We start from the raw sequence: 56,902 nt of genomic DNA on the forward strand, positions 1-56,902 counted from the left end.
CTCCGGTCGGCGCGCACGTCCTGCACGGCACCGAACGCGTGCGACGCGCACGCCCACGCGAAGAACGCGAGCAGGCTCGCGACGACCGGCCACGACCACGTGCCGCCCGCGAGCGTCACGCCGAGCACCGCAGGGCTGACGAAGTGCGTGGCCGAGGTCACCGAGTCCACACCCGGGCGCTCCTTGAAGCGCAGGCGCGGCGCGGAGTAGGCGACGACCGCGAACACGCTCACGGCCAGCACCAGCAGGGACGCGGCACTGCCCGCCGCGATCGCGAACGCGGCCAGGGCGACGACGAACGGCGCGCTCGTGACCACGGCGGCGACCACGGTGGTCCGGTGCCAGCGCGTGTCGAGCACCACGCCCTCGACGCCGCCCTTGCGCGGGTTCGCCAGGTCGGACTCGTGGTCCCAGACGTCGTTGAGGCCGTACATCAGGAGGTTGTACGGGACGAGGAAGAACAGCGTCCCGACGACGAACGCCGCGTCGACGTGGCCGCCCGCGAGCAGGTATGCGGCCGCGAACGGGTAGGCGGTGTTGATCCAGCTCAACGGGCGCGACGAGCCGACGACCTGGCGCACGCCCGCGCGCCGGTCGGTGCCGTGCGCGAGCTGGGTCGCGGTCATCGGTGCACCTCCGGCAGGCGAGCGGCCCCTGCGGGCGCGGTGTCGACGAGCCGGGGCGTGCCCGGTGCGCCCGCCGCGTCGCGCACGCGAGCCCGGCCCTCCAGCAGGGCGGCGAGCGAGGGGAGCAGGAGCGCCGTGGCGACCGGCCACGCCAGGTCCTCGACCGGCGCCAACCCGATGCGAAGCCCGACCAGCGCGGACTCGTCGTACCGGAACAGGTCGGCGGCGACCATCGCGCTGTCGAACACCACCGTGAGCACGAGGAGCACGAGCGCGGTCAGCACGGTGACGGCCACGAGCCGCGACGGTGCGCGACCACGCCGACGCTCGGTCGCGACGGCCACCGCGGTGACGGCCGAGCACGCGAGCACGACGACCACCGCGAGCGAGGCGTACGTCATGACCCGGTCCCCGCGCGTGCGGTGCCGACGCGGCGTGCGAGCACGTGCCCGACGCCCCCGGCGACGACGAGCGTCACGTACGACAGGAACGCGACGAAGACGACCTCCTCGAGCGGCAGGTGCGGCGCGAGCCACACGCCGAGCAGCGCGTCGCTCGCCCCGCGCCCGTAGAAGCCGAGCGCGATCGCGGCCAGGTCCCAGGCCAGCAGCAGCGCCGACCCCACGCCCACGAGCACGAGCGTGCGACGGCCGGCGCCGGGCACGTCACGCCACGCCGCGAGCCGCCAGCGGCGGTCGAGCAGCGCGACGCCGACGGCCGACAGCGCGAGGCACGCGAGGTACATCCCGCTCATGCCCGCACCCCGGGTCGCTCGGCCGCGGGCTCCGGCAGCGGCGCGCCCGAGGTGTCGCCCCGCAGGCGCTTGACCACGAGCTCTGCGCTGATGAGGCACATGGGCAGCCCGATGCCGGGGAGCGTCGACCCACCCGCGTACAGCAGTCCCGCGACGCGCGACGACACGTTGCGACCGCGCAGGAACGCGCTCTGCCGCAGCGTGTGGGCGGGCCCGAGGGCACCGCCGCGCCACGAGGACAGGTCGCGCGCGAAGTCCGTCGGCCCCACCGTGCGCCGCACGACGACGCGCGACGCGAGGTCGGGGATCTGCGCCCAGGACGCGAGCATGTCGATCGCGGTGTCCGCGACGCGCTCCACGGCCGGGTCGCCGGCGCCGTCGAGCCCACCCCCGCCGAGCGTGGCGTCGGCCGGGACCGGCACCAGGACGAACAGGTTCTCGTGGTCGGCCGGCGCCACGCCCTCGTCGGTCCGCGACGGGGCGCACACGTAGAACGACGCAGGATCGGGGACGCGCCGACGCCGCCCGAGCACGGCGTCGAAGTTCGCGCGCCAGTCGCGCGTGAACAGCATCGTGTGGTGCGCGAGCTGCGGGACGCGCCCGCGCACCCCGAGGTGCACCAGGACCGCGCCCGGACCGGGGTCGCGCCGCCGCCACCAGCGCTCCGGGTACGTGGCCAGGCGCGGGGGGAGCAGCGCGGTCTCGAGGTGGTGCAGGTCGCCCGCCCCCACGACCAGGTCGGCGGGCAGCACCTCGCCGCCGGCGAGCTCGACGCCCGTGACCTCGTGCCGCGGCCCGCGGCCGCGTGCACCCGCGAGCGGGGCGGTGCGGACGGCCACCACGCGCGACGAGGTCCGCACGCGCACGCCGACGCGCGTCGCGCAGCGCAGCACCGCGTCGATCACCGCGCCGAACCCGCCGCGCGGGTAGAGCACGCCCTCGGTCAGGTCGGCGTGGCTCATGAGGTGGTACAGGCTCGGCGCGCGCTCGGGCGAGGTGCCGAGGAACACCGCGGGGTAGCCGAGCACCTGACGCGCACGCGGGTCGGCGAACCGGTCCGCGACGAACCGCTCGAGCGACGTGCCGAGCAGGCGCGCGAGCCGCGGCGCGCGACGCAGCAGGTCACGGCGCACCAGGCTCGTCGGGCGGGCGAACGTGGCGTACAGGAAGTGCTGCAGCGCGAGGTCGTACGCCTCACGCGACGAGTCGAGGTAGGACGCCAGCGCGGCGCTCGACCCGGGCTCGAGCGCCTCGAACGCCTCGTGCGCCGCACCCGTCCTGACGTCGACCGACGACGGACCACCGGCACCGTCGCCCTCGAAGAACACCCGGTAGGCGGGGTCGAGGCGCACGAGGTCGAGCTCGTCGGACGTGCTCGTGCCGCACAGCCGGAAGAAGTGGTCGAACACCTCGGGCATGAGGTACCACGACGGGCCCAGGTCGAACGAGAAGCCCTCGTGCCGCCAGGTCGCGGCGCGGCCGCCGACGTGCGGCTGCTGCTCGACGACCACGGTGTCGTACCCCTCGCGGGCCAGCAGCGCGGCCGTGGCCAGCCCCGCGATGCCGGCGCCGATCACGACGGCCCGCGGCCTCCCGGCGTGCGGCGTCACGAGCGCCATCCCGCGGGCAGGAGAGTGCGCGCGACGACGAGCGCCTTCGTCGGCGCGGGGACCCGCACGCGCTCGCGCGCGATCCGCTCGGCGGGTGTCGCGCGCAGCCGGGCCGAGAGCGCCGAGAACAGGTCGTGCGCGGCACGTACACCGCGTCGGCTCGAGCGGGGCAGCGCGGCGATCGCGGGCGCAGCGGCCGCCAGGTCGGCGTCGATGTCGTCGAGCGCCGCGTCGCGCTGCGCGTCGGTGAGCGTCCCGAACGCCGTCCCCGGCAGGTACTGGCGACCGAGCTGGTCCTGGTCGGCGGCGAGGTCACGCAGGAAGTTGACCTTCTGGAACGCGGCGCCGAGGCGACGGGCTCCGGGCGCCAGACGCTCGTAGCCGTGCGCCGCGAGCTCGGGACCGGCGTCCGGGGCACCCACGAAGACCCGCAGGCACATGAGTCCGACGACCTCTGCCGAGCCGTAGACGTAGGCGTCGAGGGACGCCTCGTCGTGCCGTGCTGCGTGCAGGTCGGTGCGCATCGAGGCGAAGAACGGGTGGACCAGGTCGGGTCCGATGTCGTGCTCGCGCGCGGTCGCGGCGAACGCGTGCACGACGAGGTTCGTCGAGAACCCGGTGTCGAGCGCCGCGATCGTGTCCGCCTCGAGCGCGTCGAGGTACGCGGCGCGCTGCTCGTCGGACAGGTCGAGGTCCGCGGCGTCGACGATCTCGTCGGCGATCCGGACCAGGCCGTAGACGGTGCGCACATGGCCCCGTACGGGCTCGCGCAGCAGGCGGCACGCGCGCGCGAACGACGTCGAGTACTCGCCGACGACCGTGGCCGCGGCGGTGGCGGCCGCGTGCCCGTAGCGCTGCGCGCCGCCCTCGGGGACGTGCGCCGCCGCGCTCATGCCGCCCGCCAGACGGTGTCGTCGACGAGCGCGTGCAGGCTGTGCAGCACCGCCTCGGGAAGGTGCGCGTCGCGCGCGAGCGCCTGGGCCGCCGCGAGGTGGTCGGCGACCAGCCCGGTGACGTACGCGCGGGAACCGTACCGCTCGAGCTGGTCGCGCACCTCGCGCGCCCGTCCCGGCGTGAGGGCTGGGTCGCCGAACGCGTCCTCGACGAGCGCCCAGGCCCGGGTCGTGCGGGCGTGCGCGACGATCGCGGTCATCTTGCCCTCGCGCAGGTCGCTCATCGTGCTCTTGCCGGTGGTCGCCTCGTCGCCGAAGACACCGAGCAGGTCGTCCTGCAGCTGGAACGCGGTGCCGACGAGGCGGCCGACGCGGTCGAGCGCGGTCACGGTGTCGTGGCCCGCGCCCGCCAGCAGCGCGCCCGCGCACAGCGGGAGCGAGAACGAGTACACCGCGGTCTTCAGCTCGGCGACGGCGAGCGCGTCGGCGACGGTCGGGTCGTCGACGCCCAGCGTGAGCCGGACGTCGTGCAGCTCGCCGGCGGCGGACAGCGCGACCGTGCGGTCGAGCAGCGCGAGCAGCGCGTCGACGACGTGCGCGGGGGCCGGCACGGTCGCGAACGCCCGCGTGGCGGCGACGAGCGCGAGGTCGCCCGCGAGGATCCCCGCGGCGCGTCCGTAGCCGCGCGCTGCCGAGCCGGACGCGCCGGCGTCGACCGCGCGTGCGGTGAACGTGCCCGAGACGTTGGGACGTCCGCGCCGCACGTCGTCGTGGTCGATCACGTCGTCGTGCACGACGAACGCGGCGTGCAGGAGCTCGACGGCGTCGGCGAGCTGTGCGCACGCGCGCTCGTCGGCGCCGCCCAGAGCGGCGCAGGCGACGCGCATCAGGTGAGGACGGACGCCACGACCTCCCCGGGTCGCGTCAGCCGCCGCGGTCCACAGGGCTTGTGCCTCGTCGTCGTGCGGGAGCAGGCCGGGTCCGCGGCGGAACGCCTCGAGGGGCGCCGGTGCGGTCGGGGCGTCGGCGGGGCTCATCAGCGTCGTCATGTCAGCTCGCCTGTCGGGCCGGGAGCGGGGTGATCAGGTCGGCGAGCTCGCTCACCTGGAGCACGCTCCACGGGCTGAACGCCCAGGGCGTCGAGGCGATCGCGCGACCGAGGTCGGTCACGTCGACCCACGCGTGGTCCATCACCTCGAGCGGTGACGGCGAGATCGGGGAGGCCGCCCGCGCGAACCAGACGGGGCAGACCTCGTTCTCGACGATGCCGGACGCGTCCTCGGCGCGGTACCGGAAGCGGGGGAGCAGCAGCGAGAGCTCGTCGAGCTCGAGCCCCAGCTCGTCGCGCGCGCGTCGGCGTACGGCGTCCTCGGGCGCCTCGCCCGGGCGCGGGTGGCCGCAGAACGAGTTGGTCCAGACGCCCGGCCAGGTGCGCTTGGACAGCGCGCGGCGTGTCATCAGCACGCGGTGCTCGTCGTCCAGCACGTAGCACGAGAACGCGAGGTGCAGCGGCGTGTGCGCGTCGTGCACCGTCTCGCGGGGCGCGTGCCCGGTGGGGCGTCCTGCGTCGTCGAGCAGCACGACGAGGTCCTGCGTCACGGTGACCTCCGCATCTCGACAGCGTCTCCGGACGGTCCTTCCGTCCCGATCGCTAGCCGCGCTAGTTACTTCGGTGACTAGTATGCGTGTCATGGCCGAACCCGCCAACCGGGCGCACTACTGGTACGCCGACGACCCCGACGTCGCCGAGGTCCTCGAGGCGGTGCGGACGTTCCGACGCTCGGACGCCGCGATGCGCCGGCGGACCGCGGCGCGCATGTCGATGAACGAGACTGACATGCGAGCGCTCCAGGCGCTCATCGGGCGGGACTCCGAGGGCCTGCGGACGAGCCCGCACCACCTCGCGCGCGAGCTCGGCATCTCCACGGCCTCCACGACGAAGCTGCTCGACCGGCTCGCCGAGTCGGGCCACCTGGTGCGCGAGCAGCACCCCACCGACCGGCGCGGCGTGGTGTTGCGGCCGACCCAGCACGCGCACGACGAGGTGCGCGAACGCCTCGCGCACATGCACCGCCGGATGGCAGAGGTGGCCCTGGCGGTCCCGGAGCGTTCACGGGCGGACGTCGCGGGCTTCCTGCGGGCCATGGCGGCGGTCCTCGACGACGAGCAGGGATCGGACCCGCTGCGGCCCGCGACGAGCTGAGCCGCACGCGCGCTCAGCGCGCGGGAGCCGGACCGGTGGACTCGCGCACGACGAGGCGGGTCGGGACGAGCACGTGGTCAGGCTCACCCGTGGGAGCGCCCGGGCGCTGCGCCGCGATCGCGCGCTCGATCGCGCGCGCGGTGGCCCGGCCCTTGGCGACCAGGTCCTGGCGGACCGTGGTGAGGGTGGGCGTGACGGTGCGACTCAGCGCGCTGTCGTCGTACCCGACCACGGAGACGTCACCCGGCACGCTCAGGCCGAGCTCGCGCGCGACGCGCACGACGGCCCACGCGACGAGGTCGGAGAAGCAGAGCACGGCCGTCGGTCGCTCGGGCAGGGTCAGGGCGACGCGCGCGGCCTCGAGCGCGTCCTCCTCGAGGTTGTCGGACATGTGCACCGCGACGACGTCGGCACCCGCGGGGCGCAGGACGCTCATCCAGCCCTCGACGCGCTCGCGTGACACGTGGCCGACGCCCGCCGTCGCGGGATCGGGCGCGACACCCGGGGGAAGGCCCCAGGCGGTCGTCAGCAGCGCGACTCTCCGGTGCCCGAGGTCGAGCACGTGCTGCGCCGCCGCGGCCGCGCCGGGGCGGTCGTCGAGGAGCACGGTCGCGGCACGGTCGGTGGTCGGGTCCTGGTCGACGAACACCAGCGGCAGGCCGCGGCGCTCGAGCCAGTGCATCGCGTGGGTGTCCGCGACGCACGCGTAGACGAGGGCGGCGTCCATCGGGACGTCGCGCGCCGCGAGCCGGTCGCCGTCGGCGGCGGCGGGCAGCAGCGACAGGGCCAGGCCGGTGGGCGCGAGCGACTCCGCGACGGAGGCGAAGAACTCGGCGGCGATCGGGTCCCGGAAGGCGGCTGCGGGGGACTGCGTGAACAGGACGCCCACGGTGCCGGACGAGCCGCGGGCGAGCTGCCGGGCGGCGGGGTCCGGGCCCACGTAGCCGAGCTCGGCGGCCGTGGCGAGGATGGTCTCGCGCAGCTCGGCGGACAGCTGGTCCGGCCGGGAGAACGCGTTCGAGACGGTCATCCGACTCACGCCGACCTTGTCGGCGATCGTCTGCAGCGTCACGCGCGCCACGGTCACCTCCTGTCGCCCGTCCGGTCCCCCCACGGGGCCGGACTCCTGCACGTCAGGGTAGGTGACTGCGGCACGGCGGACGGCCGCGCCGACGTCGATCGGACGGGTGGTCACCGCACGAGTGCCGGCCGGTCGGTGGGGGCGACCACGTCGGCGAACCGGTGCAGCGTGCGGGCGCTCGCACGGCGCGTCGCGACGACCGACCGGGACACCGCGGACGGGCGCTCGTGGCGCGAGCGGTGCGGACGGGCGGCGACGACCGGGGCGTCGGGGAGCGCGCTGCGGGCCTGCGTGAGCGCGGCCTGACGCGAGTGGAGAAGGCTGAGCGGCGGCGGGTTGAGGTACATGGTCATCTCCTATCTGTACCGGTCCAGATCCGTGGTTCCACCGTAGGGGCGGGAACTGTACCGGTCAAGAGGTATTCCGGATCTCGTGGTCGGTTCATGGAGATGACGGACGCATCCGTCGCGCTCGACATCGTCGGGCGAGTCGGGGCAGGAGCTCGGGGGACCTCGGCGCGTGGACGTGGCGGGGGTCACATCGGGTGGATCGACATGCGTAAACGTCATGGTCGCGCGTCCAGGCGGCGCTAGTGTGGCGGCAGCAGTGCCGGACCATGGGCAGTGCCGAGAGGGGGCCAGGTGGCGAGCGAGACGCCGGTCGCGCAGTCGACCCGTGAACCAGGACGGCGCACGCGCCGGGAGGTCATCCGCGAGGTCGTCCTCGTCGTCGGTCTCTACATGGCCTACTCCGCGACACGACTGGCCGCGAGCGGCTCCTGGGACGTGGCCAAGTCGCACGCGCGGGGGATCCTCGACGTCGAGCGCTGGCTGCACATCGACATCGAGCACGCCCTGAACACCTTCACGTCGCAGCACACGTGGTTCGAGGTGGCCACCTCGTACTGGTACCAGTCGATGCACTACCTGGTCACTCCGACGGTGCTCGTCGTGCTGTTCTTCCGGCGACCCCTGCTCTACCGGCCAGCACGCACGGCCCTTCTCGGGGCGACCTTCCTCGCGCTGTTCGGCTACTTCTTCTTCCCGACGGCACCGCCGCGCCTGCTCGGACAGTACGTGGACACCGTCTCCGAGAGCTCGGTGTACGGCTGGTGGCCCTCGGCCGCCGAGCAGGCCGCGAGCGGCGCGAACTCGGTGACGAACCAGGTCGCGGCCATGCCCTCGATGCACGTCGGCTGGGCGGTCTGGGTGAGCGTGGTGCTCGCGTTCCTCGTGCGCCGCACCTGGGCCAAGATCGCGGTGTGGGGCTACGCGGCCACCACCACGGTGGTCGTCGTCCTCACCGGCAACCACTGGGTCCTCGACGCGGTCGCCGGCGCCGCGCTCGTGCTCGGGTGCTGGTGGTTCGCCGGCCACCGCTACGGGCTGTGGGCGCCCCGGGCCCAGGTCCAGGCCGAGCTCGACGTGCTCGCCCGCGAGGTCCGTCCCGGCGTCGCCGCGAGCGGCCCCGCCGCCGCCGCCGACGAGCTCGCGCTCGCCTCGGCCGGCGAGGTCCCCCCGCCCGCCCCGCCGGGCGAACCCGACGGGGAGACGCCGCGCGCGTGACGTCGTCCGCACGGCGCACCACCGCACGGCGCACCACCACACGACGCACCACCGCACGACGCACCACCTGTGAGCCGGGCCACGTGCCGAGCGCCACCATGGCATAGCGTGCTGCCCGGACCCAACTGAACCCGGAGCTCGACGGCGACCCGACCGGGACGCCGCCGAGTCCTCGACGCGGAGGTACACGATGACGCAGTCCGCCGAGGGTGCCCCGGCGCCCCTGACGCCCCCGCTGGAGCTCGAGGCCCCCGCGCCTCTCGCTCCGGTCGCGCAGACCCAGGCCCCGGCCATGGCGCCGCGGGTCGACGAGGCCGCGCTGCCCGGGCTCGACGCGAAGGTCGACTCCTACCTCGCGGGCCTCGCGAGCGCGCAGGCGGGCTCGCCCGAGTTCGCCGCCAAGGCCGAGGACGTGCGCACCATGGGTGACGCGGACGTCCGCGCCGCAGCCGAGACGTCGAACCGGCTCCTGCAGATGCCCGTCAAGGAGCTGCGCGACGGCGGTGTCTCCGGGACGTCCCAGGTCAGCAGGTCGCTCCTGGACCTGCGCCGCACGGTCGAGGAGCTGGACCCGTCCGAGGCCAGCATCGGCAAGAAGATCCTCGGCTTCCTGCCGTTCGGCGACTCGATCACCGACTACTTCCGTCGCTACGAGAGCGCGCAGAAGCAGATCGACGCGATCGTGCAGGCGCTCTACAACGGCCAGGACGAGCTGCGCAAGGACAACGCGGCGCTCAACCTCGAGAAGCAGCACCTGTGGGCGACCATGGCGCGGCTCAACCAGTACGTCTACGTGGCCGAGCAGCTCGACACCAAGCTCACGACGCTGGTCGCCGAGGCCGAGCGGACCGACCCGCAGCGCGCCAAGTCGCTCCGCGAGGACGTGCTGTTCTACGTGCGCCAGAAGCACCAGGACCTGCTCACGCAGCTGGCGGTCTCGATCCAGGGCTACCTCGCGACCGACATCATCATCAAGAACAACGGCGAGCTCATCAAGGGCGTCGACCGCGCGACGACCACGACCGTCGCGGCGCTGCGTACGGCGGTGCTCGTGGCGCAGGCGCTCAACAACCAGAAGCTCGTGCTCGACCAGATCAGCGCCCTGAACTCGACGACGACGGGCATGATCGCCTCCACGTCCAAGCTCCTGCGCGAGCAGTCCGTGCAGATCCAGGAGCAGGCCGCGAGCTCGACGCTCGGCCTGCCGCAGCTGCAGCAGGCGTTCAGCGACATCTACGCGACGATGGACGCGATCGACGGTTTCAAGGTCAAGGCGCTCGACTCGATGGCCCAGACGATCGGTGTGCTCGAGACGGAGACGACCAAGGCCCGCGCCTACCTCGACCGCGTGCAGCAGTCGGACAAGACCGGGGCCGCGAGCGGCTCGCTCGACCTGGGCTGAGCGGGGCGTCGATGGGTTGGTGGAGCGACCTCGTGGGCCGCAGGCGCGGGCGGGAGCCCGACGACGGCCCCGGCTCCGTCGAGCCTGCGGTCCCCACCTCGACGCAGATCGTCGAGGCGGTGCGTGAGGTCCAGCGCGACGTCGAGGGCCGGGTGCCGGCGGCGGTGACCGCGCGCGTCAACCGGATCGCGCGGGTCGTCGAGGAGATGGCCCCGCGGCTCGACCGGCTCGGCATCGGCAGCCGTCAGGCCCACACCGTCGTCGCGACCGCGACGAGCTACCTGCCCGAGGCCGTGGGCTCGTACCTGCGTCTGCCGCGGGACTTCGCCGACCGGCGCGTGGTCGCGCAGGGCAAGACCTCGCTCATGCTCCTGTGCGACCAGCTCGACCTGCTCGGCAGCACGCTCGCGCAGATCTCGGACGCGGTCTCGCGGCAGGACGCGCACGCGCTCGTGGCGCACGGCCAGTTCCTCGCGGAGAAGTTCGGCGCCTCGACGCTCGAGCTGCCCGACGGTGGACCGGCGGTGGCGTCATGAGCGCCGCCGCGCTGCGCGATGCGGTCGACGCGCTCGTCGCGGCGGGTGCGCGAGCCGGGCTGACGCCCGCGGACGTGCGCGACGAGGGGGCGCGTCTCGCCGCGGCGGTCGCCGAGGCCATCCCCGGAGCGCCCGAGGCCTGGGGCGAGGCGCTCGGGTACGACGGGCTCGCCGCGTTCTTCACGGCGGCGTCGAGCGGCCGCCGCTGGCGCTCGGCCCCCACGGCGCTGCTCGACCGGCTCGTCGCCGAGGGCTCGCCCGCGGCCGCCGAGTACGCCCGTGCGCTCGCCCACGTGACGTCGGCTGCGTGCGACCTGGGCGACCCGGGGCTCGACGTGCTCGCGCGGGCGTCGACGACCGCGGCCGTGCACCTCGCCGCCGCGGGCGCCACCGGCACCCTGGGGACCGGCACCCTCGCGCCCGGCCCCCTCGCGACCGGAGCCGTCGCCCCGCAGGCTGCCGGCCACGGTGGTGTTCACGCCGGCCCGCACACCGAGCACCCGCGCATCCTGCTCGGGGAGCCCGTCACCGGGACGCCTACCGCGGGCGCCGCCGGCGCCGTCGCGGTCGCGACGCCGGGCGACGCGGCGGAGCCCGCCGCAGCCGAGACGCGCTCGCTCGAGGAGCTGCTCGCCGAGCTCGACGCGCTGATCGGCCTGCGACGCGTCAAGAGGGAGATCCGGGAGCAGGCGCAGCTGCTGCGCGTCGAGCGCCTGCGCACGGATGCGGGGCTGACGTCCCCGACCCTCACGCGCCACCTCGTCTTCCTGGGCAACCCCGGGACCGGCAAGACGACCGTCGCCCGGCTCGTCGCCGGGATCTACCAGGCGCTCGGGCTGCTCGCGAAGGGCCACCTCGTCGAGGTCGACCGGTCCGAGCTCGTCGCGGGCTACCTCGGCCAGACCGCCGTCAAGACGTCCGAGGTCGTCGCCACCGCGGTGGGCGGCGTGCTGTTCGTCGACGAGGCGTACGCGCTCGCCGAGGACCAGTACGGCGCCGAGGCGGTCAACACCCTCGTCAAGGACATGGAGGACCACCGCGACGACCTCGTCGTCATCGTCGCGGGCTACCCCCGGCCGATGGGGGAGTTCCTCGCGACGAATCCGGGGCTCGAGTCCCGGTTCTCGACCACGATCACGTTCGACGACTACAGCGACGACGAGCTGACCGCGATCTTCGAGCTCGCGGCGCGCAAGGCCGACTTCGAGCCGGCGCCGGAGACCGTCGAGCGGTTCCGCGAGATCGCCCGCAGCCAGCTGCGCACCGAGGGTTTCGGCAACGGGCGTTGGGCGCGCAACGCGCTCGACAAGGCGATCCTGCGGCACGCATGGCGCCTGCGCGACGTCGCCGAGCCGACGATCGACGAGCTGCGCACCCTGCTGCCCGAGGATCTGGTCGACGCACCGCAGGACGAGACCGACGCGCCCGACGGCGGGACCGACGACGACGGGGTGGACGGTCCGGACACCTCGAGCGGCGGCCCGGCGCAGGATGTCTCGTCGCCCTCGAGCCTCGACCTGCCGACGACCGACCCCACGGCCGGCGGCGACGCCTCACCCGACGACACCGCACCGGTCGGTGGTGCGTCCGACGACGGTGCACCCGACGACGTCCCCGCACGTGACGACGAACAGGAGTCCGCGTGACGCCGACCCCCGCCGCAGCGCCGCCGCCCGGCCGCCCTGCGCCCAGGGCCCGAGCCGCCGCCCCACGTCCCGCGGTCCCCGGCACCGGCGTGCCGGGCCACGGGCTGCCGGCGGTCACGACCGCGGGCGGCGTGCTCGTCGCGCCCGCCGCCGGCTCGTCGGTGCTCGCGCCGACCGGCACGGTCGGTGCCCCGGTGACGGTGGTGCGCGGGCGGTTCAGCCGCACTCCCGCGCGCATGCGGCTCGCGGCGACCGTCGGTGTCCTCGCGAGCCTGCTCGTCGCGCTCGTCGGCCTCGCCACGGGGCTCGCGCAGTCGCACGCGTTGTCGGCCGCGGCGGACGACACCGCGCAGCAGGTCCGCACGCTCGAGGTCCGCAACGACCTCGTGGCAGCCGACGCGACGGCCACCAATGCGTTCCTCGTCGGTGGCCGCGAGCCGGTCGAGCAGCGGGTCCGGTACGACACCTCGATCGCGGACGCGACGGCAGGTCTCGTCGCGGTGGCGGGTGCCAGTGCGAGCGACGCCGCCGGGCTCGGCCCGGTGAGCACGGGCGTCGCGACGTACAGCGGGCTCGTCGAGCAGGCGCGTGCGAACAACCGCCAGGGGTTCCCGGTCGGGGCCGCGTACCTCGAGACCGCCTCGCAGGAGCTGCGCACGTCCGCGCTGCCCGGCCTCGACGAGGTCGTGCGCATGAACGACGAGCGTGCCTCCGACGCGTTCGCCGTCGCGCAGCGCGCGATGTTCGTCGTCCTCGTCCTCGTCGTCGCGCTCGTGGCGCTCGTCGCGGTGCAGGTCTGGCTGGCGCGGCGTACGCACCGCCGGCTCAACGGCGGCCTCGTCCTGGCGACGGGCGTCCTGCTCGCGGGCGGTGTCCTGCTCGGCGGCAGCCTCAACAGCGGCGCCGCGACCGTGGACGACGTCCAGGCGGGCTCGTACACGCGCACCATGGCGGTCGCGCGGGCGTACTCGCTCGCCAACGACGCGAAGGCGATGGAGTCGTTCACGCTCATCAAGCGCGGCTCGGGTCAGGCGTACGAGGAGTCGTACGCCGCGGCCGTGGACGAGGCGCGCCGGCTCCTGGCCGACGGCGGGGTCGACGCGCAGGTCGTCGCGACGTTCGAGGACTGGGCGGCCACGCACACCGAGATCCGCACGCTCGACGACGGCGGCGACTGGGACGGCGCGGTCGCGCTCGCGACCTCGAACGAGCCCGGGTCGCCCAACGCGACGTTCGACGTGTTCAGCGACACGGCGCAGGCGGCCGTGGCGACCGACGGCCAGCAGGCCGACGACGCGCTGCACGACGCGGCCCGCGCCTCGTCGCGCGTCGCGTGGGTCGCGCTGGTCGCGGGGCTGGTCGCGGCGGTGTGCGTCGCGATGGGCTTCAGCGCTCGACTGAAGGAGTACCGCTGATGAGGACGCGCCAGGCAGTGGGGGAGCAGCGTCTCGCGAGGCGGACCGCCGCGGCGCGGTGCGCGGCGGCGGTCGCGGGGATCGTCCTCGTGCTGGCCGGGTGCACCCCGTCCGGCACGGTCACGCAGCCCCCGACGCAGCAGGCGTCGGCCGAGGCGGGCGTCCAGCCGGCGCCGGCGGCGGCGACCGAGACCTGCTCCGACCTGACGCAGTCGTACGCGCCCGGGAAGGACGGGGCGGACCCGGACGGCAACGCGGCGGTGCAGCGCATCCGTGCGCGCGGCGCGCTGGTCGTCGGCGTCTCGGCCGACACGCTCCTCATGGGTAGCCGCAACCCGATCACGGGCGAGATCGAGGGCTTCGACGTCGACATGCTCGCCGCGGTCTCGACCGCGATCTTCGGCGACGACGACCACCTGCAGTTCCGGGTCATCACGTCGGGCCAGCGGATCGAGGTGCTCGAGAACCACGAGGTGGACCTGGTCGCACGCGCGTTCTCCATCACGTGCGAGCGGTGGACCCAGATCGCGTTCTCGGCGGAGTACTTCCACGCGGGTCAGAAGGTGCTCGTGCCGCTGGACTCCGACGCCACGGGCATCGACGACCTCGACGGACGTCGCGTGTGCGCGCCGGAGGGGACGACGACGATCGAGCGGCTCGCGGACTACCCGGGCGTCGAGGCGGTCGGTGCGCAGACGCACACGCAGTGCCTCGTGCTGTTCCAGCAGGGCAAGGTCGACGCGATCACGGGTGACGACACGATCCTGGCGGGGTTCGCCGCGCAGGACCCGTACGCCAAGGTCGTGGGGTCGGCGATCAGCGACGAGCCGTACGGGATCGGCGCCGCGGCCGACGACGTCGAGCTCGTGCGCTTCGTCAACGCGGTGCTCGACGAGGTCAAGGCGGACGGTCGCTGGGCGGCGTCGTACGAGCGCTGGCTCGGCGCGCTGGGCGACGCGCCCGAGCCGCCCGAGTCGGTGTACGGACGCTCGGCGCGCGGAGGCTCGTCGTGACGCCTGCGGGACCCGTCGACCCGCCGCGCGCGCCCGGCCGCCTCGGCGAGGCGATCCCCGCCGCCGACCTGCTGACCTACCTGGCGGCGCTCGAGCGGTGGGCGGCCGACCGTCGCGCCGAGCTCGACCGGCTGGACACGGCGTCGCGGCAGACCGACAAGCCCGAGGCGTTCACGTCGGACGTCGTCCTGGCGATGACGATGTGGCAGGCGATCCGCGGGCGGCTCGACCGGCTCGTCGAGGTGTGGGACTCGGGCCGCGCGGACGCCGTCGCGCGCGAGCAGATGTCGCAGCTCATCTGGGGCAGGCTCGACGCCGGCCAGGGGTCCGCGCTGGTCTCGCTCGTGGAGGCCGTCACGCTGTGCGACGCGATGCTCGACCAGCTGCGCGACCGGCTCGCGTTCGACCCGGGTGCGGCCGACGAGGCGGCGCGGCTGCGCGCCGTGCGTGCCGCGATCGTGCGGTGCGAGGACCTCGCGGCCGACGACGAGGCGCGTGCGCGGGTCGGCGCACTGCGTGCGCGTGAGCAGGGGATCTCCACGCAGGCGGCGCGGGGTGCCGACGTCGGTGGCCCGCTGGGCGAGCTCGAGGTCGAGGTCGCGACGACCGAGCGGGACCTGATCGTCGACGTCTCGCAACGCCGCACGCTGGCGCGCCAGCGCTCGGACGCGGAGGCGCTGCGCGACGCCCTGGAGGACCGCGAGCCGACGCTGCACGCGCTGGCCGAGCGGTGCCGGCGCGAGGTCGTCGACCCGCCGAACCTCGCGGTGCCCGACGTCTCGCGCCTGGGCGACGTCCCTCCGACGCGGTCCGAGGTCGACGCGTTCGTCGAGCGGCTGCGCACGGTGCAGCGGGCGTTCGACGCGGTCGCCGACGCGTACGGTCGACCGCTGCGCGAGCGCGCCGAGCTGCGGTACCGGCTCGAGGGCCTGCGCGCCGCGGCCGACGCGAACGGGCGCAGCGCGTCACCGACCGTGCGGTCCGGCTACGACGAGGCACGCGAGGCGGTCGAGCGCACTCCCTGCGACGTCGTGCTCGCACGCTTCTACGTCGAGCAGTACGAGTTCCTCACCCGCGACGTGCCCGCGCACGGGCCGAAGGGAGCCACGCGATGACGGCGTGCACCGAACCGGGCTGCACCGGTACCTACGAGGACGGGTACTGCAACGTCTGCGGCTCGCCGCAGGCGCCCACGGCGCCCTCCGGCACGGGCGTGACCCGGCCCGCCTCCGCCACGTCGCTGCTCGGCACCGGGATCGCCGCAGGGACGCCGGTGACCGGTCCGGGCGGAGACGACGAGCGCTCGACCCGCACGGGCCGCACGAGCTCCAGCCGGCTGGCGACCGCGGCCCTCGGATCGGCCCGCACGGCCGCCAGCGGCTCACGTGCGACGCGCACGCTCGGGACGGGGTCGACCCGGCTGCGCGGTGCGCGGCTCGGCGCGGGCCTGACCACGGTCCCGTCGGTCCCGGTCCGGGACCCGCTGCAGGTGGTCATGGCGGACCCGCAGGTGCCGGAGCGCAAGCGGTTCTGCCCGTCGTGCGGTGAGCCCGTCGGGCGTGAGCGCGACGGCGTCCCGGGTCGCACCAAGGGCTTCTGCCCGCAGTGCGGCTCGGCCTTCGACTTCGACCCGCGCCTCGCGGCCGGTGACGTGGTCGGCGGCCAGTACGAGGTCGTGGGCTGCCTCGCGCACGGCGGGCTCGGCTGGATCTACCTGGCGCGCGACCAGAACGTCTCGGGACGCTGGGTGGTGCTCAAGGGCCTGCTCAACGCGGGCGACGCGGACGCGTACGCGGCGGCCATCGCCGAGCGTCAGTTCCTCGCCGAGGTCGAGCACCCGCTGATCGTCGAGATCTACAACTTCGTGATGCACGACGGCGCGGGCTACACCGTCATGGAGTACGTCGGCGGCCGTTCGCTCAAGGAGATGCTCACCGAGCGCCGCGAGGCCGCAGGAGGTACGAACGACCCGCTGCCGGTCGACCACGCGTGTGCGCTCGTGCTCGAGGTGCTGCCGGCGTTCGCCTACCTGCACGACGTCGGGCTGCTGTACTGCGACTTCAAGCCCGACAACGTGATCCAGCAGGGCGACGCGGTCAAGCTCATCGACCTCGGCGGTGTCCGGCGGGTCGACGACCTGCAGTCCGCGATCTTCGGGACGGTCGGCTACCAGGCGCCCGAGGTGCCCGAGGTCGGCACGTCGGTCGCGTCCGACGTGTACACGATCGGTCGCACGCTCGCGTCTCTCGTCCTGGACTTCCGCGGCAACACGACGACGTACGTCGCCTCGCTCCCGCCGGTCGCCGAGACGCCGGTCTTCCAGAAGTACGACTCGTTCTACCGGCTGCTGGCCAAGGCGTGCGCGCCCGACCCGTCGGACCGGTTCGCCACGGTCGACGAGCTGCGCACGCAGCTGCTGGGCGTCCTGCGCGAGGTCGTCGCGACCGACCGGGGACCGGGCCACCCCGCGCTGCACTCGGCCGCCTCGGTGCTGTTCGACGCGCCGACGACCGACGGCGCGCACGGCCCGCTGCGCTGGGACGAGCTGCCCGTGCTCAAGGTCGACGCGTCCGACCCGGCCGCGGGGTGGCTCGCGGGCGTGAGCGTGTCCGACCCCGGCCAGCGGCTCGCGGCCCTGGCGGACGCGCCCGACGAGACCGTCGAGGTGCGGCTCGCGCGAGCGCGCGCGGGGGTCGAGGCCGGACGCCCTGACGTGGTCCGGACGGCCCTGCAGCAGGTGCTCGACGCCGACCCGTGGGAGTGGCGCGCGGTCTGGCTCGACGGCCTCGCGCAGCTCGCCGCTGGTGACGCGGTCGCGGCACGCGCGTCGTTCAACGCGGTCTACGGGCAGGTGCCCGGCGAGCTCGCCCCCAAGCTCGCGCTGGCCGTGGCCTGCGAGCTGTCGGACGAGCACGACATCGCGGAGTCGCTCTACGTCGTGTGCGCGCGGTCCGACGCCAACTACACGGCAGCCGCGGCGTTCGGGCTGGCGCGGATCCGTCGTCGGGCGGGCGAGCTGGACGGTGCGCTGGCGGCGCTCGATCTCGTGACGCCCACGCGCAGCTCCTACCCCGCGGCACGCGTCCAGCGAGCGCGGCTCCTGACGTCCGCCGGGCGCGGCGTGCCGGCGCTCGCCGACGCGCTGGCGGGGCTCGAGCGGGTCGTGGTCGAGCCGCAGCAGCGGGTCGACCTGCGGATCGGCGTGTTCGAGGCGGCCCTGTCCGTGGTCCAGCGCAGTGGTCCGGCCGCGGGTCAGCGGATCGGCGACGTCCCGGTCGACGAGCCCGCGCTGCGGGACGCGCTCGAGGCGGCGTACCGCGAGTCGGCCTCGCTCGCCGCGACGCGCGACGAGCGCATCGACCTGGTCGATCGGGCGAACGCCGTGCGCCGCTGGACCGCGTGGTGACGGGCGCGACGACGCCCGTGGCGGTGTGTGCGCGGTGCGGGGGAGCGCTGCAGCCGGACGACCGGTTCTGCGAGGAGTGCGGCACGCGCGTCGTGGAGGCGCCGCAGCCCGGGACCCAGGCCGCGGTCGGCACACCGCCGGTCTCCGCCAAGGTCGCGGACCTCGACGACAACGAGCTCGGCGTCGACCCCGGCCCGGTCCCCGCCCCGCCGGCGCGGTGCCGGTCGTGCGGCGGGACGGTCGCGGCCGACGGGTACTGCGAGCAGTGCGGTGAGCCGGCAGCCTCGGCGCGCGACCACTGGTCGGAGAGCCCCGCGCCGTGGGTCGGCGGGGTGTGCGACCGCGGCGTGCGGCACGCCCGCAACGAGGACGCGATGGCGCTGGCCGCGTCGGGCGGCTTCGCCGCGCTCGTCGTGTGCGACGGCGTCTCGACCGCACCGGACTCCGACGTGGCGAGCCTCGCCGCGGTCGCGGCGGCGCGTGACGTGCTCCTGGCGGGCGGCCCCGACGGCGCCGAGAGGGCGACCGGCTCGCCGGCCGCCCGTACCGCCGTGTTCTCGGGGCTGCTCGCGCGTGCCGCGGTCGCGGGCGACGAGGCCGTCGCGGCGACGGTCCGCGAGGGCGTGGGACCCGAGCACGCGCCGTCGTGCACGTTCGTCGCCGCGGTCGTGGACGACGACCTGCTCGTCGCCGGGTGGCTCGGCGACTCGCGCGTGTACTGGCTGCCGGACGACGAGCCGGGCGAGCAGCTCACCGCGGACGACTCGTGGGCGGGTGAGCTGATCGCGCGCGGTGTGCCGCGCGAGGCCGCCGAGGCGTCCCCGCAGGCGCACGCGATCACGCGGTGGCTCGGACCCGACGCCGACGACGTGACGGCGCGGACCACCGCCACGGTGATCGACGGCCCGGGCTGGGTGCTCGTGTGCTCCGACGGACTGTGGAACTACTGCTCCGGTGCGCAGGACCTCGCCGCGCTCGTGCGCGGCTTCGCGCAGGCCCGCGACGGCGACCCGACGCGCGTCGCGGGCGACCTCGTGGCGTGGGCCAACGCGCAGGGCGGGCGGGACAACGTGACCGTCGCGCTCGCGCGGGCAGGTGCGGCACGCGGCCAGGCGGGCACCGCCCCGTCGGACGCCGAGGACCAGCGCCCTGACCAGCACGACGACCCTCACGACGACGAGGTGACGACCCCTGTGCGTCGAGTGTCCGAGCCCCCGGGTTCGGATAGCCTCGGCAGCACCCGACCGAAGGATTGAGCGTGGCCGTCTTCACTGCCGAGGTCTTCCAGAACGAGTTCCTGCCGCAGGGCGGGACCGACGTGCATGCGATCGTCACGTTGACCAGCTCGGGTGCGGGCGCGGCGGCGACGGCGTCGGGCGGGGTCGCCGAGATCATCATGGTCGACACGTCCGGCTCGATGAGCGGCCGCAACCTCGACGCCGCGAAGCACGCGGCCCAGGTGGCGGTCGACCAGATCGCCGACGGCACGTGGTTCGCGATCGTGGGCGGCAGCCACGTCGCGCAGCGGATCTTCCCGTACCCCAACGCGGTGCGGGACATGGTGCAGATGGAGCCGGGCGCGCGGTTCGAGGCCAAGCGCGCGATCAGCACGCTCATGCCCTCGGGCGGCACGGCGATGAGCACGTGGCTCGCGCTGACCGACCGGCTGTTCGCGACGGTTCCGCAGGCGCCGCAGCGGCACGCGATCCTGCTGACGGACGGAAAGAACGAGTCGGAGCCCCGCGCCGCGCTGTCGGCCGTGGTGCGCAAGGTGACGGGTCACTTCCAGTGCGACGCGCGCGGCGTCGGCGCGAACTGGCAGGTCGACGAGCTGCGCGAGATCTCCACGGCGCTGCTCGGGACGGTGGACCTGATCGCCCACCCCGACGACATCGCGGAGGACTTCCGCGACCTGGTGCAGCGCTCGATGTCGCGAGGGATCGCCGACGCCGAGCTGCGGGTCTGGGCGCCGCAGGGCGCGCAGGTGCTGTTCGTGCGGCAGGTCGCCCCGACGGTCGAGGACCTCACGTCGCGCCGTGTCGCGGTCAACGCGCTCACGAGCGGCTACCCGACGGGCTCGTGGGGCGACGAGTCGCGCGACTACCACGTGGCCGTGCGCGTGGGCTCCAAGCCCGTCGGCTCGGAGCAGCTCGCGGCGCGCGTCCAGATCGCCGTCGGCGGTGAGGTGCTCGCCTCCGGCCTGGTCAAGGCCCGCTGGTCCGACGACGACTCGCTCACCGCCCGGATCAGTCCGGAGGTCGCGCACTACACGGGCCAGGCCGAGCTCGCGAGCGTGATCCAGGAGGGCCTGGCGGCCAAGGCCGCGGGCGACGAGGCGACCGCGACCGTCAAGCTCGGCCGGGCGGTCCAGCTCGCGCAGGAGACCGGGAACGACGAGGCGACGAGCCGGCTCAAGCGCGTCGTCGAGATCGACGACCCGGAGCAGGGCACGGTCCGCCTCAAGCGGAACACCGACAAGCTCGACGAGATGGCGCTCGACACCGCCTCGACGAAGACGACCCGGGTGCGCAAGTGAGCACCGTCGTGTGCCCTGAGGGCCACGCCTCGGCGTCGACCGACTACTGCGACGTCTGCGGCGCGCCGATCACGTCCGCGGCGCCGGGTGCGGCACCCGCGACGTCCGCGCCCGCCGCGGCGGATCCGACGGGTCCCTCCGCGTGCCCGCACTGCAGCGCGCCCGCCGCCCCGGGGGCGCTCTTCTGCGAGAACTGCGGCTACGACTTCACCACGGGCGCCACGCCGGCCCCCGTCACGCCGCTCACGCCCCCGGGCGCGCCTCAGACCGGCCCGGTGCCGACCGTGTCCGCACCGCGGGCCCCCGCCGAGGCGCCGACAGGCCCGGCGACGGGCCAGACGCCCGCGGTGGAGGCCGCGGAGCCGGCGACCGACGGCACGGCCCTGCCGACGCCCGCACCGGCGGGCTCGCAGGAGTGGGTGGCCGAGGTCTGGATCGACCCCGACTGGTACGCGCTACAGCAGCCGGAGGACCCGTTGCCGTCCGTGGGCCTGCCGGTCCTGGTGCCCCTGCGCACGCGCAGCGTGCTCGTCGGGCGGCCGTCGACGTCCCGCAACATCCACCCGCAGATCGACTGCGGCGCGGACTCGGGCGTGTCGCGGCGGCACTGCCAGCTCAACACCGACGGCCAGCGCTGGTGGGTCGAGGACCTGCAGTCGTCGAACGGCACCTACCTCGCGCGCGTGGGCGACGCCCTGCCGACGACGCCCGTGCCCGTCGGCCAGCGTCATGAGATCGCGGACGGCGACCGGGTGTATGTCGGAGCGTGGACGCGGATCGTCGTGCGTCACGCCCTGCCCGGCGAGGTCTGACCCGTCCGACGTCCGCCGGGTGACGATTCTCACATCGCCGCTGGTCATGGCGTTGCCGTGCCGGCGGCGCCTGCGGCGCGCCCGGGTCGCGGCCCGGCGGGCGAGGACCGGTCGCGCAAGGACCGTCGGCGGGCTCCGGACGCCGCGTCTCGGGGTCCACGCGACCGGCCCGTCGGCCGTCGACGGCGAGCGCGGGCTCCGCGACACGCCGTGAGATCCGCGTGATCGTGCGGATCTGCAGACGGGGAGACGAGCCAGTTGGACTCTGGAGCAAACGCTCGGCTAAAGTCTGGGACGCACACGGAACGCCGGTGAGAACCGGGGGACGTGACAGCGCGGACGTGGCTCAGTGGTAGAGCATCACCTTGCCAAGGTGAGGGTCGCGGGTTCGAATCCCGTCGTCCGCTCGGAGACATCCTTCTCGGCCCAGGCCGCTGAGGACTGCGGTCTCAGGGTGGAGTGGCCGAGAGGCGAGGCAGCGGCCTGCAAAGCCGTATACGTGGGTTCGAATCCCATCTCCACCTCGCAAGCACCACCTCCGGGCGATTGGCGCAGCGGTAGCGCGCTTCCCTGACACGGAAGAGGTCACTGGTTCGATCCCAGTATCGCCCACCAGCATCACCACGAAGAGCCCGTCCCGGGACCAGGGGACGGGCTCTTCGTCTGTCCGGGCTCGTCTGTCCGCCCTCATCGCGTGCAGGCTCGTCAGTCGCTCGTCCGTCGCTCGTCGGTCGCTGGTTCGCAGCCGCGGCACGTCGCACGCCGGGGTCACGACGACTGGTACTCGAGCAGGACGCGGGGGAGTGCGTCGACGAGCTCGCGTGCCAGGAAGCCGATCGGTCCGACCTGAGCGGTCAGGCGGTCGCCCGCCGCGGTGTGCAGCGCGACGCCCCAGCACGTCGCCCGGTCGAGGTCCGTGCCACCCGCGAGCAGGCCGGCCACAGCGCCCGCGAGCACGTCGCCGCTGCCGGACGTGCCCAGCCCGGAGTGGCCGCTCGCGGACTGCCACGCTCCGCCACCGGGTGCCGCGACGTGCCCGGAGAGCGCGACGACGGCCCCGTACCGGTCCGCGATCGCCGCCGCCGCGTCCGGAGCGTCGAGCTCGTCACCGCCGAGCAGCCGCGCAGCCTCGCTCGTGTTCGGGGTCAGCACCAGGCGGCCCGCGAGCGTCCGACGCGCGTCGCCCAGGTCCGGGAGAACGCCCAGCGCATACGCGTCGAGCACGACGGGCGTCGTCGCGGGCAGCGCCGCGCAGATGTCGTCGACGACCTGGCGCGACCCGTCCGGGTCGTCGAGCCCTGGTCCGACGAGCACGACGTCGGCCCGCTCGAGCTCGTCACCCAGCGCGTCGGGGGGAGCGCCGCGCACCGAGCCCGTGGCGGTCTCGGGGAGCGGGACCACGCCTGCCTCGGGGACCGCGACGGCGACGCCGACGTCCGCCGAGGACGCGACCGCGAGGGTGAGGCGCCCGGCCCCGATGCGCAGCGCGGCGAGCCCGGCGAGCATCGCGGCGCCGGGCGTGCGGCGTGCGCCGCCGACCACCAGCACGGCTCCGCGCTCGTCCTTGGAGCCGTGCCGGTCCGGGAGCGGCCAGGTGCGCAGCAGCGCCGGCGTGATCGACACGGCGCCTCGTCCGTCGTCGGTACCGCGTGCGTCGTCGGTACCGCGTGCGTCGTCGGCACCGCGTGCGTCGTCAGCGGCCACGGGCGTCCGTCCCTTCGTGCTCGGTGACCGGGGCGTCGAGCGCGGCCAGGTGCGCGACGTCGTCGAAGGACGTCGCGCGCCAGGTGCCCTCGACGTGCTCGAGGCGGCTCACGGACGCGTTGCGGACGCCCCCGTGGCCGACGAGGTCGAACAGCTCGTCCTCGGTGAGCTCCTCGAGCACGTAGCGGACCAGGGCGATCACGGCGTCATGGGTGACGACGAGCACGAGCCGCCCGGCCTCGCGCCGGTCGATGTCGGCCAGTACCGACCGCAGGCGCAGTGCGACGTCGGCCCACGACTCGCCGCCCGGGGGCCGGTAGTAGAACTTGCCGAGCAGCGCCCGCCGGGCGGTCTCGTCGGGCAGGAGACGCGCCATGCCGCCCGTCGTCAGCCGGTCGGTGATGCCGAGCTCGCGGTCGCGCAGGCGCTCGTCGAGCCGGACCGGCAGGTCGAACCCCGCGGCACCGAGGGCGGCCTCGGCGGTCTGGCGGGCCCGCAGGTAGGGCGAGCACCACACGACGTCGGGCCGCTCACGCGCGGGGAGGTCGGCGAGCCACGCGCCGACGGCACGCGCCTGCTCGATCCCGCGCGCGCTGAGCGGGGTGTCGGCGTCGCGCGTGTCGAGGTCGAGCCGGTCCGCGCCGGCGCGCGCCGCCGCGGTAGCGGCCACGTTGCCGACGCTCTCGCCGTGCCGCACCAGCACGAGCCCACCCGCGACGTCTGCGTCCCTCATCCTTCGACTCCCGTCGCGTCGTGCGCGGCGCCCACAGGTTTGGACTCGGGCGAGCCGCGTTCCCGCAGGTAGATCGACAGCACCACCATGCTGGCCACGGCGAGGAACTCCGACTGCCAGTTCTGAAGCGTGCGGTTCCAGAAGTCGGGCAGGGTGAGGTACTCCGCGTACCCGACCGGGTCCTGCAGGTCCCGCAGGTGCTCCTCGTTGAGCTGCGTGCGGCCGGTGACGGACTGCGCGAACCACGACGCGAGGAAGATCGCGCCCATGACGAGCGTCAGCGAGTGCGAGTAGACCGACAGCCGCCACCCACCGCGTCGTGCCCAGGCCGGGGAGCTCTCGTCGGCGTACGTCCCGACCTTCTGCTGCTCGTCGGACTCGCGTCCCTCCTCGCCCGGCTTCTTGGACTCGGGGGAGCCGTGCTGGACGAACCAGACCGTCGCGCCGATGTAGAGCAGGAACTGCAGGAACTCCGACTGCCAGTTCTCCGCCACGTCGACCGCGAACGACGACGACGCGACGTACGAGACGAGCGAGACGGGGGCGAGCCCGGAGGCCCGCTGCTCACCGTTGAACAGCGCGACGCCCGTCAGGGCCTGGCCGGCGAGCGTCACGACGAACAGCGCCGCGAAGAACAGCGTCAGGCCGTTGCCTCGCAGGGCGTTCCTGGCGGCGCTCATCGCTGCAGCACCCCGAGGGCGACGAACCACGCCAGGCAGGCGGCCTCGAGCACGAGCACCGAGGTGAACAGCGCGCGCACGTCAGCTGCCCTCCAGCGTGCAGTCGTACGGCCGCTCGGGGCGCGGTTCGCAGCCCGCTGCGGTCACGAGCCATCCGTCCCTCGAGCGGGTGAGGAACAGGACGTCGTCGTCGGTGCGGACCTGCGCCTGGCGGCCGAACACACGCGCCTGCGTCGCATGCGTCGCGGTGGGCAGGTCGAGCTCGACCACGGCGGTGGAGCACGACGAACCGCTGTCCTCCTCGAGCGTCTCGACCGTGGTCGGCGCGAGGAGCGCGCACGCCGAGGCGCCGTCGTCGTGCGCCACGCTCGCGGCGAACGTCGTCGCGGCCTGCGAGGCCTCGCCCGCCCCGGGACCGGCCACCGAGCACGCGCCGAGGAGCGCGAGCGTCGTGGCGGCGACGGGGGCAGCCCGCCAGCGCGTGGCGGCCCGCATCGGCGTACCGGAGGAACGGGACATGCCTCGCACGCTAACCGCGCACCGAGGACCCCGCTCGCGGACGAGGCGACGCGCGGGATCGCGCGCTCACGCCCAGGTGCCGTGCAGCGGCAGCCGGCTCGACGACCCCGCGTCCGGCCACGACCCGATAGGTTGCGGCCGGGAGCGGTGGTCGCCGAGGGGTCACCCCCGCGCGGCATGGAGGTCCGGGAGGCTGCCGATGGACGCGGTGTGCACCACGCGGACGTCGGCGCGCGGGCAGCCGGTCACCGCCGGCGCGGACCTCACTCACCGCGCGGACCGGGGTCGGTGGGGCGTGCCATGACCGACCCGGAGGTCGTCGTGGACGACGAGGTCCCGCGCGCGTGGTGGCGTCGGCCGTTGCGGCTGCTGCTGTGGGCCGCGCTGGCGGTGTTCGCGTGGTTCGCGCTCGTGCGCCTCGTCGGGGCGATCGACTGGCGCGCCGTCGCGGAGGCGTTCGGGCACGTCCCCGGCTGGGTCGTCCTGCCGCTGCTCGCGCTGCTCGTCGTGCGGCAGGTGCTCAACGCCGTGCCGCTGCAGCAGTACGTCGCGCACCTCAGCCTGTTCCGGTCGCTGCAGAACGACCTCGCGGCCTACCTCGTCGGGAGCTTCACCCCACCTCCGGCGGACGTGGTCGTGCGCGTCTCGATGTTCCGGGCGTGGGGCGTGGACCCGGCCGCAGGCCTGGCGGGTGTCGGGCTCAACACCGCGACGTTCTACGCGGTGCGGTTCGGCGTGCCGGTGGTCGGCCTGGGGCTGCTGCTGCTCGGCGAGGGTGTGGAGGCCCGGCAGTGGGCGACCGCGCTCGCGAGCGCGCTCGTCGCAGCGGTGTGCGTCGCGGGGCTGGCGATGCTGCTGCGCTCCACCACGCTCGCGGCCTGGATGGGCCGGCGGGCAGGCGCGCTCGTCGGCCGGTTCCGCGCGGACGTCGACCCGCAGGCGTGGGCGGACTACCTCGTGGACCTGCGCGCGCGCACCTCCGACCGCCTGCGCACGGGCCTGGTGCCGTCGTTGCTCGCGCTGTTCGCGATGGTGCTCGTCGACGGCGCGATGCTCCTGCTCGCGCTGCGCGCGGTCGGGGTCCCGGTGAGCGCGCTGACGGCCGTCGACGTCCTCGCGGCGTTCCTCGTCGCCTACCCGATCACGCTCATGCCGATGTTCGGGTTCGGGATCATGGACGCCGTCCTGGTGGGCGCGTGGACCACGATCGCGGGCGTCGCGTGGGAGGCGGACATCGTCGCGGCGACGATCGTGTGGCGCGTCGTGACGATCGTCGGGCCGCTGGTCCTGGGGCTCGGGGTCGTCGCGTTCTGGCGTCGACGTGCAGGTGAGAGCGCCGCGGACGAGCTCGCCACGTCGTGATCGCGCGCCGTCGGCGCCACGGTCCGCCGTTACGGTGTGCGGGTGGTCGTCCCTCCCGCCAGCGCACGGTTCGCCGGTGTGCACCTGCGCGACGTCGTCGAGTGCGTCGACGTGCTGGCCGAGCCCGAGCGGCTGACCAGGCCCGGCTGGTGGGCGCTGGTCGGCGAGTTCGAGGGACGCGTGCGGGCCTGGCGGTTCGCGCGCGCGTCGTCGGACGAGCCCGCGCGAGCGACGAGCGCGTGGCACGGCCCCGACCCTGCGGACTGGACGACCTCGATGACGCGCGCGCAGTACGTCGCCGCGGTCCAGGCGGTGCGCGAACGCATCCGCGCGGGCGACGTCTACCAGGCCAACCTCTGCCGGGTGCTGAGCGCGCCGCTGGGGGCCGCCGGCGCCGAGCCGGACGCCCGCGCGCTCGCGTCGGTGCTCGCGGCGGGCAACCCCGCGCCGTTCGCGGGGCACGTGCACGTCGCGCACGGCCAGGTGGGTGTGGAGCCCGTGTGGGTCGTGACCGCGTCGCCCGAGCTGTTCCTGCGGCTCGAGGACGACGTGCTGACGTCGTCGCCCATCAAGGGCACCGCGGCGGTCCGTGACGGCCTGACGCCCAAGGACGACGCGGAGAACGTGATGATCACCGACCTCGTGCGCAACGACCTGCAGCACGTCTGCCGCGCCGGCACCGTCGAGGTCACCACGCTGCTCGGCGTCGAGGAGCACCCCGGGCTGGTGCACCTCGTCTCGACCGTGCAGGGCGTGCTGCACCCCGACGTCGCGCGGTCCGACGACCGCTGGGCGCAGGTGCTCGCCGCGACCTACCCGCCGGGCTCGGTCTCGGGCGCGCCCAAGTCGTCGGCGCTGCGGGTGATCGACGAGCTCGAACCCACGCCGCGCGGACCGTACTGCGGCCTCGTCGGATGGCTGCACGTCGCCGACGACGGCCGCACGCGCGCCGAGCTCGCGGTCGGGATCCGCACCTTCTGGTGGGAGGCGGACGACGAGGGCGCGGGCCGGCTGAGGTTCGGCACGGGCGCCGGGATCACGTGGGGGAGCGACCCGCAGGCCGAGTGGGACGAGACCGAGCTCAAGGCGGCGCGCCTCGTCGGCCTCGCGTCGACGTCGCGTCCCGGGACGGCACCGCGGGTGCGAGACTGACGCCCATGAGCGTCGTGATCTGGGCAGACGGGCGGCTGCACGCGCCGACGGACCGCATCCTGACGGGCGTCGACCACGGGGTGACCGTGGGGGACGGCGTGTTCGAGACGTGCGCGGTGTACGCGGGCCGCGCGTTCGCCCTCACCCGGCACCTGCGGCGCCTCGCCCGCTCGGCCGAGGGCCTCGGGCTGCCCGCACCGGACGACGGCCAGGTCCGCGACGCGGTGGCGGCGGTGCTCGGCGCAGCGGGCGACGTCGGCCGACTACGGATCACGTACACCGGCGGTCCGGGACCGCTGGGCTCGCACCGCGACGCGCCGGACGCCCAGCGGCCGTCCCTCGTCGTCCTGGCGGGTCCCGCGACGCGCGCGCCCTCGAGCCGGGTCGTACGCGTCCCGTGGGTGCGCAACGAGCGCTCCGCGGTGGCCGGGCTCAAGACCACGTCGTACGCCGAGAACGTCGTCGCGCTGGCGCACGCGTACCGGCAGGGCGCCGACGAGGCGGTGCTCGCGAACACGGTGGGCGAGCTGTGCGAGGGCACGGGCTCGAACGTCGTCGTCGAACGCGGGGGAGAGCTCGTGACCCCGGCGCTGTCGAGCGGCTGCCTCGCGGGCATCACCCGCGAGCTCCTGCTCGAGTGGGCGCCCGCGGCCGGGATCCCGGTCCGCGAGTCGCGGGAGGGAGAGCTGCCCTACGAGGTCCTGGACGAGGTGCTGGCCGGGTCCGCGCACCTCGCGCTCACCGGCTCGATCCGCAACGTCTCGCCGGTGCTCTCGCTCGACGGTCGGGACGTGCAGGCCGGTGCGCTCTGCCGCGCCGCCGCGGAGCTGTTCCAGGCGCGGGCGCTCGACGACCTCGACCCGTGACGGACGCGGCGGTGCCAGAGCCGCCGGGCTGACGGGCGCCGGGGCGGGGCCGCCATGAGGGACGTCCGGACGAACATGCCCGGACATGGAGCGACCGGCCCCGTCGTCGTTGGCGGGACCGGTCGGATGATCGGGAGTCAGGCAGTCAGCAGCGCGGCGATGAACGCCGAGATCTCCGACTCCATGCGGTCGCTCTCCGCGCCGAGCGGCACGAGCGCCTCCGTGCCGGCGAGGAAGCGGACGATCGGTTCGCTGGGTGCGGCGAGGAGCGCGCTGCCCTCGACCCCGCTCAGCGACACGAGCGCGTAGTCGGGATCCTCGTCCCGCCATACCTGGACGTCGCCACTTCCGGCAGGCGCGTCAGCAGTGGCGTGCATACCCATGGAGAGCAGCTCGCGGCCGATGAGCCAGGTCGACATGGTGTGCGGGCCGGTGAAGACTGCGCGCACCGTGTACGGGTCCGAGGTCCGGAAAGAGAGTTCTGCGCTGACCGGGATGACGCTCGCGTCGCTCCCGATCAGCTGCATGGCGACGACCTCGACGACGTCGTACGACGAGTGCGTCATCGGGTCCCCTCCTCGTCTACATGGGCTGTTGGTCCCAATCATGGCAGCGTGAATGCCCGATTGGACCTGAGTGCACCCAGGTTCACCCGGTGGGACGCCTTGTGAGCGCGCCCATCGTGGGTGCATGCACCTGTCCGCGCGTCGACCCTGAGCAGACGTTCACTCGCGAGTGACACATACCCGGTCAATCGGTCGCTCGCGGCAGCGACTTGAGTCCTCGCGGCCGCGGATCTCGAGCGATCGGGCGTGACGTACAGCGCAGATCATGCCCGACGAAGGCGTCCCGCGTCCCGGTTTCGGAATCTGACGTCGGGGCGGGTAGCATCCTCGTCAGCGTCGCCCACGGGTGACGTGCCGGACGTGCACGCGGAGCTTCCGCGGACCAGGTCTCGGGCGATTGGCTCAGTGGTAGAGCGCCTCGTTCACACCGAGGAGGTCACTGGTTCGAACCCAGTATCGCCCACCAGCTCCACCGACGAAGGCCGCCCCTCGAGGCGGCCTTCGTCGTCTCCGGGGCGGTCCTCGTCGTCTCGGGGCAGGTCGCGGGCGCGTCCCGGGCGCGTCCCGGGTGCGTGCGGTCCGCGTCCGCGGCGCGACCCGGCAGGCCGGGAGAGGTGCGAGCCCGGCCCCGGCGCGCCGGTTATCCGCACGAGCGGGGCGACCTGCGCGGGTAGCATCGACGGGTCCCGCCACCCGGCCGGACACCACGTCGCGCGGGTGATCCGCGCGAGCACCCGAGGAAGGCCCCCGCCCCGTGCCTGAGCTGATCGCCCTCACCGTCGACGGAACCGCGACCACGGTGCAGGCCGGCACGACGGGCACCGACCTGTTCGGCGACCGCAAGGACGTCGTCGTCGTCCGTGTCGACGGAGAGCTGCGTGACCTGGCCCTGCCGCTGCCCGACGACGCGAAGGTCGTCGAGCCGGTCAGCGTGCACGAGCCGGACGGGCTCGCGGTGCTGCGGCACAGCGCGGCGCACGTGCTCGCGCAGGCGGTGCAGGAGGTCAACCCGACCGCGAAGCTCGGCATCGGCCCGCCGATCACCGACGGCTTCTACTACGACTTCGACGTCGCGACCCCGTTCACGCCCGAGGACCTGCGCCAGCTCGAGAAGGTCATGTCGCGCATCGTCAAGGAGGGGCAGACCTTCCGGCGCTGGGACGTGACCGAGGAGCAGGCGCGCGAGGTGCTCGCGGCCGAGCCGTACAAGCTCGAGCTCATCGGCCTCAAGGGCGAGCCGGGCGCGGCCGACGGCGCGGACGTCGAGGTCGGCCTCGGCGGGCTGTCGATCTACCAGAACGTGCGTGGCGCCGGCCGCGAGAGCGAGACCGTCGTCTGGCAGGACCTGTGCCGCGGCCCGCACCTGCCGTCCACCAGGCTCATCGGCAACGGGTTCCAGCTGACCCGGTCGGCCGCTGCGTACTGGCGCGGCAGCGAGAAGAACCCTCAGCTGCAGCGCGTGTACGGCACCGCGTGGCCCAGCAAGGACGAGCTCAAGGCGTACCTCGAGCGGATCGCCGAGGCCGAGCGGCGCGACCACCGCAAGCTCGGCAACGAGCTCGACCTGTTCTCGTTCCCCGAGGAGATCGGCTCGGGCCTGGCGGTGTTCCACCCCAAGGGCGGGATCATCCGCATGGAGATGGAGGAGTACTCGCGCCGCCGGCACGTGCAGGCCGGGTACTCCTTCGTGAACTCTCCGCACATCACCAAGGAGCAGCTCTTCCAGATCTCCGGGCACCTGGACTGGTACGCCGACGGCATGTACCCGCCCATGCAGCTCGACGAGGAGCGCGACGCCGCGGGCAACGTCAAGCGGCAGGGGCAGAACTACTACCTCAAGCCCATGAACTGCCCGATGCACAACCTCATCTTCGCCGCGCGCGGCCGCTCGTACCGCGAGCTCCCGCTGCGCCTGTTCGAGTTCGGGACCGTCTACCGGTACGAGAAGTCCGGCGTCGTGCACGGCATGACCCGGGCCCGCGGCTTCACGCAGGACGACGCGCACATCTACTGCACCCGTGAGCAGATGCGCGACGAGCTGACCAGCCTGCTGACGTTCGTGCTCGACCTGCTCAAGGACTACGGGCTGGACGACTTCTACCTCGAGCTGTCGACCCGCAACCCCGAGAAGTCGGTCGGGTCCGACGAGGTGTGGGAGGAGGCCACCGAGACCTTGCGGGAGGTCGCCGAGGCGTCCGGCCTCGACCTGGTCCCGGACCCGGGCGGTGCCGCGTTCTACGGACCGAAGATCTCGGTGCAGGCCAAGGACGCCATCGGCCGGACCTGGCAGATGTCGACCATCCAGCTCGACTTCAACCTGCCCGAGCGGTTCGAGCTCGAGTACACCGCGCCCGACGGCACGCGCCAGCGCCCGGTGATGATCCACCGCGCGCTGTTCGGGTCGATCGAGCGGTTCTTCGCGGTGCTGACCGAGCACTACGCCGGCGCGTTCCCCGCGTGGCTGGCGCCCGTGCAGGTGCTCGCGGTGCCCGTCGCCGAGCCGTTCGAGGGCTACCTCGAGGACGTCGTCGGGCAGCTGCGCGGCCACGGCATCCGTGCCGAGGTCGACCGGTCCGACGACCGCTTCGGCAAGAAGATCCGCAACGCGAGCACGCAGAAGATCCCGTTCGTGCTCATCGCCGGTGGTGAGGACGTCGAGGCGGGCGCGGTGTCGTTCCGGTACCGCGACGGACGGCAGGAGAACGGTGTCCCGGTGGCCGAGGCGGTCGAGCGGATCGTCGCGGCCGTCCGCGACCACGCCCAGGTCTGAGCCGTGGCTGCCGACCGTGGCGGACCGCGGCGACCGGACACCGGCGTGAGCGGCCCCGAGCTTGTGGACGCCGCCGGGCTGGCCGGTGAGCCCGACGGCTTCCAGCGGCTGTGGACGCCGCACCGCATGGCCTACATCGGCGGGGAGAACAAGCCCGTCGACGACGCCGCGGGGCCGGGCTGCCCGTTCTGCCGCATCCCGACGCTGCCGGACGACGAGGGCCTCGTCGTTGCGCGCGGCTCGCTGGCGTTCGTCGTGCTCAACCTCTACCCGTACAACCCGGGTCACCTCCTGGTGTGCCCGTACCGGCACGTCGCGGACTACACGGACCTGACCGACGACGAGGTCGTCGAGGTGGCCGCGCTGACACAGACCGCGATGCGCGTGGCGCGCGACGTGATGAGCCCCAGCGGGTTCAACCTCGGCATGAACCAGGGCGACGTCGCGGGCGCCGGGATCGCGGCGCACCTGCACCAGCACGTCGTGCCGCGGTGGGACGGCGACGCGAACTTCCTGCCGGTGATCGGTCGCAGCCGCGCGCTGCCGGAGCTCCTCTCCGACACGCGCGCACGGCTCGCGGCCGCCTGGCCCCGACCCACCGAGGGATGATCGACCCGTGCTGAACCGTCTTCGTGGCGCGATGACCCGCATCTTCACGCCGGTCGCCGACGCGCTCCTGCGGCTCGGGGTCTCGCCCGACGCCGTGACGATCACCGGGACGGTCGTCGTCGTGGTCGCCGCCCTGTGGGCCTTCCCGACAGGCCACCTGCTCGCCGGGACGCTCGTCATCACGGTGTTCGTGCTGACCGACTCGCTCGACGGCGTCATGGCGCGTCGCGCGGGCCGGTCCGGGCCGTGGGGCGCGTTCCTGGACTCGACGCTCGACCGGTTCGGCGACGCCGCGATCTTCGGCGGTCTCGTGCTCTGGTTCTTCGGTGATGGGGACGACCGACTCACCGCGACGCTCGCGCTGGCGTGCCTGATCCTGGGCTCGGTCGTCCCGTACGCGCGGGCGCGTGCCGAAGGTCTCGGCATGACCGCGTCGGGCGGCATCGCGGAGCGCGCCGACCGCCTGCTGCTCGTCCTGACCGCGACGGCGTTCGTCGGTTTCGGTCTGCCCGTCGTCGTGCTGACGGTGGTGCTGGCGCTGCTCGCGCTCGCATCCGCGATCACGGTCGTGCAGCGCATGGCCATGGTCCGCCGGCAGGCCCGAGCCCTCGTGGCCGCTGACGGGACGACGGGTCCGGCCGCGCCGGACGCCCGACCCGGCGGCGCGGAGGGCACGGTCGCATGAGGATCGACGTCGGGGCGCTCTACGCGTTCGCGTGGCGCCAGGCTCCGCGCCTGCCCGGAGCGGTGCTGCGCGGTGCCGCAAACCTGGGCGCGGACGTCGCGTGGCTGCGACGAGGCGGTGGCGTACGCCGGCTCGAGGCGAACCTCGCGCGGGTCCGGCCGGACCTCAGCCGGGCGCAGGTGCGGCGGCTGTCGCGCGCCGGCATGCGGTCGTACCTGCGCTACTTCGGCGAGGCGTTCGCGCTCAGTGGTGCGAGCCGGGAGCAGATCGACGCCCGCGTGCGCGCGGTCGGGCTCGACCGCGTCGTGGAGCACACGCGCGAGGGCCGCGCGGTCGTGCTCGCGCTCGGGCACCTCGGCAACTGGGACCTGGCGGGCGCGTGGGCCACGCGCGCGGTCGCGCCCGTCACGACGGTCGCGGAGCGACTCGAGCCGCCCGAGGTGTTCGACGAGTTCCTGCGGTTCCGCGAGAGCATCGGCCTGCGCATCCTCGCGCTCGGCGACGGCGACGTGTTCCGCCAGCTCGTGCGCGGCGTGCGCACCGGCGGCGCGGGGCTCTTCCCGCTGCTCGCCGACCGCGACCTGACCCACAGCGGGGTGGAGGTCGACCTGTTCGGCCGCCGTGCGCGCGTCGCCGCGGGGCCCGCTGCGCTGTCGCTCGCGACCGGGGCGCCGCTCCTGACGACTCTCATCACGTACGAGCGGCTGCACGGCGAGCGGCGTCGACGTGCGCGCTCGCCGTGGGGGATCGTCATCTCGTTCGTGCCCGTCGCGCCGGTGGGCGACGACGTCCCGCGCGCCGACCGCGTCAGGGTGCTGACCCAGGCCTGGGTCGACGCGCTGGCGGCGGGGATCGCGGACTCGCCGCAGGACTGGCACATGCTGCAGCGCGTCTTCGTCGAGGACCTCGACCCGGTGCGCTACGCCGCGACGCGCGCCCGTGCGGGCGAGACGGACGCGCAGAGCGCGGCCGACGAGGCGGGGACGGTGCGACCGTGACCGCGGCCGCGAACCGCCCGCTGCGCGTCGGGATCGTCTGCCCGTACTCGTTCGACGTACCCGGTGGCGTCCAGTTCCACGTGCGCGACCTGGCCGAGGCCCTGCTCGCGCGCGGGCACGAGGTCGAGGTGCTCGCGCCGGCCGACGACGAGACGCCCGTGCCCGACTACCTCACGGCAGCGGGCCGCGCGGTGCCGGTCCGGTACAACGGCTCGGTCGCGCGCCTGACGTTCGGCCCCGTGACCGCGGCCCGCACGCGCAAGTGGCTCGAGCAGGGCCGGTTCGACGTGCTGCACCTGCACGAGCCGGTGACCCCGAGCCTGTCCATGCTCGCGCTGTGGATCGCGGACGGCCCCGTCGTCGCGACGTTCCACACGTCGACGGTGCGCTCGCGGTCGCTGCAGGTCGCGTTCCCGCTCGTGCGCCAGTCGCTCGAGAAGATCTCCGCGCGCATCGCCGTGTCCGAGGACGCGCGCCGCACGCTCGTCGACCACCTCGGCGGGGACGCCGTGGTGATCCCGAACGGTGTCTACGTCGACGCGTTCGAGCGGGCGCAGGCCGACGAGCGCTGGACCGGGACGCCGGACGCGCCGACGATCGCGTTCCTCGGGCGGCTCGACGAGCCGCGCAAGGGCCTCGGCGTGCTGCTGCGGGCGGTGGCCGAGGTGCTCGCGCACCGGCCGGGTGCGCGCTTCCTGGTCGCGGGGCGCGGGGACACGGGTGAGGAGCAGGCGCGCGAGGTCCTCGGGGACCAGGCCGGTGCGGTCGAGTTCCTGGGCGGCATCTCGGACGAGGACAAGGCGCGCCTGCTGGCGTCGGTCGACGTGTACGTCGCACCGCAGACGGGCGGCGAGAGCTTCGGCATCGTGCTCGTCGAGGCGATGAGCGCGGGCGCGGCCGTGGTGGCGAGCGACCTCGGTGCATTCTCGCGCGTGCTCGACGACGGCGCCGCGGGCGTCCTGTTCCGGACGGGCGACTCCGACGACCTGGCCCGCACCCTGGTGCGTGTGCTGGACGACGCCGACCTGCGCGAGCAGGTCGCGGCCCGCGCGTCCGCGGTCGTGCGCCGCTACGACTGGTCCGCGGTCACCGACCAGGTGCTCGCGGTGTACGAGATGGCCGTGGCGGGTCGCGACGCGCCCGTGGGCGAGGACCCGTCCTCGCTGCGCGGCGCCCGGATCCTCGAGCTGCGGCGCGGCCGCGAGAGCCGAGGTGACCGATGACGTGGTCCGAGATCGCGGTCGTCGTGGTCGTGGTGCTCGCGCTGCTCGTGTGGTCCGTGTGGGTCGCCGCATCGCGGCTCGACCGGCTGCACCGGAAGGTCGGCGCGTCCCGCAGCGTCGTCGAGGCGCAGCTCGTGCGGCGCGCGACCGCGGCGGCGGCGCTCGCGACCTCGGGGCTGCTCGACCCCGTGTCGTCGGTGCTCGTGGGCGAGGCCGCCTGGGCGGCGCTCGGTGCGGAGGGCACCACGGGGCGCTCGGACGGCCCGCCCGAGCTGCTCGCGCTGCTGCTGTCCGACCCGCGCGGCAGCGGGGACCGTGCGCTGTCCGCGCCTGCACCCACGGGTGACGAGGAGGAGCGAGGCCAGGTCGAGAGCGAGCTGAGCTCGACGCTGCGCGAGGTGCTCGGCGAGCCGGACGAGGTCGCGACCGTGCGCGCCGAGCCGGGCGGCGCCGAGCTGCTCGACGCGCTGAGCTCGGCCTGGTACCGCGCCGAGATCGCGCGCCGCTTCCACAACGAGGCCGTCCTGCAGACCCAGCGGGTCCGCCGCGGCCGGTTCGTGCGGCTGCTGCGGCTCGCCGGGCACGCACCGGAGCCCCGCACGCTCGAGCTCGATGACGCGTGGCCCGCCGCGCTGCCCCGCCCCGGGGTCGGCTGACCGACGAACGCAGGCGGCCCCCCGGCGCGCGGCGTCGCGGCGCGCCGGACCCGACGCGCCGCGCGCAGGCGCGGCGGCGAGGGGTGCCGCGGCATGAGACGTTCGCACGGTTCGACCCCGCGCACGCACTACGATGGCCGGGTTCGGCCCGCCGTGGAGCCGTGTCGGCTCGCCCGGCGGTCCGCCGTCCGGAGGAGTCGCGAAGGCCCCGGACCGCACACCACCAGTGACCGCACCTTCTCCTGCGAGGCATGACGTGACCAGCGACAACAGCCAGCCCACCCCGACGAGCGACGCAGCCGGCGTCATCGGCACGGCGCGCGTGAAGCGCGGCATGGCGGAGATGCTCAAGGGCGGCGTCATCATGGACGTCGTCACCGCCGAGCAGGCGAAGATCGCCGAGGACGCCGGGGCGGTCGCGGTGATGGCGCTCGAGCGCGTCCCCGCGGACATCCGCGCGCAGGGCGGCGTCGCGCGCATGAGCGACCCGGACCTGATCGACGGCATCATCGACGCCGTCTCGATCCCGGTCATGGCCAAGGCACGCATCGGCCACTTCGTCGAGGCGCAGGTGCTGCAGAGCCTGGGCGTCGACTACGTCGACGAGTCCGAGGTCCTCACGCCGGCCGACTACGCGCACCACATCGACAAGTGGGCCTTCACGGTTCCCTTCGTCTGCGGTGCGACCAACCTGGGCGAGGCGCTGCGCCGCATCACCGAGGGCGCCGCGATGATCCGTTCGAAGGGCGAGGCCGGCACGGGCGACGTCTCGAACGCGACCACGCACATGCGCACGCTGCGCGACGAGATCCGCCGCCTCACGTCGCTGCCCGAGGACGAGCTGTTCCTCGCGGCCAAGGAGCTGCAGGCGCCGTACGAGCTCGTCAAGGAGGTCGCCACCGCCGGCAAGCTCCCGGTCGTGCTCTTCACCGCAGGAGGCATCGCGACGCCCGCCGACGCGGCGATGATGATGCAGCTCGGCGCCGAGGGCGTGTTCGTCGGCTCGGGCATCTTCAAGTCCGGCAACCCGGCCGAGCGCGCCGCGGCGATCGTCAAGGCGACGACGTTCTACGACGACCCGGACGTCATCGCGAAGGTCTCGCGCGGGCTGGGCGAGGCCATGGTCGGCATCAACGTCGACGACGTGCCGGTCCCGCACCGCCTGGCCGAGCGGGGCTGGTGACCGCAGAGCAGTCGACGAAGGCCGCGGGCGACGACGAGCCCGCGGCCTTCGTCGTGCCCGCCGTGCGTCCGGTCCGCGAGCACCCGCACCCCGAGCACCCGGATCCCGCGCACCCGGACCCCGGGCAGCCGGCCTCCGAGCACCCGGAGCCCGGGCTGCCGGACCCCGAGCACGGGGGCCCCGTGCACCCGCTGGGACCGGAGTGGACGCGCGGGGCCGACGGGCTGCTCTTCCGACGCGCGGCGCGCGTGATCCTGCTCGACGAGGCCGATCGCGTGCTCCTCATCCGGGGGCACGACGCGGACCAGCCCGAGCGGTCGTGGTGGTTCACGATCGGCGGCGGCATCGACGCGGGGGAGACGCCGCTCGACGCCGCCCGGCGCGAGGTACGCGAGGAGTCGGGCATCGACCTGGCCGCGCACGAGGTCCACGGCCCCGTCTTCACGCGGTCGGCGATCTTCGACTTCTTCTTCGAGCACTGCCGCCAGGACGAGGAGATCTTCCTCGCACGCGTGCCGTCGTCGTCGTTCGTCGGCGAGGACCGTTCCGGCTGGACGGCGCTCGAGCAGGACGTCATCGACGAGCTGCGGTGGTGGACGCTCGACGACCTTGCGGCCGTCGACATCGAGGTCTTCCCGGAGGGCCTGGCGACACTCGTCGGCAGCCTGCTCCCGCAGTGGGACGGCACGACGAGGCACCTGGGTCTCGCCCGCGAGTGAGGCGCGGGTCCCCGGTCGTGTGACCAGGGGTGCGGGACCGGCGCGGCGCTGCCGGAGGACCGTGGGTGACGTGCCGACCTCAGCGGCGGCCGAACCCGCCGAGGATCGAGCCCAGGATGTCCTGCAGCCCGCCCCCCGACGTGGGCGCGGACGTCGCCGTCCCCGTGCCGCCGCCCTGCATCTTCTTGGCCAGGTAGGCCATGACGATCGGCGCGAGCATCGGCAGCAGGCGTCCGACGAGCCCGCCGCCCGAGCTGCCGAGCGACGCGGCGGACGTCCCGCCGAGTCGGGCGCCGAGGTCGGAGTCGACCCGCTCGGCCACCTGGTCGGTCCCGCCGCCGAAGATGTGGCCGAGGATCTTGGCGCCGTCGTCGAGGTCCAGGCCGCCCAGGTCGACGCCGCCGTCGAGCAGGGACGGCGGGTGCTGCTCGAGGGCGCCCGCCAGCGAGGCTGCACCGTCGGGGCTCGCGGCGTTCGACTGCAGCCCGCCGACGAGCGCGGGCAGCGCGCTGCGTACCGCGGCCTCGGCGGTGGCCTCGTCGACACCGAGCCGGGCCGCCAGCGAGGGCAGGGGGATCTGGGTCAGGATCTCGTCGATGTCGCTCATCGTCGGGCCTCTCGAGGTGCCCGCCGGCTGCGGGCGGTTCGTCTCGGAGACTAGCCCCGGGATCTCGGTGCGGCGCGTCGGAGGGACGCGCGGACGCACGCCGGTGCGCGCTGCCCGGGACGGGCGTACTGGTCAGTAACCTGCCTGTGACCTGCGGCGGCTACGGTCGAGGGATGCCGATCGCATCCCACGCCTCGCCCGCGCGCGCCATCCCGCGCAGCGGCATCCGCACGCTCATGGAGCTCGCTCTCGAGGACCCCGGCGCCCTGCACCTCGAGATCGGCGAGCCCGATGCCGTGCTGCCGGAGCACGTCGTCGACGCGGTCGCCCGGGCCGCCGCCCGTGGCGCGACGGGCTACTCGTCGAGCCTCGGCCTCGCCGAGCTCCGGGAGGCGGGCGCGGCGCGCGTCGCGAAGCGCTCGGGGGTCCACGTCGATCCAGGCGCGGTCGCGGTGACGCACGGGGCCATGAGCGGGCTGGCGATGGCGATGTCCGGCCTGCTCGGTCCCGGCGACGAGATCCTGCTGCCGGACCCGACGTTCCCGAACTGGGCGATGGCCGCGCACGCGTGCGGCGCGGTCCCGACGACCTACCTGGCCCGCGCGGCGAACGGCTTCGTGCCGCTCGTCGAGGACGTCGAGGCCGCCATCACGCCGCGCACGCGCGCGATCGTCGTGTGCTCGCCCAACAACCCGACCGGCGCCGTCTACCCCGCGGCGACGGTCGAGGCGCTCGTCGAGCTCGCGCGGCGCCACGACCTGTGGCTGCTGTCCGACGAGTGCTATGAGGCGATCACGTTCGGGGCGCCGCACGTGAGCCCCGCTGCGTACGACACCGACGGGCGCGTGCTCGTCTTCCACTCGATGTCCAAGACGTACGCCATGACCGGGTGGCGCGTGGGCCTGACCGTGCTGCCGCACCCGGAGCTCGTCGAGCTCGTCGGCCAGATCGCGGAGGCGACCGTCTCGTGCCCGTCGACGGTCGGGCAGCACGCAGCGCTCGCCGCGCTCACCGGGTCGCAGGAGTGGGTGCACGAGGCCGTCGAGTCCTACTGGGACCGTCGCGACGCGGCGATCGAGCTCCTGAGCTCGCGTGGTCTGCGGTTCTCCGAGCCCGAGGGTGCCTTCTACCTCATGGTCGACGTCGGCACGGCGGACACCGAGGGCTTCGCGCGGCGGCTGCTCGAGCGTCGGCACGTCGCGGTCGCCCCGGGCTCGACGTTCGGTGGCGGCGCGGACCGCATGGTGCGCGTCAGCCTCGCGGCGGCCCGGCCCGTGCTGCTCGACGGGCTGTCCCGGCTGGCCGACGAGGTGCGCTCGGTCGCGGGGAGCGGCGGCCGCGCCGCTGCCGCCCGCTGAGCAGGGGACGGGCGGGCGATGCGCACGTGGTGAGCACGGGCGGACGCGCGGAGCACCAGCCGAGTCGACCTAGGATCGCTGGGTGACTGCGACCGTCGGTGTCCTGGCCCTGCAGGGGGACGTGCGCGAGCACGCGCGTGCCCTCGAGACCGAGGGAGCACGCGCCGTGCCGGTGCGCCGCGTGTCCGAGCTGGACGCGGTGGACGCGCTCGTCATCCCCGGGGGCGAGTCGACCACCATCGACAAGCTCCTGCGCGCGTTCGACCTGTACGAGCCCGTCCGGGACCGGCTGCGCGCCGGCATGCCGGCGTACGGCTCGTGCGCGGGCATGATCCTGCTCGCCGACCGCGTCCTGGGCGGCATCGAGGGTCAGCAGACCCTCGGCGGCATCGACATCACGGTGCGCCGGAATGCGTTCGGGCGCCAGGTCGACTCGTTCGAGACCGACCTGTCGATCGACGGCATCGACGACGGCCCGCTGCACGCCGTGTTCATCCGCGCACCGTGGGTCGAGGAGGTCGGCCCGGCCGCGACGGTGGTCGGGCGCGTCGAAGGTGGCCCGGCCGCCGGTAGGATCGTCGCGGTCCGCCAGGGGCCGCTGTTGGTGACCTCGTTCCATCCGGAGGTCACGGGTGACACCCGGGTGCACCGTCTCTTCGTCCAGATCGTCCGCGACAGCCAGGGGTAACGAGCGCATGTCGGGTCACTCCAAGTGGGCCACCACCAAGCACAAGAAGGCCGTGATCGACGCGAAGCGAGGCAAGCTCTTCGCCAAGCTCGTCAAGAACATCGAGGTGGCCGCCCGCACGGGCGGCGGTGACCCTGCGGGTAACCCCACGCTCTTCGACGCGATCCAGAAGGCCAAGAAGTCGTCGGTCCCCAACGACAACATCGACCGCGCGCTCAAGCGCGGCTCGGGGCAGGAGGCCGGGGGAGCCGACTACCAGACGATCATGTACGAGGGCTACGGCCCCGGCGGGATCGCGGTGCTCGTCGAGTGCCTCACCGACAACCGGAACCGCGCGGCCTCCGACGTGCGCGTGGCGTTCACGCGCAACGGCGGCCAGATGGCCGACCCGGGTTCGGTCTCCTACCTGTTCAGCCGCAAGGGCGTCGTGATCGTCCCCAAGGAGGGCACCGACGAGGAGGCCGTGATGGAGGCGGTCCTCGAGGCGGGCGGCGAGGAGGTCACCGACCTCGGCGACCAGTTCGAGGTGCTGAGCGAGGCGACCGACCTGGTGCCCGTCCGCACGGCGCTGCAGGAGGCGGGCATCGAGTACGACTCCGCCGACGTGGTGTTCTGGCCGTCGACGCAGATCGAGGTCGACGCCGAGGGCGCGCGCAAGATCCTGCGTCTGATCGACGCGCTCGAGGACTCCGACGACGTGCAGAACGTCTACGCGAACTTCGACGCGTCCGACGAGGTCATGGCCGAGCTCGAGAACGACTGACGGACCGGCCTGCGACCGACGTCGCGACGAGGGGCGCACCACCACTGCCGGTGGTGCGCCCCTCGCGCGTCCGGTCGCTCGGTCCGGTCCCTCGGGTCGCTCCCCTCAGGTCGCTCCCTCGGGTCGCGCCGCTGTGAGGAGCGCCGCACCCGGCGTTGCGCCCTCCGCGGCGGCGCGGACGGGTGCGACGATGCCCGCGTGCGAGTTCTCGGCGTGGACCCCGGCCTGACCCGGTGCGGCCTCGGGGTCGTGGACGGGCTGCCGGGGCGGCGCGTCCGGCTCGTGCACGTCGGCGTCGCCACGTCGTCGGCCGACCTGGACGTCGACCAGCGGCTCCTGCTCATCGAGCGTCGCCTCGAGGAGTGGCTCGAGGAGCACGCGCCCGACACGGTCGCGGTCGAGCGGGTCTTCGCGCAGCACAACGTGCGCACGGTCATGGGCACGGCCCAGGTGGCCGGCCTCGCGATGGTGGCCGCGGCTCGTCGTCGGATCCCGGTGGCGCTGCACACGCCGTCGGAGGTCAAGGCGGCCGTCACCGGCAACGGACGCGCGGACAAGGCCCAGGTCCAGACGATGGTCGCGCGCCTGCTCCAGCTCGACGAGCTGCCGCGGCCGGCCGACGCGGCGGACGCGCTCGCGCTCGCGATCTGCCACCTGTGGCGCCCGGCGGGCGCGCTCGGTGCTCCGCAGCGGCCCGCGGCCGCCATGACCGCGGCGCAGCGGGCCTGGGCCGCCGCCGAGCAGGCCGCCCGCCGCTGAGCCGACGAGAGGGCGTGTCGTTCGTACAGATGTTCGTGCGTGTGGGACAGTGACGGGTCGAACGGTGGAGGTGCTCGCGGAGGTGGCAGTCGAGGTGGACCGGTGATCGCGTCCGTGCGGGGGACGGTCCTCGCGGTGAGGCTCGACTCGGCGGTGGTCGAGGTGGGCGGGGTCGGCATGCTGGTGCACGCGACGCCCGCGACCCTCGCCCAGCTGCGGCACGGGCAGGAGGCGGTGCTGCACACGTCGCTCGTCGTGCGGGAGGACTCGCTGACGCTGTTCGGCTTCGCGGACGACGACGAGCGCGAGGCCTTCGAGGTCGTGCAGACCGTCAGCGGGGTCGGGCCCCGGCTCGCGCTCGCGATGCTCGCGGTGCACACCCCCGACGGCCTGCGCCGGGCGGTCGCCGACGAGGACCTCAAGGCGCTCGAGCGCGTCCCGGGCATCGGGCGCAAGGGCGCCCAGCGCATCGTCCTCGAGCTCAAGGACCGGCTCGGTGCGCCGTCGCCCGTGGCCCCCGCGGGGGGCGGGGGCGCGCCGCCCGAGGTGGCCGCGAGCGACCGCCGGCAGCAGGTGGTCGACGCGCTCGTGGGTCTGGGCTGGAACCCCAGGGTCGCCGACGAGGCCGTGGCGAACGTGCTCGCGGACACCGAGGGCGCGCTCGCGGCCGACGACGTCCCGGCGGTCCTGCGGGCGGCGCTGCGCGGGCTCGGCGGCGCGCGTGGCTGAGCACGCGGCTCGCGGCGAGGGCGACGACGAGCTCGTGACCGAGCGGTTCCCCGCGGACTCGCTCGTGCGCTCGGGTGCGGACGACGTCGAGCGCGCCGCCGAGGCGGCGCTGCGCCCGCGGCGCATGGCGGAGTTCGTCGGGCAGCGCGTGGTGCGTGAGCAGCTCTCGCTCGTGCTGCAGGCGGCGCGCGGCCGTGGCCGCGCCCCTGACCACGTGCTGCTCTCCGGCCCGCCGGGCCTGGGCAAGACGACGCTCGCGATGATCATCGCCGCCGAGCTCGGCGCGTCGCTGCGCGTCACGAGCGGGCCGGCGATCCAGCACGCGGGGGACCTTGCCGCGGTGCTGTCCTCGCTCGAGGAGGGCGAGGTGCTGTTCCTCGACGAGATCCACCGCATCGCGCGGCCGGCCGAGGAGCTGCTGTACGTCGCGATGGAGGACTTCCGCGTCGACGTCATGGTCGGCAAGGGGGCCGGGGCGTCCGCGATCCCGCTCGCGCTGCCCCCGTTCACGGTCGTGGGCGCGACGACGCGCGCGGGCCTGCTGCCCGCCCCGCTGCGGGACCGCTTCGGGTTCACCGGGCACCTCGACTTCTACGCGACCGACGAGCTCGAGCAGGTGCTGCTGCGCTCGGCCGGCCTGCTCGGCGTCCCGCTGGCCGGCGCGGCGGCGCGCGAGATCGCCTCGCGCTCGCGCGGCACGCCGCGCATCGCCAACCGGCTCCTGCGCCGCGTGCGCGACTGGGCGGAGGTGCGTGGTGACGGCACGCTGAGCCTGGCCGCGGCACGCGCTGCGCTCGAGGTGTACGAGGTCGACCAGCGCGGGCTGGACCGCCTGGACCGCGCGGTGCTCGAGGCGCTGTGCCAGCGGTTCGGCGGGGGACCGGTGGGTCTGACGACGCTCGCGGTGGCCGTCGGCGAGGAGCCCGAGACGGTCGAGACGGTGGCGGAGCCGTTCCTCGTGCGCGAGGGCCTGATCGGCCGCACGCCGCGCGGGCGGGTCGCGCTGCCGGCGACCTGGGAGCACCTCGGGCTGACCGTTCCGCGGGACCCGGGGACCCTGTTCGGCTGACGGTGTCATGGCGGGTACACGATCTGTGGCAGGCTCCGGGCCGTGCGGGAACCTTCGCACCCGGATGTGCGTTGGAGCGACGGGCCGCTGCGCCTAGACTGCCCCGGACACGATCGACCCTAAGGACTCTGCTGTGACACAGCTCAGCGTCGCGCTCGCGGCGAACAGCGCCACCACCACGACCGGTGGTGGCGGCGGCTACTCGATGTACCTGATCCTGATCCTCGCCGTGGTGGCGTTCTGGTTCATGTCGCGCCGCACGCGCAAGCAGCAGCGGGCGCAGCAGGAGTTCCGCAACACGCTCGAGGCCGGGGACGAGGTCATGACCGCCTCCGGCATGATCGGCACCGTCGTCGAGATCGAGGACGACGCCATCACGCTCGAGTCGGAGCCGGGCGGCGGCCGGACGCGCTGGGTGCGCGCCGCGATCGCCAAGAAGATCGAGCCGCCGGTGGTCGACGAGGACGAGGTGGACGACGTCGACGACGACGCCGACCTGTCCGACGAGGACCTCACCGAGGACGACGTGATCGACGTCCCGGACGACCTGTCGTCGCTGCCGCCCACCCGGGGGGACGACGAGACCGACCGGAAGTAGCCCACGCGGCCCGCCGAGTCGTTCGGCGGGCCATGACCCCACCGGTCACCTCCGACCGGTGCGCGCACGAGAGAAGAACTCCGTTGGCCCCACCCACACGCCGCCGCCGGCCGGTTCGCACCCTGATCACGCTGGTGGTCATCGTCGTGCTGCCCTTCCTGGCGGTCTTCATCGGTACGAAGACGTCCGACGCGACCTGGACCCCCAAGCTGGCCCTCGACCTCGAGGGCGGGACGCAGGTCATCCTGACCCCGGTCTCGACCGACGGTCGTGAGCCGACGTCGGAGGACATCAGCCAGGCGATCAACGTGATCCGTCAGCGGGTCGACGGATCGGGCGTGTCCGAGGCCGAGATCAGCAGCCAGGGCGGCAACAACATCGTCGTCGCCATCCCGGGCAAGGCGTCCGAGGAGACGATCGAGACGATCAGCCGGTCGTCGCACATGGAGTTCCGCCCGGTCCTCGTGCAGGACTACGCGTTCTCGGCGCCGACCGAGGAGCCGACCGCCGACCCGAGCGCCGACGCCACGGGTGCGCCCACGGCCGAGCCCACCGCGGACGCGACCGCGTCGGCCGGGGACGAGACGGCCACGCCGACGCCGACCGAGTCGGCCGACACGACCGCGGACGCGACCGACGACGCGAGCGCGCCGGCGACGCCGCCCGCGGACGACGCCACGACGGAGCCGACGCAGGAGCCGACGGCTGCGGCCGAGCGCCCGAGCGAGCCCGCGTCGGCGAGCGACGTCGCCTACTGGGTCACGGACGACCTGCGCGCCGAGTTCGACGCGCTCGACTGCACCGACCCGGCGAACCTCGGCGGCAGCATCGCGGGCACGCCCGACGCCGCGTTCATCAGCTGCGGTGTCGACGGGGACGGCAACAGCGACGGTCTGAAGTACATCCTCGGTCCCGTCGAGATCGACGGGAAGGAGATCGACTCGGCCTCGTCGGGTCTCGAGGTCCTGCCGAGCGGTGCGATGGGCAACCGCTGGGTCGTGAACATGGAGTTCACGTCCAAGGGCGCCGACCAGTTCACCGACGTCACGACCCGTCTGGCCACCCAGAGCGAGCCCCTCAACCAGTTCGCGATGGTGCTCGACGGCCTCGTCATCTCGGCGCCGAGCGTGAGCCAGGCGATCCCGAACGGCAGGGCCGAGATCTCGGGCAGCTTCAACCAGACGTCGGCCGCGCAGCTCGCGAACCGCCTGAACTTCGGTTCGCTCCCGCTCGACTTCACGGTCCAGAGCGAGCAGCAGATCTCGGCCACGCTCGGCACCGAGCAGCTCGAGAAGGGTCTGCTCGCGGGCGTCATCGGCCTGCTGCTCGTCGTGCTGTACTCGATGCTCCAGTACCGCACGCTGGGCCTCGTCACGGTCGCGTCGCTCGCGATCGCGGCTGTCCTCACGTACGGCGTGATCACGATGCTGTCGTGGACGCAGGGGTACCGGCTGTCGCTGCCGGGTGTCGCGGGTCTGATCGTCGCGATCGGCATCACCGCGGACTCGTTCATCGTCTACTTCGAGCGCATCCGTGACGAGCTGCGCGAGGGCCGGGCGCTCGGCGCCGCGGTCGAGCGCGGCTGGGCGCGTGCCCGCCGCACGATCCTGGCGTCCGACGCGGTCAACCTCATCGCGGCCGTGGTGCTGTACTTCCTGGCGGTCGGCGGGGTGCGCGGCTTCGCGTTCACGCTCGGCCTGACGACGATCATCGACGTCATCGTCGTGTTCCTCTTCACCCACCCGCTCATGGAGGTCCTGTCGAAGACGAAGTTCTTCAGCGAGGGCCACCCCGCCTCAGGTCTCGACCCGCGGCGCCTGGGCGTCACCGGGCCGCGCTACGTGGGTCGCGGCAGGGTCGTGACAGGTCTGCGCACGGACGTGGAGCAGGGCGACACGGCGGCCACCGCCGACGTGCGCACGCCCGCGACGGTCGGTGCACGCAAGGACGGTCTGACCATCGCCGAGCGTCGGGCGGCGCAGCGCGCCGCGGCGCAGGGCGGGCCTGCGGAGGCCACCACCTCCGACGTCAAGGACGACACGGCCGGCGACGCGTCGGTCGAGGGGAGCGAGCGCTGATGGCCGCCGGATTCGCCCAGTGGGGCAACGACCTGTACACCGGTCGTCGCTCGTACGACATCGTCGGACACCGACGCATCTTCTACATCGCCTCGTCGATCCTCGTCCTGATCTCGGCCGTGCTGCTGATCAAGCCGGGCCTCAACCCCGGGATCGAGTTCCGGGGTGGCTCGGAGTTCGTCGTCTCCGGCATCGAGGGCGACCGCGACCAGCAGCTCGCGATCGACACGGTCAAGTCGGTCGCGTCCGACGCGTCGCCCGAGGTCACGAACCTCGGCAGCGACTCGCTGCGCATCCAGGTCGGTGAGCTCACGGACAAGGAGGTCAACGAGGTCGGCGACGCCCTGCAGGCCGCGTTCGACGTGACCGAGGACGAGATCACGACGCAGTTCGTCGGACCGACCTGGGGCCAGGACGTCTCGCGCAAGGCGATCACCGGCATCCTCGTGTTCCTCGTGTTCGTCACGGTCGTCATGACGATCTACTTCCGCAACTGGCGCATGGCGCTGGCGGCACTGATCGCGCTCTTCCACGACCTGATCATCACGGTCGGCCTGTACGCGGGCATCGGCTGGGAGGTCACGCCGGCGACGGTGATCGGCTTCCTGACGATCCTCGGGTACTCGATCTACGACACGGTCGTCGTGTTCGACAAGGTGCGCGAGAACACGGCCGACACGCTCGACCAGAGCCGGTTCACCTACGCCGAGAAGGCGAACCTCGCGGTCAACCAGACGCTCGTGCGCTCGATCAACACCTCGGTCGTCGCCTTGCTGCCCGTCTCCGCGATCCTGTTCGTCGGGGCGTTCGTGCTGGGCGCGGGAACCCTGCGGGACATCGCCCTCGCGCTGTTCGTGGGCATGCTCATCGGTGCGTACTCCTCGATCTTCCTCGCGACGCCGCTCGAGGTGACGCTGCGGGAGCGTGAGCCGCGCATCAAGGCGCACACCGCCAAGGTCCTCGCGGCCCGCGCGGGAGCCGACGCGGGTGAGGGCGCGGAGCGCGTGGCCCTGGTGCACGCGGCCGGTCAGCTGCGCCCCGGCACCCACCTCGGCCAGGCGGCGCAGCCGAAGCGGCGCAAGCCGTCGCGATGAGCGGCGCCGCCCCGGGCCCGACCGCGCAGGACCCGGCGCGCGACGAGGTCGTGCGCCGGGTCCACTCGCTCGTCCGGCTGGTCCCGGACTACCCCCAGCCGGGCGTCCTGTTCCGGGACATCACGCCGCTGCTCGCCGACGCGAGTGCGTTCGCGGACGTGGTGACCACGATGGCCGCCCCCGTGCCCGGGCCCGTCGACCTGGTCGCGGGCATGGAGGCGCGCGGCTTCCTGCTGGCCGCCCCCATCGCGACGGCGCTCGGTGCCGGGCTCGTGCCGGTGCGCAAGGCCGGCAAGCTGCCGGGCCCGATCGCGTCCGAGGCGTACTCGCTCGAGTACGGCGAGGCGGCGATCGAGATCCAGCCGTTCACCATCCCGGCCGGCGCGCGCGTGCTCGTCGTGGACGACGTGCTCGCGACCGGAGGGACGGCGGCGGCGACGGTGCGGCTGCTGCGCTCGTGCGGTGCCGAGGTCGTGGGGCTCTCGTTCCTGGTCGAGCTCGCGGGGCTCGACGGCCGTCAGCACCTGGACGGCCTGCACATCGACTCCGTGGTGACCGTCGACTGACCCGTCGCCGTGTCGTCCGCTGACCCGGCGGCGTCGGGTCCGGCGACCGGACGACGGCCGCCGCAGGGGTGCGCGCCGTACGCCGACCGGTCCGCCGGACGGCAGCGCGCCGCCCGGCAGACGGCCCGCGTGCGAGTGGCTCCTGCGACGGTCGTAGACTCGTGCGATCCAGCGTGACCAGCACGGAGGGAGTCCGGGTGACCGAGGACCTCGCCGCGCCCACCGCAGGCGACCGCACGCCGGAGGCGTCAGCGGGTTCGTCGGCCGGGCAGGCGTCGGGTGCGTCCGGCGAGCAGAACGGCTCGTCGGCCTCGCGCGTGCGCGCCGCCCTGACGCGGTTCGGGGGCGCCCGAGGCCCCGCGTACCCCGCGCTCGAGCCCGTGCTCCAGGCCGCTCGCGCGAACCACCCCAAGGCCGACCTCACCACGGTCGAGCGCGCCTACGTCGTCGCCGAGCGCGCGCACCGGGGGCAGCTCCGCAAGAGCGGCGACCCGTACATCACGCACCCCGTTGCGGTCGCGACGATCCTCGCCGAGCTCGGCATGACGCCCTCGACGCTCGTGGCGGCGCTCCTGCACGACACGGTCGAGGACACCGAGTACTCGCTCGAGCAGCTGCGACGCGAGTTCGGGCCCGAGGTCGCGATGCTCGTCGACGGCGTCACGAAGCTCGACAAGGTCACCTACGGTGACGCGGCGCAGGCCGAGACCGTCCGCAAGATGGTCGTCGCGATGGCGCACGACATCCGCGTCCTGGTCATCAAGCTCGCGGACCGGCTGCACAACGCGCGCACGTGGAAGTTCGTCCCTGCCGCGTCGGCCGAGAAGAAGGCGCGCGAGACGCTCGAGATCTACGCCCCGCTCGCCCACCGGCTCGGCATGAACACCATCAAGTGGGAGCTCGAGGACCTGTCGTTCGCGACGCTCTACCCGAAGGTGTACGACGAGATCGTCCACCTCGTCGCCGAGCGTGCACCGGCGCGCGAGGAGTACCTCGCGGTCGTGCGCGACCAGGTGGGGGCGGACCTGCGGGCCGCGAAGATCAAGGCCACGGTCACGGGCCGGCCGAAGCACTACTACTCGATCTACCAGAAGATGATCGTGCGGGGCCGCGACTTCGCCGACATCTACGACCTCGTGGGCGTGCGTGTCCTGGTCGACACGGTCCGGGACTGCTACGCGGCGCTCGGTGCGCTGCACGCGCGGTGGAACCCGGTGCCGGGCCGGTTCAAGGACTACATCGCCATGCCCAAGTTCAACCTGTACCAGTCGCTGCACACGACGGTCATCGGGCCGGGCGGCAAGCCGGTCGAGATCCAGATCCGCACGCACGACATGCACCGGCGAGCGGAGTACGGCGTCGCGGCGCACTGGAAGTACAAGGAGAACGCCAAGAACGCGACCGACGACGCACCTGCGGGCGGCGACATGACGTGGTTGCGTCAGCTCGTCGACTGGCAGCGCGAGACGGCCGACCCGACGGAGTTCCTCGACTCGCTGCGCTTCGAGATCGCCGGCTCCGAGGTGTACGTGTTCACGCCCAAGGGCGACGTGATCGCCCTGCCGCAGGGCTCGACACCCGTGGACTTCGCGTACGCGGTGCACACCGAGGTCGGGCACCGCACGATGGGCGCGCGCGTGAACGGCCGTCTGGTGCCGCTCGACTCGACGCTCGAGAACGGTGACGTGGTCGACGTCTTCACGTCGAAGTCGGAGACCGCGGGTCCGAGCCGCGACTGGCTGGGTTTCGTCAAGAGCCCGCGCGCGCGCAACAAGATCCGCCAGTGGTTCTCCAAGGAGCGCCGCGAGGAGGCGATCGAGCACGGCAAGGACTCGATCGCCAAGGCGATGCGCAAGCAGAACCTGCCGATGCAGCGCCTGCTGTCGCACGAGTCGCTCGTCGCTCTCGCGACCGAGATGCGGTTCCCCGACGTCTCCGCGTTGTACGCGGCCGTCGGTGAGGGGCAGGCGTCTGCTGCGAACGTCGTGCAGCGGCTCGTGCAGTCGCTCGGCGGCGAGACGGGCGCCGAGGAGGACCTGGCCGAGACCGCACGTCCCGGCCCGACCGCGCGTCGCGTCCGCACGGGCGACCCGGGCGTGGTCGTGCGCGGCGTCGACGACGTCTGGGTCAAGCTGGCGAAGTGCTGCACACCCGTGCCCGGAGACGACATCGTCGGCTTCGTGACGCGCGGCGCGGGCGTGAGCGTGCACCGCAGCGACTGCATCAACGTCGAGCAGCTGCGCAACCAGCCCGAGCGCATGGTCGACGTCGAGTGGAGCCACACGTCGTCGTCGCTGTTCCTCGTGCAGATCCAGGTCGAGGCACTCGACCGGGCGCGCCTGCTCTCGGACGTCACGCGGGTCCTGTCGGACCACCACGTCAACATCCTCTCGGCGTCCGTCTCGACGTCACGCGACCGCGTCGCGATGTCGCGGTTCGTGTTCGAGATGGCCGAGCCGTCGCACCTGACCTCGGTGCTGGCGGCGGTGCGCAAGATCGAGGGCGTGTTCGACGTCTACCGCCTCACGGGGGCACGTCCCGACGACGCGCTGCGCTGACCTCGGGGACGCGGCCCGGCCGGCACGCCCGGTCGAGCGCCACGTCCAGGACCGTGTGCGCGCGTCTCACGTGCCGCCGGCCGGCGAGCGCGTCGAGCCGGCGCCGCACGACGCGCAGGTCGAGCCCGAGCGCCTCGAGCTCGACGAGCCGTGCGACGGCGTCCTGCGGCGCGAGCCACCGGGCCACGTCCTCGCCCGTCCGCTCGGGCGTCGTCACGGCCGTCCCTGCGACGAGCATGACGTCGGTGGGTCCGAGCGCCGCCTCGGCGCACGTGCGGTCCGGGCGTGGCGCCGGCCGCCGGACGCCGACCGGCACGAGCACGCACGCTCGGCTCGGTGGCCGTGCACCCGTGTGCACCCATGCGGCGCTGTCCCGGCCGAGCACGCCGTGCCGGGGGAGCGCCGGACCGAGCGCCCGGGCACGATCGCTCGGTCCGGGCGGTGCGGGGCCGGTCACCGCGACGACGTCGGTGACGGGCAGCAGCACGCCGTCGCGCAGCATGCCGGTCCACTCCGAGCTCAGGGTGTGCTCGCGACGGACCAGCCGGGGCAGGGCGAGCCCGGCAGGGAGCAGCGAAAGGGCGTCGGTCATCCGCTGAGGATGCCCGACGCCCTCTCGTCGTCGCTGGCGGCCTGTGGACGACCGCCGGTGCGCGTCAGCCGCGCGCGTCCTGCGCGGCCCGCTGCACCTGCTCGAGCCACGCGCGACGCGCGTCGAGGGCCGCCTGCGCCTCGGCGATCCGGCGCTCGTCCTTGGCGGCCTTGGCCCTCTCGAGGTCCTTCTCGAGCCCGACGATCGCCTGCTCGAGCTGCGCGGCCGCACCCTCGGCGCGCGCACGCGTCTCGGGGTTGGTGCGCGTCCACTGCTTCTGCTCGGCGTCGCGGATCGCGGTCTCGACCGCGCGCAGCCGGCCCTCGACGCGCTGGATGTCGCCGCGCGGGACCTTGCCCGCAGCCTCCCAGCGGTCCTGGATGCCACGGATCGCCTGCTTGGCGGCCGCGAGGTCGGTGACCGGGACGAGCGCCTCCGCCTCGACGAGCAGTGCCTCCTTGACCTGCAGGTTCGCCGCGAACTCGGCGTCCGTGGCCGCGTTCTGGGCGTCGCGGGCCGCGAAGAAGGCGTCCTGCGCGGCGCGGAACCGGGCCCACAGCGCGTCGTCGTCCGCGCGACTGGCACGCCCTGCGGCCTTCCACTGCGTCATGAGGTCGCGGAACGCGCCCGCCGTGGCGCCCCAGTCGGTGCTCGACTGCAGGCTCTCCGCCTCGGCGACGAGGCGCTCCTTGGCGGCCTTCGCCGCCGCGTTCGACTGCTCGAGCTCGGCGAAGAAGTGCCGGCGCTCACGGTCGAACGTGGTGCGGGCGTGGCTGAAGCGCTTCCAGAGCGACTCCTCCGTCGGCCGGTCGAGGCGCGGCCCGGTCCGCTGGGCGTCCTTCCACTGCTCGAGGAGCCCACGCAGCTGCTCGCCCGCAGGACGCCACTGGATGCGGCTCGGGTCCGTCTGAGCGATCTTCTCGGCCTGCTCGACGATGGCCGTGCGGGCCTGCACGGCAGCGGCACGCGCGGCCTGACGCTCGGCCTCGGCACGCGCCCGGCGCTCGGCCGCGACGCCCCGCAGCGCGTCGAGCCGCGCCCGCAGCGCGTCGAGGTCGCCGACGGCCGCCGGCTCGGCGGTCTCCTCGGTGAGCTTGGCGAGCGTCTGGTCGATCTCCTTGACCGACAGGTCGGTCGCGCTCAGGCGGGCCTCGAACACGGCGACCTTGGCCTGCAGGTCCAGGAAGCGCCGAACGTAGAAGGCCAGCGCCTCCTCGGCCGACGCACCGGGGTACTGGCCGACGACGCGCTCGCCCGCGGCCTCGCGGACCGAGACGGTGCCGTCGGCGTCGACCGAGCCGAACGTCGCGGCGTGCGCGGCCTCGGCGGCATCGACCGGCGGGGTCACGACGACCGGGGCTGCCACGGGGGCAGCGGGCGCGGCCGCTGCGGCTGGGGCCGCCGCCGCGACCGGCGGGCGCGGCACGGGCCGCGGGCCGGGCTTGATCGAGGCGGGGGTCGGCCGGGGACCGGGCTCAGCCGCGGCGTGCTCCTCGGCGGGTGCGTCCGACGAGGGCGCGTCGGGAGCCGCCTGGTCGGCGGCGGGCTCGGTGGCGTCGGCCTCGTCGGCCGCGGTGGGCTCAGCCGCGGCCGCGTCGTCGGCGGTGGGCTCAGCCGCGACCGTCTCGTCCGCAGGCTCAGCGGCGACCGCCTCGCCGTCGGCGGGCCGGGTCGCGACGGGCTCGTCCGCTGCCGCCGGCTCGGCCTCGGCGGAGGCCTCGGTCGGCGTGGCCTCGGTCGGGGTGGCCTCGTCGGTGACGTCCTGCGCCGTCGGCGCGGTCGCCTCGTCGGTGGCAGGTGCGCTCGCGTCGGGGGAGGTGGGCTCCGTCGCGCCGTCGGCGGCGAGCTCGGCCGACTGGTCCGGGGTCTGCGTCACTGGATCTTCACTCCCTCGATGATGACGTCGGACACGGGGGAGCCGTCGGACGACCCCTGTGCCGTGCCCGCGTCGGCGATGGCCTTGACGACGTCCAGACCGGACGTGACCTGGCCGAACACGGTGTATCCGCCCGCCTGGTCCGACGGGATCTTGCTGGTCTCGTACACGATGAAGAACTGGGAGCCCATCGAGCTGCCGTTGTTGGACTGGCGGGCCATCGCGATGGTGCCGGCGGGGTAGGTGTCGTCCGCGGGTGCGTTCTCGATGGGTCCCCACGAGTAGCCGGGGCCGCCCATGCCGGTTGCGTCGGGGTCGCCGCACTGCAGCACGTAGATGTTCTCGGTCGTGAGGCGGTGGCATGTCGTGCCGTCGAAGAAGCCGTTCTCGGCGAGCGTCACGAAGTTGGCGACGGCCTGCGGCGCGGCGGCGCCGTCGAGCGTGATCCCGAGTGCGCCGGCGTTGAGCGTGAGCTCACCGGTCCACTCGCGACCCTCCGCGAGCGCGGGGTCGGGGACCGCCTCGGAGTTCGTCGGCTCGGCAGCCGGCGTCTGCTCGGCCGCGGGCGCGGTGGCGTCCAGGGGCGCGCCGTCGGTGGCGTACGCGGCGGGCGTGTCGTCCGACGATCCGGCGACGACCGCGGCGACGATGCCGATCACGAGGACGAGGGCACCGACGACGGACCCGGCGACAACCCGTCGACGACGACGAAGGGCGGCCTCGGCCTGCCGCGCCTGCCACTTCTCCTGACGGCGGCGCTCGTACTCGCGCTCCCGTTTGTTGGACACCCGCACTCCTCGCGTGACTGTCTGTGCACCGTGCGGGACGCGATGCGTCGTCGCACTGTGGAACCTCGGACAGTCTAGGCAGCCGCACGACGTGCGCGATCCGCACACGGCCTGCTGGGATCACAACCCGGTCACGGTCTGCGCCGCGGTCCGGCCCGGGCGAGCAGTCCGTGCTGGCGCGAGCGGCCGCGCGGACGCCGATAGCCTGCGGGCGTGGACCTGCTGACGGTGATCTCCCCGGTGTTCGGCGCCCGCACGAGCGTGCTCGTCGCGGACGACGGGGCGTGCGTCGTCGTGGACGCGGGCGCGCTCGTCGCGGACGCCGTCGTGGGCCTCGTGCAGGAGCGCGGGCTGCGCCCGGCGGCGGTCCTGCTGACGCACGGCCACGCGGACCACACGTGGGGCGCGGGGGAGCTCGCGGAGCGCCTGCGCGTGCCCGTCCATGTCCACGCGCGCGACGCGTACCGCCTGGCGGACCCGTTCGGCACCCTCGGTCCGCTCGGCGGCGCGGCGCACGACCCGTCCGGTCCGCTCGCGCAGTCGCTCGTGGGTGTCGGCGCCGACCCGGCGTCGTACGTGGCTCCCGCCGACGTGCGGCGCTTCGGGACGTCCGGGTCCGACGAGGGTGCGGCCGAGCGCGACGAGGACGTGCCGCTCGAGCTCGGCGGGATCCGTGTCGTCGCCCGGCACGCGCCCGGGCACACGGAGGGGTCGACGCTCTACCTCGTCGGCGATGTCGTGCTCACCGGCGACGTGCTGTTCGCGGGCACGATCGGCCGCACGGACCTGCCCGGAGGCGACTCCCAGGTGATGGCGCGGACGTTGCGTGAGGTCGTCGCGCGGCTGGACCCCTCGACGCAGGTGGTCCCCGGGCACGGCCCGACGAGCGTGGTCCGGCACGAGCTCACGACGAACCCGTTCCTGGTAGGTCTGTCCGGCGCCGACCGCTGACGGGGCCGCGCGGGGCCGGGCCTGCGGGCCGGGCCGGTCGCTGAGACATCCCGACGAGCGCGGCCTCGTCGTCTGGGAAGATCGTTGCCATGGCGCGACCGACACCCCTGTCCGGATTCCCCGAGTGGCTCCCCGAGGGCCGCATCGTCGAGCAGCACGTCCTGGACGTGCTGCGCCGCACGTTCGAGCTGCACGGCTTCGCCGGGATCGAGACACGGGCGGTCGAGCCGCTCGACCAGCTGCTGCGCAAGGGGGAGACGTCCAAGGAGGTCTACGTGCTGCGCCGGCTGCAGGAGGACCCCGACGCGGGCCCCGAGCGTGCGGGCCAGCTCGGGCTGCACTTCGACCTGACCGTGCCGTTCGCGCGGTACGTCCTGGAGAACGCCGGTCACCTGGCGTTCCCGTTCCGCCGCTACCAGATCCAGAAGGTGTGGCGCGGCGAGCGACCCCAGGACGGGCGCTTCCGCGAGTTCGTGCAGGCGGACATCGACGTCGTCGGCGCGGGCGACCTTCCGTACCACTACGAGGTCGAGCTGCCGCTCGTCATGGCCGAGGCGCTGACCGCGCTGCAGGAGATCGGGCTGCCGCCTGTGCGGATCCTGGTGAACAACCGCAAGGTCGCCGAGGGCTTCTACCGGGGCCTGGGCCTGACCGACGTCGAGGCGGTGCTGCGCAGCATCGACAAGCTCGACAAGATCGGCCCGGACGCGGTCGCCGAGCTCGTCGTCGCCGAGGCGGGCGCGACGCCCGAACAGGCCCAGGCGTGCCTGCGCCTCGCGGCGATCAGCGGCACCGACGAGGACGTCGTCGACCGCGTGCTCGAGCTCGCGGTCGAGGTCGGGGCGCGGCACGAGCTGCTCGACGAGGGGCTCGGCGAGCTCGGCCAGCTCGTGCGCGCGGCGCAGGACCGTGCGCCGGGCGTCGTCGTCGCGGACCTCAAGATCGCGCGCGGCCTGGACTACTACACCGGCTCGGTCTACGAGACGGTCCTCGTCGGGCACGAGCAGCTCGGCTCGATCTGCTCGGGCGGTCGGTACGACACGCTCGCCTCCGACGGTGCGACCAGCTACCCCGGCGTTGGGCTGTCGATCGGCGTCTCGCGGCTCGTCTCGCGCCTGCTGGGCGCCGGTCTGGTGCGCGCGACCCGCGCGGTGCCGTCGGCGGTGCTGGTCGCGGTCTCGTCCGAGGAGGACCGGCACCGCTCCGACGCGGTGGCGACCGCGCTGCGGGCCCGCGGCATCCCCGTCGAGGTCGCGCCGTCGGCTGCGAAGTTCGGCAAGCAGATCCGTCACGCGGACCGGCGGGGCATCCCGTTCGTCTGGTTCCTGGGCCCGGCGGAGGCCGGAGGCACCGCCGACGAGGTCAAGGACATCCGGTCCGGCGCGCAGGAGCCGGCCGACGCCGCGACGTGGACGCCCCCGGCCGAGGACCTGTTCCCGCGCGTGGTCGCGGTCGGCTAGCCAGCCGCGGCGCGGCGCCACCGGTCGCGCGCGACGGAGCACGGCTCCGCTCGTCGCGCTTGCGCACCGTGCGTACACGTGTTCGAATCGAGCCGTGCGGTGGGACGGGCAGAAGATCGAGGCCGACGAGGATGCGCTGCCGGGGCTGGAGCTCCCGGGGCTCGTGCGCACGGTGCGGACGCCCGACTTCGCCGGCGTGACGTTCCACGAGGTGCGGGCGCGCTCGGCGCTCTCGCGCGTGCCCGATGCGTCCCAGGTCCCGTTCCGCTGGACGGTCAACCCGATGCGCGGCTGCCTGCACCGGTGCGTGTACTGCTTCGCGCGCGGCACGCACCGCTACCTCGAGCTCGACGCGGGCCGGGACTTCGACACGCAGATCGTCGTGAAGACCAACGTCGCGCAGGTGCTGCGCCAGGAGCTCGCGCGGCCCTCGTGGGGGCGTGAG

General features: G+C 74.0%; 55 protein-coding genes and 4 tRNA genes (2 of these 59 cut by a window edge). 41 read left to right on the forward strand and 18 right to left on the reverse strand.

The genetic code is table 11. From position 1 onward, the window contains the following. The 7 genes in view from CPE01_RS02315 to idi are tightly spaced (at most 1 nt apart) and all read right to left on the reverse strand, a layout consistent with a single transcriptional unit that may run on beyond the window. Positions 1-626, reverse strand: the 5' portion of a protein-coding gene (locus tag CPE01_RS02315; RefSeq protein ID WP_146805037.1) for a prenyltransferase. Its footprint begins 292 nt before the window's first position; only the first 626 of its 918 coding nucleotides appear in the window; its start codon is at positions 624-626; its stop codon lies beyond the left edge, outside the window. Continuing rightward, complete coding sequence (locus CPE01_RS02320; RefSeq protein ID WP_246783682.1) at positions 623-1,027, reverse strand: lycopene cyclase domain-containing protein; 405 nt, start codon at positions 1,025-1,027, stop codon at positions 623-625. The genes CPE01_RS02315 and CPE01_RS02320 overlap by 4 nt, the downstream gene beginning before the upstream one ends. After that, on the reverse strand, positions 1,024-1,380 hold the full coding sequence (locus CPE01_RS02325) for a lycopene cyclase domain-containing protein (RefSeq protein WP_146805038.1): 357 nt from the start codon (positions 1,378-1,380) through the stop codon (positions 1,024-1,026). Before CPE01_RS02325 ends, CPE01_RS02320 begins: the two co-directional genes overlap by 4 nt. Then, a complete protein-coding gene (gene crtI / locus CPE01_RS02330; RefSeq protein WP_146805039.1) occupies positions 1,377-2,999 on the reverse strand; it encodes a phytoene desaturase family protein in 1,623 nt (540 codons plus the stop codon). Before crtI ends, CPE01_RS02325 begins: the two co-directional genes overlap by 4 nt. Then, positions 2,987-3,883, reverse strand: a complete 897-nt coding sequence (locus CPE01_RS02335) for a phytoene/squalene synthase family protein (protein ID WP_146805040.1) — start codon at positions 3,881-3,883, stop codon at positions 2,987-2,989. The genes crtI and CPE01_RS02335 overlap by 13 nt, the downstream gene beginning before the upstream one ends. Further along, a complete protein-coding gene (locus CPE01_RS02340) occupies positions 3,880-4,932 on the reverse strand; it encodes a polyprenyl synthetase family protein (protein WP_146805041.1) in 1,053 nt (350 codons plus the stop codon). The genes CPE01_RS02335 and CPE01_RS02340 overlap by 4 nt, the downstream gene beginning before the upstream one ends. Position 4,933: 1 nt before the next feature. Beyond that, positions 4,934-5,482 (reverse strand): isopentenyl-diphosphate Delta-isomerase, encoded by a 549-nt coding sequence (gene idi, locus CPE01_RS02345; protein WP_246783683.1) that lies wholly within the window; start codon positions 5,480-5,482, stop codon positions 4,934-4,936. A gap of 91 nt (positions 5,483-5,573) precedes the next feature. Between idi and CPE01_RS02350 the strand changes: the two genes are divergently transcribed. Next, entirely contained in the window at positions 5,574-6,086 is a 513-nt protein-coding gene (locus tag CPE01_RS02350) for a MarR family winged helix-turn-helix transcriptional regulator (protein WP_246783684.1), read from the forward strand. Between the two features lie 13 nt (positions 6,087-6,099). Here the strand turns inward: CPE01_RS02350 and CPE01_RS02355 are convergent, their stop codons facing one another. Together CPE01_RS02355 and CPE01_RS02360 are read right to left on the reverse strand one after the other, a co-directional pair. Next, positions 6,100-7,158 (reverse strand): LacI family DNA-binding transcriptional regulator, encoded by a 1,059-nt coding sequence (locus tag CPE01_RS02355; protein ID WP_246783685.1) that lies wholly within the window; start codon positions 7,156-7,158, stop codon positions 6,100-6,102. A gap of 119 nt (positions 7,159-7,277) precedes the next feature. Further along, positions 7,278-7,520, reverse strand: a complete 243-nt coding sequence (locus CPE01_RS02360) for a hypothetical protein (RefSeq protein ID WP_146805045.1) — start codon at positions 7,518-7,520, stop codon at positions 7,278-7,280. A 288-nt stretch (positions 7,521-7,808) separates the two neighbouring features. On the opposite strand from CPE01_RS02360, the gene CPE01_RS02365 reads away from it, so the two are divergent. The 14 genes from CPE01_RS02365 (at position 7,809) to CPE01_RS02430 (ending at position 22,113) form a co-directional block, all read left to right on the forward strand. After that, positions 7,809-8,732: a phosphatase PAP2 family protein gene (locus CPE01_RS02365; RefSeq protein WP_146805046.1), complete on the forward strand. Its 924-nt coding sequence runs from the start codon at positions 7,809-7,811 to the stop codon at positions 8,730-8,732. 190 nt (positions 8,733-8,922) lie between these two features. Beyond that, on the forward strand, positions 8,923-10,134 hold the full coding sequence (locus CPE01_RS02370) for a toxic anion resistance protein (RefSeq protein WP_146805047.1): 1,212 nt from the start codon (positions 8,923-8,925) through the stop codon (positions 10,132-10,134). Between the two features lie 11 nt (positions 10,135-10,145). Continuing rightward, positions 10,146-10,670, forward strand: coding sequence for a hypothetical protein (locus tag CPE01_RS02375; protein ID WP_146805048.1), 525 nt, complete (start codon positions 10,146-10,148; stop codon positions 10,668-10,670). Further along, positions 10,667-12,316 (forward strand): AAA family ATPase, encoded by a 1,650-nt coding sequence (locus CPE01_RS02380; RefSeq protein ID WP_146805049.1) that lies wholly within the window; start codon positions 10,667-10,669, stop codon positions 12,314-12,316. The genes CPE01_RS02375 and CPE01_RS02380 overlap by 4 nt, the downstream gene beginning before the upstream one ends. Beyond that, on the forward strand, positions 12,313-13,731 hold the full coding sequence (locus CPE01_RS02385) for a GlnX family signal transduction membrane protein (RefSeq protein WP_146805050.1): 1,419 nt from the start codon (positions 12,313-12,315) through the stop codon (positions 13,729-13,731). Before CPE01_RS02380 ends, CPE01_RS02385 begins: the two co-directional genes overlap by 4 nt. Beyond that, complete coding sequence (locus CPE01_RS02390; RefSeq protein WP_146805051.1) at positions 13,731-14,744, forward strand: glutamate ABC transporter substrate-binding protein; 1,014 nt, start codon at positions 13,731-13,733, stop codon at positions 14,742-14,744. The genes CPE01_RS02385 and CPE01_RS02390 overlap by 1 nt, the downstream gene beginning before the upstream one ends. Then, positions 14,741-15,859, forward strand: coding sequence for a hypothetical protein (locus CPE01_RS02395; protein ID WP_146805052.1), 1,119 nt, complete (start codon positions 14,741-14,743; stop codon positions 15,857-15,859). The genes CPE01_RS02390 and CPE01_RS02395 overlap by 4 nt, the downstream gene beginning before the upstream one ends. Continuing rightward, on the forward strand, positions 15,856-18,150 hold the full coding sequence (locus CPE01_RS02400; protein ID WP_146805053.1) for a serine/threonine-protein kinase: 2,295 nt from the start codon (positions 15,856-15,858) through the stop codon (positions 18,148-18,150). The genes CPE01_RS02395 and CPE01_RS02400 overlap by 4 nt, the downstream gene beginning before the upstream one ends. Next, positions 18,147-19,406: a protein phosphatase 2C domain-containing protein gene (locus tag CPE01_RS02405; protein WP_246783686.1), complete on the forward strand. Its 1,260-nt coding sequence runs from the start codon at positions 18,147-18,149 to the stop codon at positions 19,404-19,406. Before CPE01_RS02400 ends, CPE01_RS02405 begins: the two co-directional genes overlap by 4 nt. A 2-nt stretch (positions 19,407-19,408) precedes the next feature. Beyond that, positions 19,409-20,686 carry a vWA domain-containing protein gene (locus tag CPE01_RS02410; RefSeq protein WP_146805055.1) on the forward strand — a complete coding sequence of 426 codons (1,278 nt, stop codon included), beginning with the start codon at positions 19,409-19,411 and terminating at the stop codon, positions 20,684-20,686. Continuing rightward, positions 20,683-21,498 (forward strand): double zinc ribbon and FHA domain-containing protein, encoded by an 816-nt coding sequence (locus tag CPE01_RS02415; RefSeq protein ID WP_146805056.1) that lies wholly within the window; start codon positions 20,683-20,685, stop codon positions 21,496-21,498. The genes CPE01_RS02410 and CPE01_RS02415 overlap by 4 nt, the downstream gene beginning before the upstream one ends. 335 nt (positions 21,499-21,833) lie before the next feature. Beyond that, positions 21,834-21,905, forward strand: a tRNA-Gly gene (locus CPE01_RS02420). Positions 21,906-21,951: 46 nt separating this feature from the next. Then, positions 21,952-22,022 (forward strand) — tRNA-Cys (locus tag CPE01_RS02425). A 16-nt stretch (positions 22,023-22,038) separates the two neighbouring features. Then, positions 22,039-22,113: transfer RNA gene (locus CPE01_RS02430), tRNA-Val, on the forward strand. Positions 22,114-22,266: 153 nt separating this feature from the next. Here the strand turns inward: CPE01_RS02430 and CPE01_RS02435 are convergent. The 4 genes from CPE01_RS02435 to CPE01_RS16305 form a co-directional block, all read right to left on the reverse strand. Continuing rightward, positions 22,267-23,121 (reverse strand): NAD(P)H-hydrate dehydratase, encoded by an 855-nt coding sequence (locus CPE01_RS02435; RefSeq protein ID WP_146805057.1) that lies wholly within the window; start codon positions 23,119-23,121, stop codon positions 22,267-22,269. Positions 23,122-23,191: 70 nt separating this feature from the next. Beyond that, on the reverse strand, positions 23,192-23,935 hold the full coding sequence (locus CPE01_RS02440) for a histidine phosphatase family protein (RefSeq protein ID WP_146805058.1): 744 nt from the start codon (positions 23,933-23,935) through the stop codon (positions 23,192-23,194). Beyond that, positions 23,932-24,615, reverse strand: a complete 684-nt coding sequence (locus CPE01_RS02445) for a DUF6766 family protein (protein WP_146805059.1) — start codon at positions 24,613-24,615, stop codon at positions 23,932-23,934. Before CPE01_RS02445 ends, CPE01_RS02440 begins: the two co-directional genes overlap by 4 nt. An 81-nt stretch (positions 24,616-24,696) precedes the next feature. Beyond that, positions 24,697-25,134, reverse strand: a complete 438-nt coding sequence (locus CPE01_RS16305) for a hypothetical protein (protein ID WP_186811375.1) — start codon at positions 25,132-25,134, stop codon at positions 24,697-24,699. 300 nt (positions 25,135-25,434) lie between these two features. Between CPE01_RS16305 and CPE01_RS16310 the strand changes: the two genes are divergently transcribed. From CPE01_RS16310 to CPE01_RS02460, 3 genes are read left to right on the forward strand one after another with little or no spacing between them, the layout of a single operon-like run. Then, on the forward strand, positions 25,435-26,496 hold the full coding sequence (locus CPE01_RS16310; RefSeq protein WP_186811376.1) for a lysylphosphatidylglycerol synthase domain-containing protein: 1,062 nt from the start codon (positions 25,435-25,437) through the stop codon (positions 26,494-26,496). 42 nt (positions 26,497-26,538) lie between these two features. Further along, complete coding sequence (locus CPE01_RS02455) at positions 26,539-27,648, forward strand: chorismate-binding protein (RefSeq protein ID WP_186811377.1); 1,110 nt, start codon at positions 26,539-26,541, stop codon at positions 27,646-27,648. Positions 27,649-27,653: 5 nt separating this feature from the next. Beyond that, on the forward strand, positions 27,654-28,514 hold the full coding sequence (locus CPE01_RS02460; RefSeq protein WP_146805061.1) for an aminotransferase class IV: 861 nt from the start codon (positions 27,654-27,656) through the stop codon (positions 28,512-28,514). Positions 28,515-28,651: 137 nt separating this feature from the next. On the opposite strand, the gene CPE01_RS02465 is transcribed toward CPE01_RS02460, so the two are convergent. Beyond that, positions 28,652-29,080 carry an SsgA family sporulation/cell division regulator gene (locus CPE01_RS02465; protein ID WP_146805062.1) on the reverse strand — a complete coding sequence of 143 codons (429 nt, stop codon included), beginning with the start codon at positions 29,078-29,080 and terminating at the stop codon, positions 28,652-28,654. 391 nt (positions 29,081-29,471) lie between these two features. On the opposite strand from CPE01_RS02465, the gene CPE01_RS02470 reads away from it, so the two are divergent. From CPE01_RS02470 to CPE01_RS02510, 9 genes are all read left to right on the forward strand, one after another. After that, positions 29,472-29,546 (forward strand) — tRNA-Val (locus CPE01_RS02470). Positions 29,547-29,834: 288 nt separating this feature from the next. Continuing rightward, positions 29,835-31,850 (forward strand): threonine--tRNA ligase, encoded by a 2,016-nt coding sequence (thrS, locus tag CPE01_RS02475; protein ID WP_146805063.1) that lies wholly within the window; start codon positions 29,835-29,837, stop codon positions 31,848-31,850. A gap of 45 nt (positions 31,851-31,895) precedes the next feature. Next, a complete protein-coding gene (locus tag CPE01_RS02480) occupies positions 31,896-32,459 on the forward strand; it encodes an HIT family protein (RefSeq protein ID WP_246783707.1) in 564 nt (187 codons plus the stop codon). 7 nt (positions 32,460-32,466) lie between these two features. Beyond that, on the forward strand, positions 32,467-33,144 hold the full coding sequence (gene pgsA, locus CPE01_RS02485; protein WP_146805064.1) for a phosphatidylinositol phosphate synthase: 678 nt from the start codon (positions 32,467-32,469) through the stop codon (positions 33,142-33,144). Continuing rightward, positions 33,141-34,142, forward strand: a complete 1,002-nt coding sequence (locus CPE01_RS02490; RefSeq protein WP_146805065.1) for a phosphatidylinositol mannoside acyltransferase — start codon at positions 33,141-33,143, stop codon at positions 34,140-34,142. Before pgsA ends, CPE01_RS02490 begins: the two co-directional genes overlap by 4 nt. A 20-nt stretch (positions 34,143-34,162) precedes the next feature. After that, positions 34,163-35,365: a glycosyltransferase family 4 protein gene (locus CPE01_RS02495; protein ID WP_186811391.1), complete on the forward strand. Its 1,203-nt coding sequence runs from the start codon at positions 34,163-34,165 to the stop codon at positions 35,363-35,365. Then, complete coding sequence (locus tag CPE01_RS02500) at positions 35,362-36,021, forward strand: hypothetical protein (protein ID WP_146805067.1); 660 nt, start codon at positions 35,362-35,364, stop codon at positions 36,019-36,021. Before CPE01_RS02495 ends, CPE01_RS02500 begins: the two co-directional genes overlap by 4 nt. A 256-nt stretch (positions 36,022-36,277) precedes the next feature. Continuing rightward, entirely contained in the window at positions 36,278-37,204 is a 927-nt protein-coding gene (gene pdxS / locus CPE01_RS02505; RefSeq protein WP_146805068.1) for a pyridoxal 5'-phosphate synthase lyase subunit PdxS, read from the forward strand. After that, positions 37,201-37,923, forward strand: coding sequence for an NUDIX hydrolase (locus CPE01_RS02510; RefSeq protein WP_307723667.1), 723 nt, complete (start codon positions 37,201-37,203; stop codon positions 37,921-37,923). The genes pdxS and CPE01_RS02510 overlap by 4 nt, the downstream gene beginning before the upstream one ends. A gap of 79 nt (positions 37,924-38,002) precedes the next feature. On the opposite strand, the gene CPE01_RS02515 is transcribed toward CPE01_RS02510, so the two are convergent. Continuing rightward, the gene (locus CPE01_RS02515; RefSeq protein WP_146805069.1) at positions 38,003-38,530 is read right to left on the reverse strand and encodes a DUF937 domain-containing protein; all 528 of its coding nucleotides are present in this window, start codon (positions 38,528-38,530) and stop codon (positions 38,003-38,005) included. A 173-nt stretch (positions 38,531-38,703) separates the two neighbouring features. Between CPE01_RS02515 and CPE01_RS02520 the strand changes: the two genes are divergently transcribed. The 11 genes from CPE01_RS02520 (at position 38,704) to CPE01_RS02570 (ending at position 50,790) form a co-directional block, all read left to right on the forward strand. Beyond that, positions 38,704-39,888 carry a pyridoxal phosphate-dependent aminotransferase gene (locus CPE01_RS02520; RefSeq protein WP_146805070.1) on the forward strand — a complete coding sequence of 395 codons (1,185 nt, stop codon included), beginning with the start codon at positions 38,704-38,706 and terminating at the stop codon, positions 39,886-39,888. 82 nt (positions 39,889-39,970) lie between these two features. Next, entirely contained in the window at positions 39,971-40,576 is a 606-nt protein-coding gene (pdxT, locus tag CPE01_RS02525; RefSeq protein WP_146805071.1) for a pyridoxal 5'-phosphate synthase glutaminase subunit PdxT, read from the forward strand. A 7-nt stretch (positions 40,577-40,583) separates the two neighbouring features. Then, complete coding sequence (locus CPE01_RS02530; protein ID WP_146805072.1) at positions 40,584-41,339, forward strand: YebC/PmpR family DNA-binding transcriptional regulator; 756 nt, start codon at positions 40,584-40,586, stop codon at positions 41,337-41,339. 198 nt (positions 41,340-41,537) lie between these two features. After that, complete coding sequence (ruvC, locus tag CPE01_RS02535; RefSeq protein ID WP_146805073.1) at positions 41,538-42,098, forward strand: crossover junction endodeoxyribonuclease RuvC; 561 nt, start codon at positions 41,538-41,540, stop codon at positions 42,096-42,098. Between the two features lie 102 nt (positions 42,099-42,200). Continuing rightward, entirely contained in the window at positions 42,201-42,827 is a 627-nt protein-coding gene (gene ruvA / locus CPE01_RS02540; protein ID WP_146805074.1) for a Holliday junction branch migration protein RuvA, read from the forward strand. 34 nt (positions 42,828-42,861) lie between these two features. Next, a complete protein-coding gene (gene ruvB, locus CPE01_RS02545; RefSeq protein ID WP_146805258.1) occupies positions 42,862-43,896 on the forward strand; it encodes a Holliday junction branch migration DNA helicase RuvB in 1,035 nt (344 codons plus the stop codon). Positions 43,897-44,029: 133 nt separating this feature from the next. Continuing rightward, positions 44,030-44,494, forward strand: a complete 465-nt coding sequence (gene yajC, locus CPE01_RS02550) for a preprotein translocase subunit YajC (RefSeq protein ID WP_246783687.1) — start codon at positions 44,030-44,032, stop codon at positions 44,492-44,494. Between the two features lie 134 nt (positions 44,495-44,628). Next, entirely contained in the window at positions 44,629-46,572 is a 1,944-nt protein-coding gene (gene secD / locus CPE01_RS02555) for a protein translocase subunit SecD (RefSeq protein WP_371861970.1), read from the forward strand. Then, a complete protein-coding gene (secF, locus tag CPE01_RS02560; RefSeq protein ID WP_146805076.1) occupies positions 46,572-47,666 on the forward strand; it encodes a protein translocase subunit SecF in 1,095 nt (364 codons plus the stop codon). Before secD ends, secF begins: the two co-directional genes overlap by 1 nt. Then, positions 47,663-48,232: an adenine phosphoribosyltransferase gene (locus CPE01_RS02565; RefSeq protein WP_146805077.1), complete on the forward strand. Its 570-nt coding sequence runs from the start codon at positions 47,663-47,665 to the stop codon at positions 48,230-48,232. The genes secF and CPE01_RS02565 overlap by 4 nt, the downstream gene beginning before the upstream one ends. Positions 48,233-48,429: 197 nt before the next feature. Continuing rightward, complete coding sequence (locus tag CPE01_RS02570) at positions 48,430-50,790, forward strand: RelA/SpoT family protein (protein ID WP_222592858.1); 2,361 nt, start codon at positions 48,430-48,432, stop codon at positions 50,788-50,790. On the opposite strand, the gene CPE01_RS02575 is transcribed toward CPE01_RS02570, so the two are convergent. From CPE01_RS02575 to CPE01_RS02585, 3 genes are all read right to left on the reverse strand, one after another. Beyond that, positions 50,756-51,382: a type IV toxin-antitoxin system AbiEi family antitoxin gene (locus tag CPE01_RS02575; RefSeq protein WP_146805078.1), complete on the reverse strand. Its 627-nt coding sequence runs from the start codon at positions 51,380-51,382 to the stop codon at positions 50,756-50,758. The genes CPE01_RS02570 and CPE01_RS02575 overlap by 35 nt on opposite strands. Before the next feature lie 64 nt (positions 51,383-51,446). Next, positions 51,447-53,258, reverse strand: coding sequence for a DUF349 domain-containing protein (locus CPE01_RS02580; RefSeq protein WP_146805079.1), 1,812 nt, complete (start codon positions 53,256-53,258; stop codon positions 51,447-51,449). Then, positions 53,255-54,046 (reverse strand): peptidylprolyl isomerase, encoded by a 792-nt coding sequence (locus CPE01_RS02585; protein ID WP_146805080.1) that lies wholly within the window; start codon positions 54,044-54,046, stop codon positions 53,255-53,257. Before CPE01_RS02585 ends, CPE01_RS02580 begins: the two co-directional genes overlap by 4 nt. Positions 54,047-54,259: 213 nt before the next feature. On the opposite strand from CPE01_RS02585, the gene CPE01_RS02590 reads away from it, so the two are divergent. The 3 genes from CPE01_RS02590 to CPE01_RS02600 all read left to right on the forward strand — a co-directional run. Then, a complete protein-coding gene (locus tag CPE01_RS02590; RefSeq protein WP_146805081.1) occupies positions 54,260-54,997 on the forward strand; it encodes an MBL fold metallo-hydrolase in 738 nt (245 codons plus the stop codon). 89 nt (positions 54,998-55,086) lie between these two features. Beyond that, positions 55,087-56,457: a histidine--tRNA ligase gene (hisS, locus tag CPE01_RS02595; RefSeq protein ID WP_146805082.1), complete on the forward strand. Its 1,371-nt coding sequence runs from the start codon at positions 55,087-55,089 to the stop codon at positions 56,455-56,457. A 94-nt stretch (positions 56,458-56,551) separates the two neighbouring features. Continuing rightward, positions 56,552-56,902, forward strand: partial view of an Rv2578c family radical SAM protein gene (locus tag CPE01_RS02600; protein ID WP_146805083.1) — the start only. 681 nt of this gene lie beyond the right edge of the window; the window shows 351 of its 1,032 coding nt (coding positions 1-351); it begins with the start codon at positions 56,552-56,554; its stop codon lies beyond the right edge, outside the window.

Origin of the sequence: Cellulomonas persica (genome assembly GCF_007989825.1) — a bacterium.
Taxonomy (GTDB): Bacteria; Actinomycetota; Actinomycetes; order Actinomycetales; family Cellulomonadaceae; genus Cellulomonas; species Cellulomonas persica.

Excerpts from the sequence above, each read along its gene's own strand:
- CPE01_RS16310 (WP_186811376.1), top strand. The coding sequence starts at position 25,435 with ATGACCGACCCGGAGGTCGTCGTGGACGACGAGGTCCCGCGCGCGTGG.
- hisS (WP_146805082.1), top strand. The coding sequence starts at position 55,087 with ATGGCGCGACCGACACCCCTGTCCGGATTCCCCGAGTGGCTCCCCGAG.
- CPE01_RS02445 (WP_146805059.1), bottom strand. The coding sequence starts at position 24,615 with ATGAGCGCCGCCAGGAACGCCCTGCGAGGCAACGGCCTGACGCTGTTC.
- CPE01_RS02320 (WP_246783682.1), bottom strand. The coding sequence starts at position 1,027 with ATGACGTACGCCTCGCTCGCGGTGGTCGTCGTGCTCGCGTGCTCGGCC.
- CPE01_RS02380 (WP_146805049.1), top strand. The coding sequence starts at position 10,667 with ATGAGCGCCGCCGCGCTGCGCGATGCGGTCGACGCGCTCGTCGCGGCG.
- CPE01_RS16305 (WP_186811375.1), bottom strand. The coding sequence starts at position 25,134 with ATGTCCCGTTCCTCCGGTACGCCGATGCGGGCCGCCACGCGCTGGCGG.
- CPE01_RS02325 (WP_146805038.1), bottom strand. The coding sequence starts at position 1,380 with ATGAGCGGGATGTACCTCGCGTGCCTCGCGCTGTCGGCCGTCGGCGTC.
- CPE01_RS02500 (WP_146805067.1), top strand. The coding sequence starts at position 35,362 with ATGACGTGGTCCGAGATCGCGGTCGTCGTGGTCGTGGTGCTCGCGCTG.
- CPE01_RS02530 (WP_146805072.1), top strand. The coding sequence starts at position 40,584 with ATGTCGGGTCACTCCAAGTGGGCCACCACCAAGCACAAGAAGGCCGTG.
- CPE01_RS02370 (WP_146805047.1), top strand. The coding sequence starts at position 8,923 with ATGACGCAGTCCGCCGAGGGTGCCCCGGCGCCCCTGACGCCCCCGCTG.
- CPE01_RS02460 (WP_146805061.1), top strand. The coding sequence starts at position 27,654 with ATGAGCGTCGTGATCTGGGCAGACGGGCGGCTGCACGCGCCGACGGAC.
- CPE01_RS02515 (WP_146805069.1), bottom strand. The coding sequence starts at position 38,530 with ATGAGCGACATCGACGAGATCCTGACCCAGATCCCCCTGCCCTCGCTG.
- CPE01_RS02350 (WP_246783684.1), top strand. The coding sequence starts at position 5,574 with ATGGCCGAACCCGCCAACCGGGCGCACTACTGGTACGCCGACGACCCC.
- CPE01_RS02490 (WP_146805065.1), top strand. The coding sequence starts at position 33,141 with ATGAGGATCGACGTCGGGGCGCTCTACGCGTTCGCGTGGCGCCAGGCT.
- CPE01_RS02390 (WP_146805051.1), top strand. The coding sequence starts at position 13,731 with ATGAGGACGCGCCAGGCAGTGGGGGAGCAGCGTCTCGCGAGGCGGACC.
- CPE01_RS02375 (WP_146805048.1), top strand. The coding sequence starts at position 10,146 with ATGGGTTGGTGGAGCGACCTCGTGGGCCGCAGGCGCGGGCGGGAGCCC.
- CPE01_RS02440 (WP_146805058.1), bottom strand. The coding sequence starts at position 23,935 with ATGAGGGACGCAGACGTCGCGGGTGGGCTCGTGCTGGTGCGGCACGGC.
- CPE01_RS02360 (WP_146805045.1), bottom strand. The coding sequence starts at position 7,520 with ATGACCATGTACCTCAACCCGCCGCCGCTCAGCCTTCTCCACTCGCGT.
- CPE01_RS02335 (WP_146805040.1), bottom strand. The coding sequence starts at position 3,883 with ATGAGCGCGGCGGCGCACGTCCCCGAGGGCGGCGCGCAGCGCTACGGG.
- CPE01_RS02575 (WP_146805078.1), bottom strand. The coding sequence starts at position 51,382 with ATGACCGACGCCCTTTCGCTGCTCCCTGCCGGGCTCGCCCTGCCCCGG.
- crtI (WP_146805039.1), bottom strand. The coding sequence starts at position 2,999 with ATGGCGCTCGTGACGCCGCACGCCGGGAGGCCGCGGGCCGTCGTGATC.
- CPE01_RS02520 (WP_146805070.1), top strand. The coding sequence starts at position 38,704 with ATGCCGATCGCATCCCACGCCTCGCCCGCGCGCGCCATCCCGCGCAGC.
- CPE01_RS02565 (WP_146805077.1), top strand. The coding sequence starts at position 47,663 with ATGAGCGGCGCCGCCCCGGGCCCGACCGCGCAGGACCCGGCGCGCGAC.
- CPE01_RS02400 (WP_146805053.1), top strand. The coding sequence starts at position 15,856 with ATGACGGCGTGCACCGAACCGGGCTGCACCGGTACCTACGAGGACGGG.
- CPE01_RS02340 (WP_146805041.1), bottom strand. The coding sequence starts at position 4,932 with ATGACGACGCTGATGAGCCCCGCCGACGCCCCGACCGCACCGGCGCCC.
- CPE01_RS02465 (WP_146805062.1), bottom strand. The coding sequence starts at position 29,080 with ATGACGCACTCGTCGTACGACGTCGTCGAGGTCGTCGCCATGCAGCTG.
- secF (WP_146805076.1), top strand. The coding sequence starts at position 46,572 with ATGGCCGCCGGATTCGCCCAGTGGGGCAACGACCTGTACACCGGTCGT.